The organism is Nocardia sp. NPDC004711 (genome assembly GCF_053601595.1).
The window spans coordinates 172,000-229,670 of record NZ_JBSGCB010000006.1 but is presented as its reverse complement, the minus strand read 5'-3'; the positions used below and the strand labels follow the sequence as shown (position 1 = coordinate 229,670).

Genomic DNA, 57,671 nt, shown 5'->3' with positions numbered 1-57,671 from the left:
GGAGAGGACGCCGTGCAGGCGGGTCCAGAAGGACAGGGCGCGGCGGGCGGCCGGGGGGAGATCGGCGGCGATGTGCCGACCTCGACCCGGTTCCTGGGCGCCGGACTGGAGGCCTGGCTGGCCAACCTGCGGACCGCGGCCGACCGCTAGAACGCGGTGCGCCACGCCGGCCGGACCGATTTTCCGGATAGGGGTTGACGGCTTCAGCTAAAGCGATTAGCTTTATGGCTATCGCAGTTAGCTACTCCTGGAGAGTGAAAGACCATGACGCAGTACGTGGACATCGACGGTGGCCGGATCGCTTACGACGAGATGGGTGAGGGCCCGCTGGTCGTGCTGTCGCACGGCATGGGGGTCGATCGCAATGCCTACCGGCACCTGATGCCGCTGCTGGCGGCGGCCGGGTACCGGGTCGTCAACACCGATATGCGCGGCCACGGCGAGTCGAGCATGGGCTGGGCGTCGGTCACCGGCAAGGAGGCCATCAGCCGCACCGATGTCGCCAATGATCTGCTGGCGGTCATCGAGAAGCTGGGCGGCGGACCGGCCATCGTGGTGGGCCACTCGCTCTCGGGCGGGTCGGCCACCATCGCGGCGGCGCAGCGGCCGGACCTGGTGCGGGCCATTGTGGAGATCAACCCGTTCACGCTGACCCAGAAGGCCGACATCGCAGCGCTCTTCACCAACTCCCGCCACCGCAGCGGCATGCTCCCGCTGATGGGCACCATGATGTTCAAGAGCCTCGGCCAGTGGCTGAAGTACCTGAAGGTGGCCATCCCGACCAAGCCCGCCGACCTCGACGAGTACCTGGCCGAGGTCGCGGCCAAGCTGCGCGAGCCGGGCCGGTTCGCCGAATTCATGAAGACCGGGCAGTCGACCCCCGCGGACGCGGAAGCCCAGGTGGCCAATGTGACCCAGCCCGCGCTCATCATCATGGGCACCGCCGACCCGGATTTCCCGAGCCCCGAGGCCGAAGGCCAGCGCATCGTCGCCGCCCTGCCGGCCGGACTGGGCAGCCTGGGCCTGGTCGAGGGCACCGGCCACTACCCGCAGTTCGAGGCCGCCGACCGGGTGGCCGAGCTGATCCTGCCGTTCCTGAAGGAACATCATGCCTAGGGTGGGCTTGAGCCGGACCGACGTCGTCGCCGCGGGGGCCGCCCTCGCCGACGAGGTCGGTTTCGGCAATCTGGCGCTCGGGGCCCTCGCACAGCGGCTCGGGGTGCGAACCCCCTCGCTGTACAAGCACATCGAGAGCCTGGCCGACCTGCAGCACGGCATTGCCGCGCTCGCCATGGCCGAAGTCGACCAGCGGGTCCGCGACGCCATGCACGGGCTCTCCGGCAGTGCGGCCCTGGCCGCCTTCGCGAACGCCTTCCGCGACTACGTGGTCGAGCATCCGGGCCGGTACACCGCGACCGTCGGCGCCGCCTTCACCGGGCCGGATGATCCACTGCTGCAGTCGGGTGCTCGGGTGCTGGAATCCATGGCGGCGGTGCTGCGCGGCTACGGGGTCGGCGAGCAGGAGATGGTGCACGCCCAGCGCACGCTGCGCTGCCTCTTCCACGGCTTCGCCACCCTGCAGGCGTCGGACGGCTTCCAGTGGAGCAACGACTCCGAGGACAGTTTCGAGTGGATGATCCGCTTCCTCGACCGCGGGCTCACCGAAATCGGCTCGCGCTGAACCGGTTTGCGGGACCATGAATCCAACACTGGCAACGAAGGTGTTGGAGTGTCATGGAAGACTTCACATTCGACGGCACCCGAATGGCGTATGTGCGGCAGGGGGAATCCGGTCCGCCGGTGGTGATGCTGCACAGCGCCGGGTCCTCCCATCTCATCTGGACGCCCCAGATCGCGGCGCTGTCCCGTGCATACCGGGTGTACGCGGTCGATCTGCCCGGTTACGGCGCCTCCTCCCGGCCCATCGACGGGTACACGCTCGAGCGCTACACCGAACTGATCCGCGCGTTCATCGAACACCACGAGCTCACCGAGGTCGGACTGGTCGGCAACTGCGTCGGTTCGGCCGTCGCCCTGACGCTGGCCCGGCGGCATCCCGAGCAGATCCGGGCGGTGGTGGCGATCAATCCGCTCACCGAATCCACTGCCATGCACGGTGATTGGCGGCAGGCGGCGCGCCTGGCCCGAGCGCTGCCGGACGACTCCGCCCGGAAGCTGAGCGGCTGGCACACCCCGCGCTGGGTCGCCCGCCGCACCGCCCGATCCTGGTTCACCACCCGGCGCGCCTACCGCGAATGCCCGTACGTGGCGCCCCTGTCGTCCGGTTTCCCGGCGCGGGCGCTGATCTACCTGGTCCGCGACCTGTCTTCCTTTGCGACACTCGACGATTGGCCCGATCGCGACGGCTTGCCACCGATCTGCGTCGTCTGGGGCAACCAGAACCGAGTTCTCTCCGCCGCGGCCGGGCGCACGGTCAATGCGCGACTGCGCCCCGACCGCGCCGACTACCTCGACGGCTGCGGCCACGTCCCCATGCTCGAACGCGCCCCCGACGTCACCGCCATCATCACCGAATTCCTCACCGCCCACCTGCCCGCCGACAGCGTGCGCTGAGCACCACACCGACTCGGCGGTTCGGGCAAACCGCCCGAGCCGGCGCGGACGCGGCCTACCATGGCGCCGGGGCGGGGCCGCCCGAATCGGATACCGCGAGGAGCCATCGATGACCATGCTGGCCGCACGACTACACCTGGGGCCGAACCGCCGACTGGAGCTCGAGGAGGTGCCGATTCCGGAGCCGGGACCGGACCATGTGCTGGTCAAGGTGGAGGCAGCGGGAGTGTGCCTCTCCGACGTGCACCTCATCGACGGCACGCTGACGCCGCTGTTCCTGCGCGACGATGCGGTGACGCTCGGGCACGAGGTCGCCGGGACCGTGCACACGCTCGGGCCGGGAGTGACCACCGCGAAGGTGGGGGATCGCGTAGTGCTGCAGGCCGGGGAGCTTCGCAACGGGGCCACCTTCACCCGCGGCGTGGACTACGACGGCGGCTGGGCCGAGTACACCCTGGCGCGGGTCGACACCCTGGTGCCGATTCCGGACGACCTGCCGTTCGAGCAGGCCTGTTTCATTCCCGACGCGGTGTCCACGCCGTGGGCGGCCATCACCGCCACCGCCGAGGTGAAACCCGGTGAGGCCGTGGGCGTCTGGGGCGTCGGCGGGCTGGGCGCGCACGGGGTGCAGCTGCTGCGCCTGGTCGGCGCCGCGCCGATCATCGCGGTGGATCCGCTGCCCGCCGCCCGGGAGCAGGCGCTGTCCTTCGGCGCGGACCTGGCCTTCGATCCGGCCGATCCGGACCTGCGGCGCAAGGTGTTCGAGGCCACCGGCACCGGCCTGAACGCCGCTTTCGACTTCGCCGGCGTGGCGCCGGTGCGCGAGCAGGCGGTGGTCTGCCTGGCGCCGCAGGGCCGCCTGGTGCTGGTCGGCCTGACCGACAAGCCGATCACCATCACCGGCGGCACCGCCTTCAGCTTCTTCCAGCAGCAGTTGCGCGGGCACTACGGGTCCACGCCCGAGCACGTCACCCAGCTGGTGAAACTGCAAGGGCTGCACCGGGTCGACTTCTCCCGCTCCGTGAGTGCCGTGGTCCCGCTGGCCGATGCCGCCAAGGCCGTGCACTCCCTGGAATCCAAGGAAGGCAACCCGATTCGGATCATCCTGAAGCCCTAGGCCGCTCACGCACCCGGCACGGTTCGCGGATTACGCGAGCCGGCGCTGGAAGACGTTGGCGGACCGGCCGTTCGAGAGATCGACCGTGTAGACCCCCAGGTCGGCGGACGTGGGGGTCAGGTCCAGGACCATGAAGCCGAGGTCGGTGTAGTTCTCGTACAGCGCACCGTTGGCGGTGTGCTTGCCACCCGGGGACGGTTCGCCGTGCACCGATTTCGCGGCCGCACCGGAGATGATCTGCCGGGTGCCCTTGGCAGCCGCATTGGGTTCGAGTACCTGCAGCGAGTGGTCGTGGCCCGACAGCAGGAACTGGCACCGGCCCAGCACGTGCGCCTCGAAGAAGTCCTTCACATAGCGGCCGTCGATCGGCTCGATGCTCAATCCCTCGTATTCCCCGGCGTTTCCGTGCGGCCCGTTGTTGAGGTACGGGTGGTGGGTGCAGGCGATCTTCCACTTCGCCGGCGACTCGTCGATGGCCCGGTCCAGCCAGGCGGCCTGCTCGGTCATGAACTGGCCGTCGGCCGCCCAGTAGGGCTGGAAGAGCGGCGGCAGGTAGGCGGCGATGGGATTGAGGTCCAGCACGAAGAATTCGACGACCGGCTGCTCCTGCGGAATCCGCACCGAGTAATAGCGGGACGGCATGAACCAGCGGGCCGAGCGCGCGTGATAGGCCACCTCGTGATCGCCGCGCAGCAGCCAGCCGCCGTCGCCGGGCAGGATCGAGGAGTTGTCGTGATTGCCCTGCACCATGAGCCAGGGGAAGTCGAGGTCGTGGTTGGGATCCTCGAACTTGGCGGCGAACTGGGCGTCGTCGTCGGACCACGGGCCCTGCTCGTAGACATTGTCGCCGAGGCCGAGGGCGAAGGAGAACGGCTCGCGCGCATGCAGTTCCCGCATGGCGTCGGCGACCTGCCACTGCGGCCGCGCACCGGTGCCCGCGTCGCCGGTGACGAGAATGCGCAGGCGGTCGGCGTCCGGAAGCGGGAATTTGCCGTTGGCCGGGGCATTCTCGGCGCGGGCGGGCGCACCGGTGGCCGCGAACGCGGCGACCCCGGCGGCCGTGGCGGCCGTACCGGTCAGAAACCCACGACGGTCGAGCGACATGCTGATCTCCTGCCTGTATCCACTGGTCAATTGACCAGTATTCCCACTTCCGGGACGCGCCGCAGACTACGTCGGCATGACCTTGCCAACACCCCCGCGACACGACGCGTTCTGCCAGGCCAGGACCTTTTGACAGCGCCTCGGACCGATGAGAGTGTTGGTAGTCCGTTTTCTCACCATCAGCTAGGCCACAGGGGGACGCTGCTATGACGACACTGGCCTCGGGTCTGTTCCTCGACTGGGAACAGCTGACCGGCCAGCCCAAACTCGTCGTCGATCTGATCAGCTTCCCGATCTTCAGCGCCATCGCCGGCTGGCTCACCAACTGGACCGGCGTGCTGATGTTGTTCTGGCCGGTCTACTTCCAGGGCTTCCGGGTGCCCGGCCTGGAGATCCTCTACCCCTACCTCCCGCGCCGCGTGCAGGTGCTGCCCACCTTCTCCGGCGACGGAAAGCGGCTCGGCTTCCAGGGTTTCATCCCGGCGCGCGCCGAGAAGATGGCCAGCATCTGCGTGGACGTGGCCATCATGCGAATCGGCAGTCCCAAGGACTTCATTCGCGAACTCGACCTCGAGGGCATTGCCGACTACATCGCCGAAGTGGGCCGCAAACAGGTGCCGGAGATGGTCGACGAGATCATGAGCAAGGAGAACCCGGACCTGTGGGGCGCGGTACCCAAGTCGGTGCGCAATGTGCTCTACCAGCGCATCGAACGCGAACTGCCGACGCTGGCCCGGCGCGCCTTCGAACAGCTCGGCGACAATGTCGACCAGCTCATCGACATCAAGGACTTCGTCATCCGGTATCTGCGGGACAACCCGGAGATCCTCAAGGACCTGACCACCACCATCGCCGCGCCGGAACTGAAGTTCATGGTGCGCATCGGCCTGCTGGGCGCGCCCTTCGGCCTGCTGCTGGCGCTGTATATGCATGTGCACCAGAGCATTCCGGTGCTGGGCTGGATTCCGCCGTGGCTGATCATCCTGGCCGCGGCCGCGGCCATCGGTGTGGCCGTCAATGTCATCGCCATCAAGATGGTGTTCGAACCGGGCGACCCGCAGCCGCGCTACCGGTACCTGTGGAAGCAGGCGCTGCTGGCCAAGCGACAGCCCGAGGCCGCGGCCGATCTCGCCAATATCCTGGCCTACCAGGTGCTGACGCTGCCCAACCTGGCCCGGGAACTGCTCGACGGCCCGAACGGCGACAAGACCCGGCAGCTGCTGGAACGGCTCATCTCGCAGGAGATCCACCGCCAGCTCGGGCCCACCCACTCGGTGGTGCGGACGGTCTTCGGCAAGCGGCAGTTCGACAATCTGACGGTCGGCGCGACCTCCGCGGCGGTGGGCCTGGCCCCGAGCCTGGCCGACGATCCGGAATTCGCGGCCGCCCAGGCCAAGAAGATCGACGAGTTCGCGGCCCGCAAGCTGCAGCAGCTCACGCCCGGTGAGTTCATGGAGATGTTCTACGCCTCGGTCGAGCAGGACGCGTGGCTGCTGTACCTGCACGGCGCGGCGCTGGGCCTGGTGGTCGGGGCCGTGCATCTGATCCTTTTCGGCTGGTGAACGGCACTTTTTCCGGCAGGAACGAGGGCCGCCAGAAATCAAGCACGCATGCTTGCATTTTTCCGGCGGGGCTGCGATGCTGGCCCGGTGGCCGACCTCGAGGCATTGCTCGCCGACTTCACCGCCGAATGCGCCGATCTCGATCGGCTGATCGCGGACCTGGATCCGGACGGCTGGCAGCGCGACACCCCGGCCGCCGGCTGGACCATCGCCCATCAGATCGCCCACCTGAACTGGACCGATCAGGTCGCCACGGTGTCCGCGACCGACCCGGTCGAGTTCGACAAACTGGTGCAGGCGGCCCTGCCCAAAGCCCTCACCTTCGTCGACGAAGCCGCCGAGGAGGGCGCGAAAACCCCTGCGCCGCAACTGCTCGCGACCTGGCGGCAGGATCGCGCGACCCTGGTAGAGGCGCTGCGCACGGTTCCGGCGGGCAGCAAGCTGCCGTGGTTCGGGCCGCCCATGAGCCCGGCCTCCATGGTCACCGCCCGCCTGATGGAGACCTGGGCGCACGGGCACGACGTGGCCGACACGCTCGGCGTCACCCGCGAACCCACGGCCCGCCTGCGGCATATCGCGCACATCGGCGTGCGGACCCGCAACTTCGCCTACCTGACGCATGGCCGGACCGCGCCCGGCGAGGAGTTCCGGATCGAACTGACCGCGCCCGACGGCAGCGCCTGGACCTGGGGCCCGGCCGAGGCCGCACAGCGAATCAGCGGTCCCGCCCTGGACTTCTGCCAGCTGGTCACCCAGCGCCGGCATCTCGACGATCTCGGCCTGGACGTGGTGGGCGCCGACGCCCGCGAATGGCTGGGCCTGGCACAGGCTTTCGCCGGTCCCCCCGGAAGCGGCCGAACGGCGGGTCAGTTCGACTGACCCGCCGCCCATCCCGGCCTCCGACCAGAAATCCCCAATTCCCACCGGGGCTTCGTTCTCGGCGGAACGGGTTTCCAAGGGCTGCGGCCCTCGAGATCACCACTGCTCCCCGAGGAGGAGCGAGCGAGCGCCAGCCTGGGTGCGCCGTGCCTGGTGCCGACCGGACGCCATTGGCCGGAGGTCTCTTCGATGGCAGTCGAGTTGGCGCTCGCCGCTACCAGGTCTTTACCCAGTCTTTCGGCGGGGAAAACCTGTTGATGCCCAACCTTTCTCCGATGTGATCCTGGTCTCACCGGGAGCGTGTGTTACCTGCCGCCACCGTAACCTGGACGCGCGTACGACTTTCAATGGTGCGGGTCGTCGCGCCGTCCATACACCAGGGGACGGACGGGCGCAGGGGGCCAGGGGAGAGGGAAAGGAACGCACCAGTCATGTCGCATCAACTCGCGACACAGGCCGCCCGGTCGACCCGGCGTACGGCCCAGGTGTTCCGCTACAGCGCCATTGTCACCGCCAGCATGGCCAGCATCGGGCTGACCGTCGCCGCCGGTTCGTACATCGCCAATGAAATGGCCCAGCAGCCGGGCAGACTCGCCACGGCCGCGCCGGGCAACCATCCGGCGCTCGTCGAGCTCGGCCCGCGCGGAGCCGATCAGCCGGGCATCCAGTCCGCCGAGCCGATCGCCGAGAAGGTCGCCCTGACTTCACTTTTCACCAACCGGGGCACGGAACCCACGCTCGTGCAGGTGATTCCGGCCAGCACGCCGGGCACCGGCGCCGCCACCGCGGCCGAGGCGCCCCGCCCGCTGGGCGGTCAGTTCCGGCTCGGCACCGCCTACGTGGGCGCGCAGGTGGCCGCGGCCCAGCACACGGCGACGCTCACCGTCGACACCAATGCCTTCGCCACGTTCGCCGATATCCTGCTGAACACGCCGCTCGGGCACCAGCTGGGCATCAACGGCGATCCGAGCGCCACTACCCGGCTGCGCACCGATGTGGACAGCCGCGGCGACGTGACACTGACCCTGTCGGACCCCGCGATCGGCAACTACGGCCTGCAGATCGCGCGCCATCCGGTCCCGGCCGCCGCGACCGGCACTCCCGCGCACGACACCACCGACACGCACGTACACGAGACGGACGGCCGCACGGCAGGGGAAGACTCGGCCACTGTCGCTGTGTGAGACTTCCGGTGTGTACGACTACTGCGTGATCGGCGGCGGCATCGTCGGGGTGGCCACCGCGCATCGCATGCTCGAACGCCATCCGGGGGCGAGCCTGCTGCTGCTCGAGAAGGCCGGGCAACTGGGCCTGCACCAGACCGGGCACAACAGCGGGGTCATCCACTCGGGCATCTACTACGAGCCCGGCAGCCTGAAGGCGCGGCTGTGCGTACGCGGCGCGCAGCTCACCAAGGAATTCGCCGCGGCGCACGACATTCCGTTCCGGGTGTGCGGAAAACTGCTGGTGGCCACCGATACCGCCGAGCACGCGCGGATGCTCGCGCTCTACGAGCGGTCCGTCGCCAATGGCGTCGAGGTGGAGTTGCTCGACGCCGCCGAGCTGATGCGGCGGGAGCCGCGCATCACCGGGGCCGGGGCGCTGTTCGTGGCGAGCACCGGCATCATCGACTACGGCCGGGTGACCCGGGCCCTGGCGCAGGAGGTGCGCACGGCCGGTGGTGAGATCGTGCTCGGTGCGGAGGTCACCGCCATTGCCGAAACCGATTCAGCGGTAACGGTTTCCAGTCCGGCCGGCACCTGGCAGGCCCGGCGGCTGGTGGTGTGCGCGGGCCTGCAGGCGGACCGGATGGCCCGGCTGGCGGGCCTGGACATCGATCTGCGCATCGTGCCCTTCCGCGGCGAGTACTACCAGTTGCCGCCCGAGCGCAACGATCTGGTGAGCACCCTGATCTATCCGATCCCCGATCCCGAACTGCCGTTCCTGGGCGTCCATCTCAGCCCGACCATCGACGGCGCGCTGACCGTCGGGCCCAATGCGGTGCTGGGCCTGGCCCGCGAGGGCTACCGCAAGGGCAGCGTGAATATTCGCGACGCCCGGGAGATCCTGGGCTACCGCGGTTTTCACCGGGTGGCCGCCGCCAATGTCCGGACCGGCCTGCGGGAAATGCGCAACTCCCTGTTCAAGCGCGGCTACCTGGCCGAATGCCGTCGCTACTGCCCCGAGCTAACCGTCGCCGATCTGTTGCCGCGGGAGGCGGGCATCCGCGCCCAGGCGGTACTGCGGGACGGCGCGCTGGCCCACGATTTCCTGCTCGAGCACACGCCGCGCTCGGTTCACGTGCTCAATGCCCCCTCCCCGGCGGCCACCTCCGCCCTGCCCATCGCCGAGTACATAGCGGACCGATTGGACGAGTTCGCTCAATAAATAGGATTGCTGTAGTACTTTTAAGGCAGCCGTGGGACAGGGAGCAGCCTATGGGCCATTTCAAGTACGCGAGTGATGTCGGCGCACCGGTGGAAGTCGCGTTCACATACACGGACAACCATCAGTTCGTGCCGGACTGGGCCTTCGGCGTGGTCGCCTTCGAACCGATCGGGGATTCCGATCACGGTGCCGGAGCCGTCTTCGCCGCGACCCTCCGGGTCGGCCTGTGGCATCCCACGATCGAGTGTGAGATCACCGACTACCGCCGCAACGCGGTCATCGAATACACGCTCCGCCGACGCCGGAAGGGGAAGCCGGCGTCGGCATGCTCCAACTTCTGTGTCATCACCCTGCGTTTCGACCCCCTCGGGTACGGCCGCGCGGTGCTGACCTCGGAAACCGAGTACTGGGCCCCGCGCGGGCTCACCGGCAAGTTGCTCTCGAAGATGCTGGCCGCGATGGTGCAGGCCACCGTCCGCCGGACCGAATCGCAATTGCGCAGGGAGATAGAGGAATTCCACGGCACCGATCTTGTCGGCCGGATCGCGTAGGGTAGGCCGCATGATCATCGTGAGCACCGACGGATCATGCCTGCGCAACCCGGGCGGCGCGATCGGCTGGGCCTGGGTCAATCATGCCGGCGGCGCGGCCAGCGGCGGTGCGCCCTCGGGCACCAATCAGATCGCGGAGCTACGCGCCCTCCTCGAAGCCGTCCGGGCCCATCCGGACGCCGAACCCCTGCTCATCGAGAGCGATTCGCTCTATGCCATCAAGTGCGCCTCCGAGTGGATCCATGGCTGGCGCACCAATGGCTGGAAGACCTCCACCGGCGGGGCGGTCAAGAATCTCGAGCTGATCCAGCAGATCGACCGCGCCATCGCCACCCGGCCCGGCCCGGTCCGGTTCCGCTGGGTGCGCGGGCACGTCGGCAACTACTTCAACGAGCAGGCGGACGCGCTGGCCGGTCAGGCCGCACGGAAGGTGGCCGCCACCGGTGTCGCCACCGATCCCGACGGCGACGAAGCGGTGCCCTTCGATCCGCCCACCGCGCCGATCCCGATCGTGGAACCCAAGACCGAGCCGCTCCCGGTGACCGCACCCAGCGGGTTGGAACGAGCCGAGACGGAACAGGCCGAGAAGGTCGGCGCCACCATGCATTCCGCGCATTCCGCGGCCGCGACCCCGCGCCGCCGGGCGACGGCCGCCAAAGCGGCTGCCGCCGAGGCACTCACGTTGTTCTGAGCGCCCCCACAGACCCGTTCACCTGCGACGACATGAAAAAGGGCCCGCCTCCGGTACTTCCGGGGGCGGGCCCTTTCTCGTGCTCGGGATATCCCGATCAGTTGCCCGGCTTGGGCGCCGCGGTGGTGGCGGGTGCGGGCTGACCCGAGGGAGCCGGCTGACCGGAGGGCTGGGCGCCCTGCTGGTCGCCGCCGCCGGTTCCGCCCGGGAACAGCGGGTTCTCGTCACCGGCGTAGACCGGCTGGAACTTGGAGACCAGCCACTTGCCGTCGTGCTTCTCCAGCTCGACATAGGTCGGGATGGTGAGCACGATCGGCTTGGCGTGGAAGTCGTTGGTGGAGGTCTGGGTCAGGCTCACCAGGACCGAGGCCTTGTTGGCATCGCCGGACTCCCAGCCGCAGCGCAGCACGTTCAGCGAGGACTTGGCGTGCGCGCTGGACAGGATGTCCTTCACGTCGCCGGCCATCGGGTCGAACATCTGCTTGAACTCACCGGTGATGAGCGCCTGCACGCGCGGGGCGAAATCGTTCCACGAGGACTGGTCGTAGACCGAGACCGCGCGCGCGAAATCGCAGGCGGTCTTGGCGGCGGAGTCGCGGTCGGCGAGTTCGTTGCTCTTGGTGTGCGATTGCGACCAGAACGCGCCCAGACCCGCCAGCGAGGCGACCAGCAGCACGCCGAGCGCGATGAGCGCGACCATCGGCACCGCGACCTTGGAGAGCAGCGCGGACTCGGACTTCGCCGGCGGCGCGGCGGCCGCCGGTTCCGGCTTCGCGGCCGGTGCGGCCGAATCCGCTTCCGGCTCGGCGGCCTTCGCTTCCGGCTCCGCCTTCGCTTGCGGCTCGGGCTGGGCCGCCTCGGCGTCCTTCGTCAACTCCGGCTTCTCGGCGGCCTGTTCGGCGCTGCTCTGGGCATCGGCCTCGGCGATGGAATCGTCTTCGGTTTTCTTGTCCTGGGCAGCGTCGTCCGACATCTATTCGATCACTTTCCCGGTGCGCTGCGGACGCACCGTCTAGGTTTCGTCAGCGAGTATGCCCGCTGCTCCTGAGAGCCGCGGGCGGCACTCACTTGACCGGCGGCAGAGTCCGCTCGTTCGGATCCGAACCCGCGGGCGGGAGCGCTCCATTGTTGGGCACGTCCGGTCGCGGTGCGTTGCCCGAGCCGCGGATCTGCTGGTCCTGGGGTGGGTTCTGGCAGTAGCTCGCCCATTTCGGGAAGGTGTTCTCGGTCGCTACGGCGGGGTTCACCTTCTTGGTGACGTAGTCGCAGAAGGACCGCGGCCAGATGTCCACGATGGTGTAGAACTCACCGTCGTGCGCCGGCACGCCCATGGCGGAGGTGCCGACCACCAGCGACGGGAACAGTGCCCGCAGCGCCGGGGTGCGCAGCTGCGCGGCCTTGGTGATGGCCGCGAAGTTGGTGGCCAGGCTGGTCATCGGGTCGGCGGTCTTGTCCAGCACCGCGCCGAGGGCCTGCATCTGACCGGGCGCCTGCTCCAGGATCTTCTGGAGTTCGGCGTTCGCGTCGTTGAACTGATTGAACAACACACTCGAATTACGGGTCAGCGTACCCAGATCCGGCTGCGCCAGCGATGTGGTGCCGGAAATGACCTGGAGGTTCTTGATCAGGTTGGTGGTCTGGGGGAGCAGGTTGTCCAGGCCGTTGGTGGCCAGGCTGAGGCCGTCGACGAGCGAGCGCAGCTGGTCCGGGCCGCCGGAGAGGGCGGTGTCCAGCTCGGTCAGGATGACGCTGAACTTGTCCGGATCCACCTGGGCGATGAGCGCGCTGGCATTGTCGAGCACCGACCACACGGGGGTGGGGGTCTTGACCTTGCCGGCGTCGAACTGGATCACCGAACCGCTGCGCAGGAACGGGCCCTGGTCGGTGTTCGGGCGGAAGTCGATGTACTGCTCGCCCGCGCCCGACAGCGCGCCCACCGACACCTGGGTGTCGGCCGGGATCGAGTACTTCTTGTCGATCTCGGCGGTGGCCGCGATGGCCGCGCCGTTGTCGATGAGCTTGATGTCGAGGACCTTGCCGACGCGGTAGCCGCGCAGGGTCACGTCATTGCCGCTCTGCAGCCCGCCGGATCGGTCCAGATTGACCGTCACCGTGTAGGTTTCGCGCAGCGGATTCACCCGCATCACGCTGATCAGCAGGTAGGACGCGCCCACCAGCAGGATCAGCACCAGCGCGGAATTGGACACCAGGTTCCTGTGTCGCGATACCCAGTTCATCGGTGTCCCCCGTTGATCCGGCCGTAGATGATCTGCAACACCTGGATCAGGCTGCCCCCGAAGTCGTTGAGGTCCTTGAGGTCCGGGAACTTGCTGTTGGCCGGATCGGTGAGCAGCCCGATGTCGAGCATGGAAAGGGTCGCGGCCACGGCCAGGGTGTCGCCCTTGAACGAGGCGTCGGCCTTGGGCCGGATGTCGTGCAGGGCGTCCAGGGCGGGACCGAGGGTCTGATCGGTCCGGGACAGCGCGCTCATCAGCTGGTTCACATTGTCGAGCAGGCTGCTGAGCGAGTCCGAGGTGGTGTTGGCGTAATCGCCCAGTGCCGCACTGGTTGTCGAGATCTTGGTGAGCAGATCGCCGAGGGCCTGGTTGTTCTCGGCGATGGCGCCGATCATGCTCGGCAGGCTGTCGGCCACCTGACCCAGCTGCTGGTGGTTGGCCTCGATGGTGTTGGCCAGCGCGCTGAATCCGGCCAGCACATTGTCGATGCGCGAGCTGTTGGTGTTGAGGCTGGTCATCACGCTGGTCAGCTGAGTGATGACGTGACCCACCTGGTCGCCGCGTCCGCCGACGATGGAGTCCAGCTCCGAGGTCAGCTTGGACAGGCTGGCGATGCCACCGCCGTTGAACAGCAACGAAACCGACATCAGCAGTTCTTCGACGGTCGCGCCGGCCGAGGTGTTGGTGAGCCGGTCACCGTTCTTCAGCAGCTGCGTGCCGGGCTCGGCCTTGGGGATGGACACCGCCACGAAGACGTCGCCGAGCGGGGTGGCCTGGCGCAGTTCCGCGGTGCTGCCGGCCGGCAGCTCGATGTCCTGGCGGATGGCCAGGTCCACATTGGCCTTGAAGTCCTTGGTCGTGATCTTGGTGACCACGCCGACGTCGGAGCCACCGACCTTGACCTTGGCCTGGTCGGGCAGGTTCAGCGCATTGTCGAAGGTCGCGTGAATGGTGTAGGTGTTGGCGCCCGGACCGGGTTTGGGCAGCGGCAGGCTCTCCACCGTGATGCCGCAGCCGGAGGCGACGACGGCGGTCGCGGAGACCGCGATGGCGACGACCGCCCGCCGGGCCGAGCGGCCCGCGCGCAGATCCTTCCAGAAGCGATTACTCATTTGGTCATCCCCAGCATCGCCGCCATCAGACCGAAGTCGGGTCCGAAGTCCTCCATTTTCCCGGTGCGGCAGCCATCCGATTTCATCTGGATGCGTTCGCAGAACAGGCTCACGATCTCACCGGAGAGCGCGGTACCGATCAGGCCGTGCAGGCGAATGAAATTGCCCTGCCGGTTGACCGAGCGGTCCAGGTTCTGCATGAGCAGCGGTGCCACATCGACCACCTCGGTCAGGCCGGCCGCGTTGGCGCGCAGCTGGTTGGTGACATTGGTGAGCCCGGTGAGGGTGCCGTTGAGCTGATCGGAGTACTGCGAGAACGCGCCACTGGTGTTGGCCAGGAACGCATTCAGCTGATCCAGGGTGCCCTGCAGACCGGGCGCCTGATCGGCCAGCAGACCGGTCATCTGGGTGATCTTGTTGCTGAATCCGCGCACCGAGTCGTCGTTCTCGGCCAGCATGGTGGTCAGCTCGTTGAGCTTGATGATGATGGTGGAGATGGCGTCCTTGTTGTCGACGCCGGTCTTCAGGGCGCCGGAGAGCGCATTGAGCACATCGCGCATCTTCTCGCCGTTGCCGTTCATCATCGGGTACAGCACGCGACCCGAGAGCGGGCCGATGCCTTCCTGTCCCGGCTCGGGCTTGAGCGCGGCCGCGAAGCTGTCGATGGTCTTGATCATGGTGTCCAGCTCGACCGGGGTCTTGGTCTGCTGAGTGGTCAGGTGCGAGCCGTCTGCCAGGGTGTCACCGCCGGTGTAGCGCGGGGTGAGTTCGATGTGCCGGTCGGTCACGATGGACGGCGAAACCAGCGCGGCCTGAACGTTCTTCGGGATCTTGACGCCCTTGTCCACGGTCATGTGGACCTCGACGTACTGACCCTTCGGAATGATCTTGTCGACCCGGCCCACCTCCAGCCCGAGCACGGTGATCGGGTTGCCCTCGAACATGCCCGCGATATTGAGGAAGTCCGCGGTGAAGTGCTGGGTCTGCCCCGCGGCGTCCTTCACCCCGAGCGGCACGATGGAGCAGGAGCCCACGGCCCACGCCGCGGCGCCGATCATGGCCGCCTTGGCGATTCGGCCGAGCAGGCGCTTCTTTTGTTCTGCAACAGTCGATGTCATTGGTGGCACCCCTCGTTCACCTGCGCGAAGCACAACCAGTTGTCCGGGAACAGCCACGGCAGCGCGACCTCACCGTAGTTGCCGTTACCGAAGGCGTTGTTGAACTGCCGGATGGCCGGCGGCATGATCGACAGCAGCCGATCCAGGTTGTCCTTGTTCTTCTGCAGACCGTCGGCCATGGTGTTGAGCTGCTGCAGGGTCGGACCGAACTTGTTGTCGTTGTCCGCGCCGATCTGCTGTAGCTGCCCGGTGAGCGTTGCGATGTTGTCCAGCAACGTCTTCAGCAGGTTCTGACGCTGCATCACCCGGTCGGCGATGGCCTGGCCCTGGGTGATGACCAGCAGCACGCTGTTGCGGTTGTCGCCGAGGATCCTGGTGACCTTGTCCAGATCCTTGAGCAGCTGGTCGACCTGATCCTTGCGGTTGTTCATGGTCTTGGCCAGCGCGCCGATGGCGTCGAGCGCCTGCACCGTCATCTGCGGGGTGTCGCCCATCTGCTGGTTGATCAGATTCAGCGAATCCGCCAGCTTCTTGGTGTCGAGCTCCTCGAACTTGGGCGTGCCCTCCTGCACCACGTCGGCCAGGTTGTAGGGAACCACGGTGTTGGACTTGGGAATCCGGTTGTCCTTCAACCCGGAACCGTCGCCGGGCATCAGGTCGACGTAGCGCGCGCCCAGCAGGGTCGCCATCTTGATCGACGCCTTGGCATCGGGGCCGAGCTTCACGTCCTTGTCGACGTTCAGGGTCAGCAGCACGTGGTCACCCTCGAGCTCGGCGCCCGAGATGGTGCCGACGGGAACGCCCGAGACGTCCACCTTGTCACCGACTTTGACGCCGGCGGTCTGCACGAACTCGGCCTTGATGCTCTGTGTGCCGACACCCACCGTCTTGTAGAGGCTGGAGCCCAGCAGCAGCGCGACGATGACCGCCACGCCGAGCACGCCGAGCCAGAAATTGCGATTGGTACTGAAGCGGTTCTCGAGTTTCGAGATCATGGCCGGCACACCGCCGAGTGGGAGTTGCCGCCGACCTGCGAGAACAGACCGCGCGGGAAGAGGATGCCGTACAGCGAGACGTCCAAGCTGCACAAGTAGGCATTGGCGTAGGCGCCGTTCTGGGTGAACTTGCCGACGTCGGAGAGGATGCCGGGCAGGTCCACCGCCGCCTGGTCGAGCTTGGCGCCATTGGACAGCAGCATCGCCAGCGCGTCGTGGGTGGCGTTCTGCGCCAGCACCAGCTTGGGCTGGATGGAACCGAACATGCCCACCAGAGCTGTTGTGGCATCGGCGATCTGGACCGTCGACGCCTGCAGCGACTGGCCCTGCGCGTAGAGGCCGCCGATCAGGGCGCGGGTCTGGGTGACCAGCGTCTCCAGCTCGTCGCCCCGCTTGGCCAGCCCCGACATCACGCCGGACAGGTTGGTGATCACGTCGGAGAGGATGCCGTCGCGGCGTTCGAAGTCCGAGGCCACCGACGCGGCCTGGGTGATGAACGCGCTCAGCGACACATTGTCACCCTGCAGCGCCTGGATGAAGGTGTTGGACAGGTTGTTCACCTGCTCTGGCTGCAGCACCTGGAACAGCGGCTGGAAACCGTTGAGCAGCGCCGAGATATCGAACGACGGCTCGGTCCGCTCCAGCGGGATGGCGCCGTTGTTCTTCAGCACCACATGGTCACCGGTGTGCGGCTTGCCCGCGGCGGGCGGGTTCAGCGCGACATACCGCTGTCCGATCAGGTTCTGGTAGCGGACCAGTGCCTTGGTGTCCCCGTACAGCGTCTGATCGCGCTGCACGATGAAGGTCACCACGGCCTGGTTCTTCTTGTCCAGCTCGATCTTCTCGACCTTGCCGACCCGCACACCGGCCATCCGGACGTCATCGCCCGCACGCAGGCCCAGGACATCGCTGAAGGTCGCGGTGTAGGTGTCGGTATCGCCTTTCACGGTGCGCGCGAGCGTATTCCAGATGACCGCGGTCACCAGGATGGACACGATCGCGAAGATGCCGAAACCGATCAGCGGCTTACGAACGCTCATCGGCCGGCCTCGCTCTGGCTCAGTTGCAAGGTCGCACCCTTCAGGATCGGGCTCAACAGCAGGTAGTCGGCCGCGGTCGGACGCCGGCCCAGCAGGGCGGTGATGGCGTCGTCACCGGCCAGGGCGATGTTCCCACCGGTGGGCACCGAACCCGGCTGGCTCGCCGGGGCGGCCGGAGCCGGAGCGGCCGGAGCCAGGTTCGGGAACAGCCCCTGCAGCGGCGTGCCCGCGAGCGGGTCGTTACCCGGCTTCGCAGCACCGTCGCTCGGCGCGTCGGTGGGTGTGCCGGTGGTGGTGAGACCCGGGATCAGCGGGAAGCCCGGCGGCGGCGCGGTGACCGGCAGGTCCTTGGCGGCGTCGATGGCCCTGGGCCGCATGGCTTCCGGCAGCGTGCCCGGATCCGAGGTGAGCGGCGCGGTGCCACAGCTCGGAGCGGCCAGGTCGCCGTAGCGCGGGCAGTCGTCGCGGGTGTAGGGCTTGTAGGGCGTGAAGGTGATGCCCATGTTCCAGATCATCTGGTTCTGCGGACCCCAGTGGAACGTCGAACCCAGCTTGCGCACCGAATCGTTCAGGTTCGCGATGGCCTGCGGAATGGCGTCCGGGTTGTCCGACAGCGCGCCGAACATGGCGCTGGTCCCCGTGGTCAGATCCTTGCCGACATTGGGGTTGCGGGCGAAGAGCCCGTTCACCTTGTCGATGGTGTTCTCGCTGCCGGAGATGAGCGCGGTGAGCTCGGCCCGGCGGTCGGAGATGGTCTGCGCGGTCTTCACCGAATCCGACAGCACGCCCATCAGTTCCGGCGCGGACTGGTTGAGCGCGTGGAAGGAGGAGGAGAAGTCGTCGAGGAAGCCGCCGACATTCGGCACCGCCCCGCGCACGCCCTCGAGCCAGCGGTCGACGCGCTCGATGGTGGAGCCGGGCATGCGGCTGCTGCCGTCCAGCGCGTAGGACAGCGTGCCCAGCACGCGGCCCAGCTGTACCGGATCGATCTTGCTCAGGATATTGCGGACCGTGGTGAGGGTGTCCTGCAGGGCGATGGTGCCCTTGGAGGTGTCCTCCGCGATCTGCGAACCCTCCTTCAGATGCGTGGAATCCGGTCCGTTGTAGACGAGTTCGACCGAGGTGACGGCGAACAGGTTGGAGGGCACCACGCGCGCGGTGACATTGGCCGGGACGCCGCCGGCGTACTCCGGCTTCATCTCGATGTGCACCTCCTGCTTGGTCCCCTTGGCCGCGACCGACACGTCCTTGACGGCGCCGACCAGCACGCCGCGGAACTTCACGTCGGCATTGGCCGGCAGGCCGTCACCGGTGGTGGTCAGATTCGCTGTGACATTGACCTTTTCGACGAAATAACCGCGGTACCGGGCGAACAGGAAGCCCAGCACGACCGCGATGACGGTGAGGCCGCAGGCACCGGCGATGAGCAACTGCCGCATCGTCGGTCCGCGCCCGCTCGGATCGATGATCATCGTGTGCGCCCCCTATCCCGAGATCCGGATGCCAGGGTTCACGCCCCAGATCGCCAATGTCATGAACAGGTCGGCGAAGACGACCGCGATGATGCACAGCTTGATCGCGCGACCGGCCGCCACACCCACACCCTCCGGGCCGCCGGAGGCGAAAAACCCGTAGTAGCACTGGATGAACGTGGTGATCGCGACGAAGAGGATCGCCTTCAGCAGTGAGTACAGAACATCGTGCGGCACCAGGAATTGATAGAAGTAGTGCTGGAAGGTGCCTGTCGCGGTGCCGCCCACCAGGGACACGGTCAGCGAGCAGGAGATGTAGGCCAGCGGCAGCGCCACGCAGTACAGCGGCACGATGGCGATCATGGCCGCGATCATGCGGGTGCTGACCAGATACGGAAGCGGCCGGATGGCAACCGATTCCAGCGCGTCGATCTCCTCGGAGATGCGCATGGCGCCCAGCTGCGCGGTGAACCGGCAGCCCGCCTGCGCCGCGAAGGCGACCGTGGCCAGCATGGGCCCGAGCTCACGCGTGGTGGCGAAGGCCGAGATGGCGCCGGTGAGCGGGCTCAGGCCGAGCAGGTTCAGCGAGGTGTAGCCCTGGATGGCGACGGTCATGCCGCCGAACGCCGACAGGATCAGCACCACGCCGATGGTGCCGCCACCGACGATGAGATTGCCGTTGCCCCAGGTGACGTCGGACAGCAGCCGCCACACCTCTTTGGGGTAGTGCTTGAACGCGAGCGGCATGGAGCCGACCGAGCGCAGGAAGAAGAACACCTGGTGGCCGATGCGCGCCAGCCAGTCACGCGGCGAGTTGGCCGCGCCTTTGATCCGTTGGAACGGCCGCAGCAGCGGCGGTACGTACGTAGCTGACACGACTCAGACCACCTGCGGGGGGAAAAGGGTGTTGTACAGCTGCGTCATCATCAGGTTGACGCCGAAGAGCATGACCGCGGACATGACCACGGCGGTGTTCACCGCGTTGGCCACGCCGCCGGGACCGCCCTTGGCGTTGAGCCCCGAGTCACAGGCGATGACGGCCGCGAGCAGGCCGTAGATGAGCGACTTCAGCAGGGCCACAGCCAGATCCGCCGTGATCGCGAACGACGAGAACGTACTGATATAGGAGCCCGGGGTGCCGTTCTGAACGAAGATGTTGAACATGTAGCCGGTCAGGAAGCCGACGAAAACCACGAAACCACACAGCAATACCGAAACCAGCATGGCCGCGCCGAGACGGGGAGCGACCAGCCGCCGCATGGGATCGACGCCCATGACCTTCATGGCGTCGATCTCCTCGCGGATGGTGCGGGAGCCGAGGTCGGCACAGATGGCGGAACCGACGGCGCCGGAGATCATGAGCGCGGTGACCAGCGGCGCGCCCTGCTGAATGATGCCCAGGCCGTTGGCCGCGCCGATGAAGGACGTCGCCCCGACCTGCCCGGCCACCGATCCGACCTGAATCGAGACGATGACGGCGATCGGAATGGCGACCAGCAGGGTGGGCGCCGCGGCGACATTCGCCATGAACGCGCACTGCCGGATGAACTCACGGTAGGGGAAGCGGCGACGGAAGATCGCGATGAAAAGCTCGGCGACCGCGGCGACACCCATCGACATCATCCGGCCACCGGTTTCCAGCGACCGTTTCGGATGATCCTGCCAGTACGCCTTGGCCCAATCCACGGCCACATTCATCCGTGATGGTGACGGTGGGCTTCCCTCGTCCCCCGGGCTCTTGGTCAACTGCACTGACTACCCCTCTCGACGCCGGAGTTACCCGTCTCCGGCGACTGTTGCTGGACGCACCCTACTACGGAGTTAGGAAAAACACACCACCGATTGTGGTTCCGGTCATAGAGACGGATCACTTTCGATGTATTGCTGTGAACAGCCACATCAGGGTCGGTTTACGGGGCAAAAAACCTGGCAGAGATCTAGAACTTGTTCTAGTTTTGAACTATCCACCGATGTATGTGGACATCGACCGGGTAACAATTTGTAGGAACAAATTTATCGGAATTCGATAGCTTTTGCGTATTGTCCCGTAATCCACATCCAACTAGGTATCGGCCGCGAACCCCGGCAGGACACGGCTACGCAACATGTGGCAGTACAACAGGCAACCGGGCTCGAATACTGACAGGATGAGTAACCGCAGGTTGAGATTCGTGCGGCTTCCGACGTCTGGAGGGACATGATCAAGAAACTCGCCGGGGCTACCGGCGCATTCGCCATCGCCCTGAGTACCGCGCTCTTCGGAATCGGAGCCGCTCACGCCGATGCAGCGCCCGCCGTCATCGGTGGCGGCTCCGGGATCATCATCGATGATCAGTACGAGTGCACCGTGACCACGATCGGCCACGACGGCGCCGGACGGCTGGTCGGCCTGACCGCCGGGCACTGCGGCGACGCCGGGTCCCGGGTCTGGGCCGAAAAGGATCGCGCCGCAGGACAGATCGGTCAGTTCGTCTACTCCAACCACGATCTCGACTACGCCGTCATCCAGTTCGATCCGGACCGCGTCGTCCCGGTCAACCACATCGGCAATGTCACCATCACCGGGATCGGCGGCCCGCCCGGATTCCCCATGATCGTCTGCAAGGAGGGCCGCACCACCGGCAATACCTGCGGCATCTCCTGGGGCGACGTCTTCGACACCAACGTCGAGACCTGGAGTCAGATGTGTGTGGTGGAGGGCGATTCCGGCGCGCCGGTCGTCGTCGGCACCACCCTCGTCGGCATGGTCAACGCCTACCTGGCGGTGGCCTGCTTCGGCCCCGAGGTCGGCACCAACATGAGCTCGATCATGGCCGACCTCAACGGCCGGGGCGGCATCGGCTCCGGCTACGCGGTGATCTGATCTCCGAACAATGCTGACCGGGGCGGTGATTCGAGAATCACCGCCCCGGTTGCTATTTGAGGGTGTTGACGCAGACCACGAAATTGCGTTCGTCGTAGACGTAACCCTGGTCGCCGTCGGGACAGTCGTCGACGCTGCTGCTGTTCTGCACGATCGACACCACCTTCACACCCTCGGTGGCCGTGGTGGCGGTGCATGGAATGCGGTGGGCCGCGTCGTTGCCGACGTCCATGCAGTCGCCGACCACCCAGTCGATGGTCAGGCAGAGGGCGCCGGTCTCCACACCATTGAGGGTTTCGTAGTAGACCTGGTCGGAATCCTTGCCGCACTGGGCATTGCGCGGGGCCTTGCCGGTCACCTTGTAGTTGGAGTCCTGGCTGCCGCAGCTCGCCTTCTGGATGCTGGCGTTGTCGGTGGTGCCACCGAGCTTCACGCAGTCGCCGATCGCGGCCTGGAAGTCGGTGTTGCCGCCGCGGTCGGCGCGCGGGGTGGTGGTGGGCGCACCCGAACCGGGCTTGCCGGAGGGTTTGCCGGGGGTGGCGCCGGGGGTCTTGGTGGGGAGCACGATGTCGCCGGGGGCGGCCTGGGGATGGCCGGAAACGGTGGTCCCGCAGCCGGCGAGCAGCAGGGCGGCGGCGGAGATCGCGGGCAGGGCGATCCGGGCGGAAAGCTGCTGACGCAACACGGGCGAGTCCTATATTTCGAAACAAACAGATTTGACTTCTGTGCCCATGCATACACCACGGGCACCGGGAAGATCGAACCGAGGCGGTCCGGCATTTCGTATAGGAAGCCATGAGCACCGACATCCTGGAGCGCTATCTCTCCTGGCGGCGCGGACGCGACGGTGACCCCTTCCGGGTGCGGATGCCGGCTCTGGGACCGGTGCTCTTCACCGGCACTCCCGAGGGCGCGCGCGAGTTCTTCCGGGCCCCGGTGGACCTGCTGGAACCGCCGCTGCCCAATCCCATCGAGCCCATGGTGGGGGCGGCCTCGCTCATCCTGGCCCGCGACGGCCGGCACCGGCGCGAGCGGGCGCTGCTCGCCCCGGCATTGCACCGCAATCGAATCAGTGCCTACGGCAACACCATTCGCGAGGCAGCCCGGGCCGAGCTGAGCGGAGAGCGAACCGGGGACCCGTGGCGGCCCGGCACCCGCATCGATGCCCGGGCGGCGGCGCGGGCACTGACGCTGCGGGTCATCCTGGCGGCGGTGTTCGGCATCGACGACGCGGCGCGCCGAGCCGAATACACCACCGTCACACAGGAATTCCTGGAGTCCTTCGGCAGCACGCTGTTCATGGTTCCGGCATTGCGGCGCAAGCTGTTCGGGCTGTCCGGCTGGGAGCGGTTCAGCACGGCGCGGGCTCGGCTCGACGAACTCATCGACGCCGAGGTGGTGCGGCGGCGCGCGGACGGGGGCGGCGGGGCGGATCTGCTGGCGCTCATGCTGGACACCCGCTACGAGGACGGCAGCGCCATCACCGACACCGACCTGCGCGAGCAATTGCGCACCCTGCTGGTGGCCGGGCACGAGACCACGGCGACCGCGCTGGTGTGGGCGCTGTACCGGCTGCACCGGGAACCGGAGGCGCTGGCCCGGCTGCGCGCCGAAGTGGCCGCCGCCGGAAGCGATCCCGGCCCGGCCGAACTGATGGCGCTGCCCTACCTGGACGCGGTCTGCCAGGAGACGCTGCGGCTGCATCCGCCGGTGCCGATCGTATTGCGCAGGCTCACCGGCGATTTCACGCTGCGGGGGGTGCCGCTGTCGGCGGGGGACACCATGGGGATCTCGGTGCACCTGCTGCACACCGAACCCGCGGTGTGGCCGCAACCGCGGCGGTTCCGGCCCGAGCGGTTTCTGGAGCGCCGCTACAGCCCGTTCGAGTTCGCCCCGTTCGGCGGCGGGCACCGGCGTTGCGTCGGTGCGGCGCTGGCCGATTACGAACTTCGCATTGTGCTGGCTACTGTATTGACCGATGTCCGGCTACGGTTGTCGCCGCGGTTCGCGCGCGGGCCCGCGCCGATGTCGGTGCCGCACACCATCACGGTCGGGCCGCGCAGCGCCATCACGTTCGATGTCGCCGGGTCCTGAAGGGGCCTCAGTGATTTCGATCACAAGCAGGTTTCGGGAAGTGAGCGCTCCGAAAGCAGCCGCGCCGGTGTCACTTTCGGGGAATCGCCGATGTCATCGGCGCATTCGCGCCAGTCGAGTAACCAACCCGCAGACCCGTGACGCAATGCACACCGCTTAGTCGGTATGCATAACTGGCAGAAGCCAATTGGCTTGCCGGACGGATCGCTGTAGTAATGGACGCGGGTTGGGACCTGCGCGGGTGACGTGTGCCCGCAATCTGCGTGTGAACGAGGATCTGAGAGGACCGAGCTGTGCGCCATACCCGGTATCGGAAAACGGGACTGATCGCCCTCGCCGCCGTCGCGGCGACCGGAGCAGTGGTGGCAGCACCCGCCTCAGCGACTCCGCTATGGCCGGGCGGACCGGATGTACCGGGCGTGCCCTCCGCGGTCATGCCGCAGCCCGAGCCGGGCTCGCTGCCCACCGACCCGAACGCCAAGGCGCCGATTCCGCCCGCCAACTTCGCGGCCCCGAACATCAGCCCCGGTGACGGGGATGTGGTCGGCGTGGCCATGCCGATCATCATCAACTTCAAGGACCCGGTCGGCGATCACGCGGCCGCCGAGAAGTCGATTCGCATCACCTCCACCAACAAGGTGAGCGGCCACTTCTACTGGATGGGCGACAAGCAGGTGCGCTGGCGGCCCGAGGACTTCTGGCCGGCCGGCTCCAAGGTGACCGTCCAGGCGGGCGGCACCGACGTCGGCTACCAGATCGGCGACGAGTTCATCACCACCGCCGACGACACCACCCACGAGATCACCGTGACCCACAACGGCGAGGTCGTGAAGACCATGCCGACCTCCATGGGCAAGAAGGATCACGAGACCCCGAACGGCACCTACATCATCAGCGAGAAGAACCGCAAGATGATCATGGATTCCTCCACCTACGGTGTGCCGGTGACCGATCCGCAGGGCTACAAGCTCGAGGTCGAGTACGCCACCCGCATGTCCAACAGCGGCATCTTCGTGCACGCCGCCCCGTGGAGCGTTGCACAGCAGGGCGTTTCGGACACCTCGCACGGCTGCCTGAACGTCTCCACCGAGGACGCCAAGTGGTTCCAGGAGAACGTGAAGAAGGGTGACCCGGTGATCGTCAAGAACACCAACGGCGGCACCTTCAGCACCTCCGACGGCTGGGGCGACTGGAACTGACGCCTCCCCCGCCTCTCCGAGCCTTCAGCGCACAGCAGAGAGCCGCCAACTCTCGTGGCACGCGTGCCGGCGGTTGAGAAGCGAACCGATTTCGGGGGTACCCGGTGAGTTACCCGGATACTTACGAGATCAGTGGTCACCTCCAGGAGTTGGCGCCCCGCCCGATTGGGCGGGGCGCCAACTCGTTCTTGCTGTTGGCCAACCGTTCATATGATTCCGGTCTCGAAACAAGTTGGGCGGTCGTACGATTCGGCGCATGTCCGCGCCGCTCGAGGGTGTGACCGGTGAACAGTCGGTGGCGCGCGCCGATCGACAGTTCAGCGATCTTCCATCCGGAATTAACCAGTCAGTAGCCCTGAGCCGCAAGGCTGCGCGGGTGCGATCTTGGCCCGAACGAGTACTCCCGACGCCCCCGGGGCGCGGGTGGCGAAGCAGACCCTGGCAGGACCATGCGCTCTTCGTGGTCCTGGTCGCGCCGAACCTGATTCTGCTGGGGCTGTTCGTCTATCGGCCGCTGGTCGACAATATCCGCCTGTCGTTCACCGACTGGAACATCTCGGCGACCAGCCTGAACTGGGTCGGTTTCGACAACTACACCGAATGGTTCGGCCGCGACGACTCCTGGCAGATCGTCGGCAATACGGTGATATTCACCGTCGCCGCGGTCCTCGGCAGCATGCTGCTGGGCCTGGCGCTGGCCCTGCTGCTGGATCGCAAACTGTTCGGGCGCAATGTGGTCCGCTCCGCCATCTTCGCGCCCTACGTCATCTCCGGCGCGGCCATCGGCGTGGGCTTCCAGTTCATCTTCGACCCCGGCTTCGGCCTGGTCCCGGATCTGCTGGAGCGGCTGGGGATGCACTCACCCGACTTCGCGCAGGACCCGCACTGGGCGCTGTTCATGATCACGGTCACCTACATCTGGAAGAACCTGGGCTACAGCTTCGTCATCTATCTGGCGGCGCTGCAAGGGGTTCGGGCCGACCTGATGGAGGCCGCCGAGATCGACGGCGCGAGCCGCTGGACCACCTTCACCCGGGTGCTGCTGCCGCAGCTGCGGCCCACCACCTACTTCCTGTCGATCACGGTGCTGCTCAACTCACTTCAGGTCTTCGACCTCATCAATGTGATGACCCGCGGCGGGCCCATCGGCACCGGCACCACCACCATGATCTATCAGGTCTATCGCGAATCCTGGGTGAACCAGCGGGCCGGATACGGGGCGGCCGTCGCCACCATCATGTTCCTGGTGCTGCTCATCGTGACGCTGGTGCAGGTGCGCATCATGGACCGAGGGGACGAGAAGTGAACCGGCTCAACGCGCTGAGCGCTTTCCGCGACCGGGAACTGTGGGCCAAGGTGTTCGGCTACGCCGCCATGGTGTGCGTGCTGATCATCGTCGGCGTCCCGCTGTACTACATCCTCACCCGCTCCTTCATGGCGCACGGGGAGGTCTACTCCCAGCCGGTCAGCTACTGGCCCGAGCACTGGCTGGCGTCGAACTACCACGACGCCACCACCACGCTGCCGTTCTGGCAGTTCCTGCGGAACTCGATCATCGTGACCGGCGTCGTCTCGGCGGTGAAGTTCGTGCTGGGCGTGCTCAGCGCCTACGGCCTGGTGTTCCTGCGCTTCCCGGGCAAGAACATCGTGTTCCTGGTGATCATCGCGGCGCTCATGGTGCCCAACCAGATCACCATCATCTCCAACTACGCGCTCATCGCCCAGCTGGGCTGGCGAAACACCTTCCAGGGCATCATCGTTCCGCTCTGCGGCGTCGCCTTCGGCACCTTCCTGATGCGCAATCACTTCCTGTCGCTGCCGAGCGAGGTCATCGAGGCCGCGCGGATGGACGGCGCGGGCTGGTGGCGGCTGCTGACCCGGGTGGTGCTGCCCATGTCCGGACCCACCATGGTGGCGTTCGCGGTGGTCACGCTGGTGAACGAGTGGAACGAATACCTGTGGCCGTTCCTGATGGCCGACGACGCGCGGGTGGCCACCCTGCCGGTCGGCCTGACCCTGCTGCAGAACACCGAGAACCCGAGCGTCACCAACTGGGGTCCGGTCATGGCCGGGGTCATCCTGACCATGCTCCCCATCCTCATCGTCTTCCTGGTGCTCCAGCGCCAGATGATCAAGGGCCTCACCTCCGGTGCGGTCAAGGGTTAAGTCCCAGAAGGAGATTCCTGTGTCGGATTCACGTAACCCCGCTGATTTCACGGCACGCCGTGGTGCTCTTTCGCGACGCGGGTTTCTCGGCTTGGCGGGCGCGGCCGCGGGTGCGGCGGCGCTGACCGCGTGCGCCGGATCCGGTGGCGGCGGCACGCAGGGCGGCGACTCGAAGACCATCACCTTCTGGTCCAACCACCCCGGCACCTCCAAGGACCAGGAAACCGAGCTCATCAACCGGTTCCAGGCCAAGTACCCGGACCTGAAGGTCAATCTGGTCGACGCGGGCAAGAACTACGAGGAGGTCGCGACCAAGTTCAACGCCGCGCTCTCCGGGGGTGAACTGCCCGACGTGGTCATCCTGTCCGACGTCTGGTGGTTCAACTACGCGCTCAACGGCACCATCGAACCGCTGGACAGCCACTTCTCCGCAGCCGGGGTGAACGTGTCCGACTACGTGGACACCTTCGTCGGCGACTACAAGTTCAACGGCAAGACCTGGGCGCTGCCGTACTCGCGCTCGACGCAGATCTTCTACTACAACAAGGACGTCTGGGCCAAGGCCGGACTGCCCGACCGCACGCCGAACAGCTGGGACGAGTTCGACGAGTGGGGCCCGAAGATCCAGAGCGTGATGGGCGACGGCAAGTGGGCGCACGGCTGGGGCGACGCCAAGAACTACCTGGCCTGGACCTTCCAGGGTCCGTGCTGGACCTTCGGCGGCGCGTACTCGGACGAGTGGAAGCTGAAGTTCAACGACCCGGCCACCATCAAGGCCGGAAACTACCTGCGCGACTCCATCAATACCAAGAAGTACGCCAGCATCCGGCCCACCTACGCCGTGGACTTCGGCAACGGCATCATCGCCTCGGCCATCGGCTCCACCGGAGACCTGAAGAGCATCAACACCAATGCCGCGGGCAAGACCCAGTTCGGCACCGGCTTCCTGCCGCACCCGAACGGGCTGGCGGGCTGCACCACCGGCGGCGCCGGCCTGGCGATTCCGTCGCGGATCAGCGACGCCCGCAAGGAGAACGCGCTCAAGTTCATCGAGTTCATCACCAATGCGGCCAACACCTCGTACTTCTCGCAGGCCACCGGCTATGTGCCGGTGCGCAAGTCGGCGCAGCAGGATCCGGGCATGCAGGACTTCCTGGCCAAGAACCCGAACTTCAAGACCGCGATCGACCAGCTGCCGCTGACCAAGCCGCAGAACTACGCGCGCGTGTTCGTGCCCGGCGGCGACCAGATCATCGGCACCGGGCTCGAGCAGATCGGCCTGCAGAACCGGGACACCGCAGCGGCTTTCGGCGATATCGCCAACCAGCTGCAGACGATCATCGACCGGCAGATCACGCCCAAGCTGCCCAAGTAAGAGACGCACCCGCACGCTGACGTCCGGGGCCGGAGGCGGCAGCCTGCGTAACCACGGAGGCCCCGGCAGCGTGAGCATTGGACAAGGAGAGCGCCGGCATGGCGACTGTGCAGTTCGAGGGAGTTTCCCTCACCTATCCGGGGGCGCCCGGCCCCGCGGTCGACGACCTGAACCTGGACATCGCCGACGGCGAATTCCTGGTGCTGGTCGGGCCTTCGGGCTGCGGCAAGTCCACCAGTCTGCGCATGCTGGCGGGTCTCGAAGCGGTGACCGCCGGGCACATTCGCATCGGCGGACTCGACGTGACCGGCTTGCCGCCGCGTTCGCGCGACGTGGCCATGGTGTTCCAGAGCTACGCGCTCTACCCGAATATGACCGTGGCCGAGAACATGGGGTTCGCGCTGCGCAATGCGGGTATGAGCAAGGCCGACACCAGGGTTCGCGTCACCGAGGCGGCGGCCATGCTGGAGCTGGAGGACCTGCTCGACCGCAAACCCGCGCGGCTGTCGGGCGGCCAGCGCCAGCGCGTCGCCATGGGCCGGGCCATCGTGCGGCGGCCGCAGGTGTTCTGCATGGACGAGCCGCTGTCGAATCTCGATGCCAAGCTGCGGGTTTCGACCCGCTCGCAGATCGCGGCCCTGCAGAAGCGGCTGGGCACCACCACCGTGTACGTGACCCATGATCAGGTCGAGGCCATGACCATGGGGCACCGGGTCGCGGTGATGAAGGACGGGAAGCTGCAGCAGATCGCCGCTCCCCGTGAGCTTTACGACGATCCGGTCAACACCTTCGTCGCCGGGTTCATCGGCTCGCCCGGCATGAACCTGCTGACCGCGCCGGTCCGCGCGGGCGCGGCCGTGCTCAACGACCTGCGAATTCCCCTGCCGCACAATATCGACGGCAAGAACGTGATCGTCGGTATCCGGCCCGAATCCTGGGAGGTCACCACCGGTGCGGGCAATGCGCTCGCGGTCGAGGTGGAACTGCTCGAGGAGCTCGGCTCGGAGTCGTTCGTCTACTCGCACGGCGTGGCCGACGAATGGTCCAGCCGCTCCGGCCGGGTGGTCGCGCGGGTGGATCGGCGCTTCCAGGTCGCGCTGGGCGACCGTCTGCTCCTGACGCCCAAGCAGGACGAACTCTTCTTCTTCGACGCGGAAACCGAAGAGCGCCTGCGTTAGCCGGCCGGGGCCCTCGCCATCTCGGCGAGGGCCCGGTCCGGACTACCAGATCTTCACACGCTCAGCGGGATCCAGATAGAGCTCGTCACCCGGCCGCACATCGAAGGCCTCGTGGAAGCTGTCGAGGTTGCGGACCACGCCATTGCAACGGAACTCCGCCGGCGAGTGCGGGTCCACGGCGAGGCGGCGGATGGCCTCCTCGATACGCGCCTTGGTGCGCCACACCTGCGCCCAGCCGAAGAACACCCGCTGCAGGCCGGTGAGTTCGTCGAGGACGGGGGAGTCCTGGCCCTCGATGGCAATCCGGTACGCCTCCAGGGCGATCGAGAGACCGCCCAGGTCGCCGATGTTCTCACCGATGGTGAATTCGCCATTGACCTTGTGGTCCGCCGACAGATCCTTGGGGGAGAACTGGTTGTACTGGTCGATCAAAGCCTTGGTGCGCTTGCCGAATTCGGTGCGGTCCGACTCGGTCCACCAGTCGACCATATTGCCGTCGCCGTCGTACTTGGAGCCCTGATCGTCGAAGCCGTGGCCGATCTCGTGCCCGATGACCGCACCGATACCACCGTAGTTGGCGGCGTCGTCGGCGTTCATGTCGAAGAACGGGGGCTGCAGAATGGCGGCCGGGAAGACGATCTCGTTCATGCCCGGGTTGTAGTAGGCGTTCACCGTCTGCGGGGTCATGAACCATTCGCCGCGGTCCACCGGGCCGCCCAGCTTGTTCAGGTCGCGGTCGTGCTCGGCGGCGTAGCCGCTGCGGTAGTTGCCCACCACGTCGGCCGGATCCACGGTGACCGCGGCGTAGTCACGCCACTCCTCCGGGTAGCCGATCTTGGGGGTGAACTTCTCCAGCTTGGCCAGCGCGGCCTGCCGGGTGTCCGGGCCCATCCACTCCAGCTCGGAGATATTGCGGCGGTAGGCCTCCTGCAGATTCGCCACCAGCTCGACCATGCGGGCCTTGGCCTCCGGCGGGAAGTGCCGGGCCACATAGAGCTTGCCCACGGCCTCGCCCAGCAGATCCTGCACCAGGGAGACGCCGCGCTTCCAGCGCTCCCGATTCTCCTGCGCGCCGGTCAGGGTGCGGCCGTAGAAGTCGAAATTGGCCTCCACCAGATCCGCGGTCAGGTACGGCGCGCGAGCCTTCACCACCCGCCAGGCCGCCCAGGCCTTCCAGTCCGCCAGCGATTCCGAGGCCCACAGCTGGGCGAAGGTACGCACGTAATCGGGCTGGCGAACGACGAGTTCCGCGAACAGCTCCGCACCGGAGCGATCCAGTCCCGCGGCCAGCGCGGAAGTCCAGGCGGCCCAGTCGAATTCCGGGTTCTCGGCGGCCAGCGCGTCGAAAGTGGTGAGGTTGTAGCTCAATTCGGCATCGCGGCGGCGCACCACGTCCCAGTGACCCGCGGCCAGCTTGGTCTCCAGCTCGAAAACCCGCTGGGCGTCATGGTCCAACCCGGCCAGCTCGAACATGCGGCGGATGTGGGCGACGTACTTCTCGCGGATCTCCGCGTATTCGTCCTTGTGGTAGTACGACTCGTCGGGCAGGCCGATGCCGGACTGGGTGGCGTGCACCAGGTACCGGGCGGAGTTCTTGTCGTCGGTGTCGACGTAGAAGGCCAGCGCGCCGCCTACGCCGGTGCGCTGCAGGCGCCCGATGAGCGCGGCGAAGTCCGAACGGTCGGCGACCCCGGCCACGGCGGCCAGCTCCTCGGCGATCGGGGTCAGGCCCGCCGCCTCGATGGCCGCGTCGGCCATGAAGCTGTTGTAGAGATCGCCGATCTTGCGCTCTTCGGTGCCGGGCGCGGCATCGGCCGCCGAGGCGTCCTGGATGATCTTCTGCACATCCAGTTCAGCCTGGTCGTAGAGCGTGCGGAAGGCACCGTCCACCGCCCGGTCGGCCGGTATCTCGTAGCTCTCCAGCCATTTGCCGTTGACGTGCGCGAACAGGTCGTCCTGTACCCGTACGTCCGCGTCACGGAAGGACAGGTCGATACCAGAGGGAGGCGTCAGCTGCGAAGTCACAGTGCCTATTTTGCCCTCCGCTTCGCTCCGGGCGGGTTCGCGGCGCTGAAAGTCTCGTTCTTTCCTCCCTCCGCCTCCTCCGCTTCGCTCCCCGGTTCCGCTCGGTCCAGAACGAGCGCTCCGCCTCCCCGCGCTTGCGCCGCGAACCACCGGGCTCGACCCCCGGCGGCCGAGCCTCGACACTGCACTGTTCGGTGGCTAGACGCTTTGCGGCTGACGGTCGAATTCCCCGTCGCGGGCCCCGTCGATGAAGGCGCGCCATTCGCCGGGGGTGTAGACCAGGGTGGTGTCGCGGTGCCGGAGGGTGGTGTGGCCGTCCGCACCGGTCTCCGCGCTGAGCGCGGTGCGGAGGGAGTGGCGGCCCAGCACAGCGGCCAGGAATGTCATCCATTCGGTCGCGGCGACGGTGATGATGGGCTCGTCTTCAAGGCGATGTTCCGGATTGCGCCGGTACTTGCTGTCACGAATGAGCACCGCATCACCGTCGAATCGAACCTCCACGCACTGATTTCCGTTATTGGTACGGGACGACGTGAACCAGCCGCGGGATACCGGCTGATAGTTCGCGGTGTTTAGCATGGGCAGCATTTTACCGTTACGCATGCGTATCCTACCCTTGCGAATAGCGTTTGATGAGCTCCAAAGATTCTGCGCGACCGAGAGATTGGTCGAGCGCACGCACAAATGCGAACCGCAGATCGCGAATCTGCGACGAATCCTCCACCGCCCCACCGAAAACCGCGCTCTCCACCCAGGTGAACGTCGGAAGATTCTCGGAAGCGAAATCCAGCAGATGGAAACTCGACCCGCCCAGCAGTGCGCCCCGGGTCGCGGTGAACGGAATCACCCGCACCGAAATGGAATCCAGCTCGTCCAGCAGTGTTGCCAGATGTTCCAGTTGCCCGCGCAATACTTTCGGGCCGCCGATCTGCTGTAGCAGCGTGGCCTCGCCGATCACCGCGGTGAGTTCCACCCGGTCGTCGCCGCGCAGCCGCTCCTGCCGCTTCAGCCGCACCGCCACCAGTTGTTCCACCTGGACGGGACGGATCATGACGTCGGCGCTGATGAGCGCCCGCGCGTATTCCTCGGTCTGCAACAGCCCGGGCACCACCAGGCTGTCGTAGCTGCGGATGCTCTCCGCGCCCAGCTCCATGCCGTAATACCGTTGCAGCTCCGGCCCGATCAGCGCCGAGGACCTGGCCCACCAGCCGCGCTCCTTGCTCAGCGCCAGCAGTTCCAGCAGTTCCGCGCGCTCCTCGCCCTCCACCTCGAGCAGCTCCAGCACCGGGCCGATGGTGGTCGCCGTGAGGACGCGCCGGCCCTTCTCCACGTGCGACCAGTTGGCGGGGGTGAAGCCGACACGCTTGGCGAAGGTCGCCGAATCGAAGCCGCACTGCTCACGCAGTTCGCGCAGTCGCAGGACCAGCTCCCACCGGGCGACGGTGGGCGAGACGGGTGCCATGAGCAGTGATGCTACGCTGGGGAACTCACTGGCGTGTGACTATTGTCATACCGATAGCCCGGCCCTAAGGTCGGTAGCAGGAGGTTCGCCATGAGCGCGCTGGACCCGTCCTCGTATACCGCCACCCAGGAAGCGCTGGCCCGGTGCCGGCGCTATCGCAAGGAGCACGGTCTCTACGGCGTGGTGGACTCGGCACTGTGCCGAATCATGTTGGAGGTCGGGGCCGTCGGGGCCGTGACCATGCCCGCCGACCTGGGCCACCGGGTCCGCGACCATCTGGTCGCCCGGCGCCGCTGCGGGCCCGTCATCGCCCACCCGCGCTCGGGCCGCTGGACCTTCCTGACCGGCCCCACGGACGACTCGTATTACGACACCGCTTTGTTCTCAGACCTTTTCCGTGATTGCGCTTCCGTAGCGCAGCCGGGCAGCACCATCGTGCTGCCGTCTCCCGCGGACGAGCACAGCGCCTACCGCACGTGGATTCACCCGCCGGAAGGGGACTTTCGCCCCGAACTGGCCGAGGTGCTGGCCGCCACCCGCGAGTGCCATCCGGTCAGCGGGTAGGCGCGGGCGTCAGCGTGACGCTGAACCTGTCCTCGACGCGCTTGTTGAATTCCTCCTGGCACTGCTGAACCTTGGACCTGTCACCGCCGGCCTTGTTCAGGCAGTCGATCAGATCGGTGCCGCCGGTGTCCTTGAAGACGACCCACACCAGCACGCCGACCAGAATGCCGCCGATCAGGCTGATGACGCCCATGATCGCGCCCGCCAGCGCCATTCCGAAGCCGCCGGACGTGCCGCGGCGCGCCTTCGTCGCGGCGATCACGCCGAGAATGATCGCGAACGCGCCGCACAGGACGCCGACGATGGTGAGCAGCACCGTCCAGAAGGTGAGCAGACCCAGGATGCCGAAGACCATCGCGGTGATCGCCATGCCCTTGCGCTGCGGCGATTCCTGCCAGTACTGCGGTCCGCCGGGCGGCGGATAGTTTCCGTGCGGAGGCGGCGGGTACTGGCCGTACTGCCCCGGCGGCGGGTACTGGTTCATGCGTCGATGCTATTGCCCGCCGAGTCGGGCATGCATTTCCCACACCAGAATCTCCGACGGCATGTTCGCGGTGACCCGCTGGCCTCCGCTGCGCGTCAACCGCACCGCGTCACCCTCGTACAGGGTGCCCGCCCCCTCCATCTCCACCTCGCCGCGCGCGATGAAGACGTGCAGGTAGGGGGCTTCCGGCAGGCGGATCTCGGCGGCGTCGCCGGACATCCGGGCCACATGCAGGGCGGAGTGGCTGCTGGCGATGGCGATGGCGGTGCGGTCGCGGTAGCGGGGCAGGCCCGAGGCCACCGTGATCAGGCCGCCGCCGGCCAGCTCGTCGTCGATCTCCAGCTGCTGATAGCCCGGGGTCAGCCCGGAATCGTCGGGCACCACCCACATCTGGACGAAATGCACCGGCTCCTGGTGTTCGGGCACATTGCCGATCCGCCAGGAATCGTTCTTCTCCGAATGCAGGATGCCGGTACCGGCGCTCATGCGCTGGGCCAGGCCGGGATAGATGACCCCGCTGTGCCCCAGCGAATCCTGATGGACCAGGCTCCCGCTCAGCACCCAGGTGACGATTTCCATGTCCCGGTGCGGATGGGTCTCGAAGCCCTCGCCGGGCAGGACGATGTCCTCATTGTTGACCAGCAGCAGGCCATGATGGGTGTTGTCGGGATCGTAGTGTTCCCCGAACGAGAACGAATGCTTCGAATCCAGCCACGACACACGGGTTTTCATGCGGTCGCCGCCACGATGGATATCGATGTGTGGTGTCGTGAGGGTGGACACCGCCGTACTCCTCTCACCGGCGAGCACCGATCGGATTCCAGGGTAGGGGCCGATACGGCGGCCCAACCTGAATTCCGGGTTAAATTCTAGCGTGAGAGCAGCGCTGCTCCGCACGCCGCCGACCAGGTACTACGCTCTCGGCAACCGGCCCGGGCAAATGCCCGGCGATTGTGAGTGCGCGGCGGTGACGCCCGCCCGCATGCCGTCGTACCCGCCAGCGGGTTTCGGTCGGCGACCGTATCATGATGTGCCGCAAGCGAAACGAGAGGGAGAGCAGGGGGATGCGACCCGAGGCACTCGCGGGCATCGAACGCGAGCTCCGACAACAGGCCGAGAGCGAGGGGATCGCTCATTTCGTGGTGGGCGTGGCCGTCTTCCGGGACGGAAAACTGCTGGTCGTGCGGCGTGTCGCCGAAGGCTCGCACGGGGGGATGTGGGAACTGCCCGGCGGCGGCGTGGAATCCGGCGAGTCCTTCGCCGACTGCGTGGCCCGCGAACTGTTCGAGGAGACCGGGCTGAGCGTCGTGCGGATCACCGACGTGCTGGGCGGATTCGACTACGCCACCCGCACCAAGTCCCGGGTCCGCAAATACAGCTTCGTGGTCGAGACCGAGGCCGCCGAGATCCGGCTGGACCCCCTCGAACACGACCGCTACCAGTGGATCGACGCCGACACCGTCGACAACCTGCCCATGGCCGACGATATGCGCGCGGCCGTCTTCGCGCTGGTGACCACGCACCCGTCCCGGTGACCGCGGCGCCGCCGCCGGCCACCCTGCGCGCCCGGCTGGCCGCGGTCGCGACCGGGCTCCGCGAGAATCCCGGCACCCTGCGGCTGACGCTGGTCCGGCTGTCCGGGCAGTTCGGCGACGGCATGTTCCAGGCCGCGCTCTCGGGCGCGATTCTGTTCAACCCCGAACGCCAGACCGATCCGCTGGCCATCGCCGGCGGCTTCGCGGCCCTGCTGCTGCCGTACTCGATCATCGGCCCGTACGCGGGCGCGCTGCTCGACCGGTGGGATCGCCGCCGGGTGCTGCTCTACGCGAATGTGCTGCGCGCGCTGCTCATCGTGGCGACCGCGGCGGGCCTGCTGGCCGGGGTGCACGCCACCCCGCTGCTGCTGGGCGCGCTGTCCGTGGTCGGGGTGAGCCGGTTCGTGGGCGCCGGTGTGTCCGCGTCACTGCCCAAGGTGCTGGCCCAGCGCTGGCTGGTCCCGATGAACTCGGTGCTGGCGACGGTGGCCTCGGGGTGCGCGGTTCTGGGCGCGGGCCTGGCCTTCTCGATCATCGGGCTGATCGGGGCGGGCGACTTCGCCTCGGCGGTGGCGGCGGCCGGCAGCGCCTCCGGTTCGATCGCCGGCGGGCTGGTGGTGGCCGGATTCCGGCCCCGCGCACTGGGACCCGACCGGGGCGAGCAGGCCGCGGCGCGAGGCGGGTGGAGCACGGTGCGGGCCATCGCCGCCGGACTGCGCGAGGGCGCCACCGCGGCCTGGCGGTCCCGGGAGGTGACCACGACCTTCCTGGGGATCGGCGCGCACCGCATCGTCTTCGGCGCGGACACCCTGCTGATGGTGCTGGTGCTGCGCCGTGGCGACGAGGCCGCGGTGGGGGCGCACCTCGCGAAATTCAGTGCGGCCATCACCGCGACCGGGGCGGGCATGCTCACGGCGGCCGTGGTCGCGCCGGTGCTGATTCCCCGGCTCGGCCGGCCGCGGACGGTGGTGACCGGCCTGGTGACGGCGATCGCGGTACAGCTGGGCCTGGTCACGCCCATCACCGTCGCCACCGGGGCCGCCGAGCGGCGGGCGGAGCTGCTGTTGCTGGCGGCGGCCTACCTGCTCGGGCTGGTGGGCCAGGTCATCAAGCTGACCGGGGACGCGGCCATGCAGATCGATATCGACGACGCGCACCGCGGGCAGGTCTTCGCCCTGCAGGACACGGTCTTCAACATCACCTTCGTGCTGGCGCTGGCGGGTACCGCGATGCTGATTCCGGCCGACGGCCGCTCACCGGCGGTGGTGGTGGCCGCGGCGGCGGTCTACGCGGGCGGCGTCCTGGCCATTGCGGCCAATTCACGCCGACGGGTCGGTATGTAGCCGAAGTAGGTATCGGCTCGGTCACACCACTCCGGCGACACGGCGGGACGGCTCCGCGGATGCGGCCCGCAGGACTACGGTGAGGTGGATCCGATCACGGACGAGGAGACGCACCACGGATGACTGCGCGGCGCTCCGAAGCACCTGCGGCCCTGGCGCTCTCGAGCCTGGCGATGGCCGCGGTCATGCTGCTGCCCGCCACACCCGCCACCGCCGGACCCTTGGCCCCGTGGGCCCCGCCGCCGTTGAACGCCTGCGGCGAAACGGGATTCGATCCGCTGGCCCGCGAACCCGACCCGGATGTGCCACTGCCGCAACCGCAGCCGCCCGACAACACCATCCACATTCAGGTCCCGGTCCCGCAGTTCACGCCGGTCCCCATTCCGGGTCCGCGGCAGGACAACACCCGCATCGAGCCCGCGCCACTGCCCCCGGACCCGTGCGTCAATCCGTGCCCGGACCTGCGCAACGACCAGAGTCCCAAGCCGGAAAACCTTGCGCCCGAGAGTGATCCGGCCGACCCGCCGGGCGACCCGGCCGACACCTCCGGAGATCCCGGCACCGGCGATGACCAGCCTGCCCCGGAAGCGGCGCCCGCGCCCACCCCCGCACCGCAGGCCGGCTCCGGCTCCGGCGGGATTCAGCTGCCGCACATCCAGATAGACCAGATTCCGGAGACCGTCCCGATCCCGGTGCCCGGCGGCGATCCCGAGCCACCGCAGCCCCGGCCCGCGCCCGCCGTGCAGCCCCTGGTTCCCGCGCCGGTCGCCGCGCCCGTGGCCCCGGCCGAGCTCGACTCGCTGGCGCTGGTGAACCAGGTGACCGGGCACGGCTCCACCAACCGCACCGATATGCGCTGGTCGGTGGACGGCACCGACCTCGGCATCATGTGGGAGTCCGAGCCCGGGCAGATCGCCGTCGCCTTCGGCGACACCTTCGGCAAGGGCTGGGGGCCGATCGGCGCGGGCACCGGGGACCAGGACTGGCGCAGCAACTCCATCGCGTTCAGCAGCAATCGCGATCTCTCCCAGGGCCTGCGGCTGGACACCTTCGCCCAGGACAGCCGGTGTCACGCCGCCGAGATCCTGAGCAGCCGCAAGGTCGACAACTTCGAGATCACCACCATCCCGACCTCCGGCTTCGCGCTGAACGGGCGGCAGTACCTGACGTACATGTCGGTGGCCCGGTGGAGTCGCCACAAGCCGGGCATGTGGTGGACCAATCTGGGCGGGCTGGCCTGGTCCGACGACAACGGCGCGACCTGGACCAAATCCGATTGGGCGCGCTGGGACAACGTCTTCGGGCTGGGACGGTTCCAGGTCATGGGCATGGCGCCGCACGACGGGTACGTGTACATGTTCGGCACGCCCAATGGGCGGTTCGGCACCATCGGGCTGGCCCGGGTGGCCACCGACCAGGTGCTCGACAAGTCGGCCTACCAGTACTGGATCGCCGATACCTGGGTGCCCGCCCTGGGGCCCGACGAACAGCTGGCCACGCCGATCCTGTCCGGGACCGCCGGTGAGCTGTCGGTGCGCTACGACGAGTCGACCGGGCAGTGGCAGATGATCTACCTGGATCTGGACCGCCACGCCATCGTGCTGCGCACCGCCGCCGAACCGCAGGGCGCCTGGACCGATCCGGTGACCCTGGTCGACACCGACGACTATCCGACGACCTACGGCGGGTACATCCATCCGTGGTCGAGCGGGAAGGACCTGTACTTCACCATGTCGGCGTGGAACAGCTACAACGTGTACCTCATGCACGCGACGCTGAAGTAGCGACTCCGGCGATCCTGCGGCAGCGCAACGAAATCCCGCGTCAATCGATCTTCCGGAAGCGCAGGGCCTGGCCCGGGCGGGCCTGCGCCACGCAGTCCACATCGGCGTCCACCACCACCGCGATCACCGGATAACCGCCGGTGATCGGATGATCCGCCAGGAAGACGACGGGCTGACCGCTGGGCGGCACCTGCACCGAGCCCAAAGCCATACCCTCCGTGGGTAATTCACTCGGTACGCTGCGCCGCAGGGCGGGACCGCTGCGCCGGTCCAGCCGCGCGCCGATCCGATCGGTGTCCGGGGAGACCGTCCACTCGCCCGCGAAGAGAGCGGTGGCGTCGGTGAACCAGTCGGCCCGCGGACCGGGTACGGCACGCACCGTGAGCAGGTCGTTGCCCAGCGCCGGCACCGGCGCGACATCCACGATGGGCAGCGCCCGCGGCGGCTTTCCCACCGGGAGCCGATCGCCCGGACACAGCGGGTCGGGGCCGATGCCGGAGAGGGTGTCGCGGCTGCGGGAGCCCAGCACCGGCGCGACCTCGATGCCGCCGCGCACCGCCACATAGGTGCGCAGACCCGTGTCGGCGATGCCGAGCCGCAGCCGTTGCCCCTCTTCGATTTCCAGCACGCTGGCCGCGCCCATGGGGCGGTCGTCGACGGTGACCGGGGCCGGGGCGCCGGTCACCGCCACCGTGACGTGCTGATCGGCGAGCAGTTCCAGCCCGCCCAGCAGCACCTCGATGCCCGCCGCGCCCTCCGGATTCCCGACCAGGCGATTGGCCAGCCGCAGCGAAGCGCGGTCCGCCGCGCCCGCGGTGCCCACCCCGGAGTCGAACCAGCCCGGGCGGCCCAGGTCCTGAATGGTGGCCAGGGGGCCGACCCGGACGACGCGTAATCCGCTCATGAGCCTGTCCCCACATCCACGAATCGGACCCGGGCGCCGGAGCGCACCAGGGCGGGCGGTTCCCGATCCACATCCCACACCGAGAGGTCGGTGGTCCCGATCAGCTGCCAGCCGCCCGGACTGCGGCGGGGGTAGACGGCCGAATAGCCGCCCGCCAGCGCCACCGCGCCCGCGGGGATGGCGGTGCGGGCTCGCGCGCGCCGCGGCACGGTCAAGCGGCCGTCCGGCGATTCGAGATAGCCGAACCCGGGCGCGAAACCTACGAAGGCACAACGCCATACGGTGCCGGTGTGCTGGGCGACGACCTCGGCCACGGTCAGGCCGAGCAGGCGCGCGACCTCCGGCAGGTCCTCACCGTCGTAGCGGACCGGGATCACGACGGGTTCGACGGGGACGCCGTTGCCGGCCACCTCATCGAACGGATGACCGATCCGGTCCGGCCGCCGACGGGGCCGGCCGCGGTCACCGGCGGTGACCCGGGCCGCCGCGTCGAGCCGGACCAGCAGGACCCGCAGCTGCTTTCGCACCGAGAGCGCCGACCGCGGCGAATCCAGCGTCACCAGAACGGTTTCCGCGGCGGGCAGCACATCGACCACCCCCGTCGGACGCGGCTGCAGCGCGGACACCAGATCGGCCACCATGGCGCGCAGCGGTGGAATCACCAGCAGCGCACGGTCACCCGCCGCCCGCACCTCGCCGACGTCGTCGAATTCCCCGGGACCGGTCATGGTCAGCCACCCCGGATCACGCGAAAGCCCGGACGGGCGTACCGGATTCGTCGAGCGCGGCGCGAATCCGGCGGGCCATCTCGACCGCCGCCGGCGTATCGCCGTGCACGCAGATGCTGGCCGCCGTCACCGCCACCGTGCCGCCGTCCACGCTGGCCGCCTTGCCGTCCCGCGCGATCGACAGCGCCTGCGTCACCGCCGCATCCGCCCCGAGCACCGCACCCGGCAGTCCGCGCGGCGCGAGCAGACCCTCCGGCGTATAGCCGCGATCGGCGAAACCCTCACCGACGAACGGGGTTCCGGCGGCCAGCGCCGCCCGCTCGAGCTCGGTGCCGGCCGGGCCCAGCAGAGCCAGCCGCGCATCGAACTCCCGCAGGGCCGCGACGATGGCGTCGGCCAGCGCACGGTCGGCGCCGGCCTGGTGATACAGCGCGCCATGGGGTTTCACGTAGCGCACCCGGTCTCCGGCAGCGCGGGCGAAGGCATCGAGGCTGCCGATCTGATACAGCGTCTCGTCACGCAGCGCGGCCGGGGCGATCGCGATGGCGCGGCGACCGAACCCGGGCAGATCACGATGGCCGACGTGCGCGCCGATGCGGACACCCTTCTCGACGGCCAGCGCGCAGGTGCGGCGCATGATGGCCGGATCCCCGGCGTGGAATCCGCATGCGATATTGGCGCTGGTGACCACGTCCAGCATGGCGGCGTCGTCACCCATGGTGTAGTCACCGAAACCCTCGCCGAGGTCGCTGTTCAGATCCAGCGTCATATGCGTCCTCCAGCTGTTCGTCGTGATCCGATTGTGGGCGCGCCCGCATCCGGCGACAAGAATGTCACGCCAGAAACTGTGTCATGGATCACAGCTGTGTGCTGCCACTTCCGGCGGGCATTCCCTGTCCCATGGACATGAACGACCCCAAGAACATCCTCCTGGCCGGTGCGAGCGGCGCCCTCGGCGGGCACATCACCCGCGCCCCGCAGGAGCACGGCTACACGGTCCTGTCCCTCGGCCGGGGCGCCGGCAACCACGTGGTCGCCGACCTGATGGACCGCGACCAGCTGCTGCGCGCGCCCTGGCGGCCGCCTGAATGCCCCCGGCGACAGGTCAATACGGGTAGACCTCTACTTCGGTCGCCTTCACCGCGAAGTACACCTCCATCCCGGGGACCACACCGAGCTGGGCCACCGCGGCCGGAGTCAGATCCGCGGCCAGGCCCGCGGCCGCCCCCGGACCGTCCACCCCGCGTACCCGCACCAGACCGCCGCGATCCTCCAGCTCCGCCACCCGCACCCGGAACACATTGCGGGGACTGCCCTCCGGATGCTCCAGATGCACCGCCACGGCCACCGGCGAGAACACCGCCGCCGCCCGCCCGGTGGCCGTCCACTCGCCCTCGGACCGGCCGAAGACCTCGACCGTCCCGTCCGTGACCGCACCCAGCCCGGCGCTGCCGCCGCTCACCGCCGCACCCATGATCAGGTTGACTCCGGCGATCCGGGCAGCGAACCGGCTGCGGGGCCGCGCCAATACCGCAGCCACCGAACCGGACTCGATCACCCGCCCGGCCTCGAGGACCGCGACCCGATCGGCCAGGGTCACCGCGTCGATGATGTCGTGTGTCACCAGAATCGTGGCGCTGGGCCGGGCATCCGGCAGCTTCACCGGATGCGCGGCGATATCCCGTGCGGTGGCGATCAACTCGCCATTTTCATCGTCCGCACTGCCGGACGCGGGTTCCCGCAGGACTCTCCGCAGCAGCGCACGCATGGCGGGCGCCGCGGTCACATCCAGCGCGGCCATCGGCTCGTCCAGCAACAATACCCGCGGGTGCACGGCCAGCGCGCGGGCCAGGGCCACCCGCTGCGCCTGACCGCCGGACAATGACCCGGGCGACCGGTCCGCGAATTCCTCGGCATCGACGGCCCGCAGCCATTCCCGCGCGAGAGCGGCGGCGGCCCGGCCGCGCACACCCCGGCTGCGCGGCCCGAAGGCCACATTCGCGGCCACCGACAGATGCGGGAAGAGTAGGGCATCCTGCGCCAGCAACGAGACGGCCCGCCGATGCGGCGCCACCGCAATGCCTTTCGCGACATCCGTCAGCACTCGCTCGCCCAGCCGGACCTCGCCCTCGTCCGGAATCACCAGTCCGGCAACCACATCCAGCAGGGTGGATTTGCCTGCACCGTTGGGGCCGAGCACGGCCAGCACCTCCCCGGCCGGAATCTCCAGCCGAACCTGGAAATCCCGGTCGGCCAGACGTGCCGACACCGCCAGCCCGCTCATCCGATCCGCCCCGAGTAGCATGCGTACCCCACCGGCCACACCTGGCGGGCAACCGGGAATTGGGTGTAACAGTCCGCCCCGCAGCAGGTTCGGGGCACCACCGCGCGAGCCCGGACCACAACGATCGCCGAGCGGGTCATCGAATCAGCTCCCGTCGAGACCGAGCAGGGTGCGCAGATGGCGCGGGGCAGGGGAGCCGTGGGCGAGCATGGCATCGTGCCAGTCGCGCGGGGGCGTGGTGGCGGGGCGGGCGGCGGCAATCGCGGCGACCTCGGTATAACCGACGAAATAGGTCGAGAGCTGGGTGGAGCTGAGCAGGGTGCGGCGCCACTTGCCGGCGGCCTCGCCCTCCTCCTGGAGGCCGCGGTCCCGCATCAGCCGCAGGGCCTCGGCTTCGGTCATGCCGTCGCAGTGCACCGACTGGTCGAGGATGGCGTTGATGGTCATGCGCAGGTGGGACTTCAGCTGCTGCAACCGGACCGGCAGGCCGCCGAAACCGGTGTCGGCCATGAGCTTCTCGGTGTAGACCGCCCAGCCCTCGATGAAGGTGCCGCTCCAGCACAGCGCGCGCACAGGGGTGGAGCCGCGGAAGCGGCGCGACCGGGCGAGTTGCAGGTAGTGGCCGGGCATGGCCTCGTGCACGGTCAGATTACGCATCATGTGGTTGTTGTATTCGCGATAGAACGAGGTCACCCGCTCGGGCGACCAGTCCGCCGGGGTCGGTGCGATGGCGAAAAAGGTCGGCAGCTCGGCGGTTTCGAGCGGGCCGACCGGATCGCAGTACGCCACCGCCACCCCGCGCGCGAACTCCGGCATCTTCTGGATGACCAGCGGATCCTCGACCAGGGTGGCCAGGTCGTGGTCGCGGACGAAGGCGGTGGCCTCCGCCAGCGCCGCGGTCGCCACCGCGACCACCGTGTCATCGGCCGGTCGGTCCGCCGACAATTGCGCCAGCGCCCGGCGGACGGTCTCCGCATCCGGATTCGCGACCCCGAGCAGTTCGCCTGCCGCGGAGCGGATCTCGCCGGTCAGCTGATCCAGGTGCCGGTGCGCGCGGTCCAGGATCTCCCGCGCCCCCAGCTCGGTGTCCAGGGTGTGCCAGAGCTTGGCCTCCCACAGCCTGCGGCCCAGACGCGGATCGCGGTCCGCGCCCTCGACCCGGCCGGTGAGCCACGCGGTGAAGTCGGTCAGCGCCGACATCGCCGCGGTGGCAGCGGGTTCGATCTCGAAGCCGGGCACCTCGGCGGCCAGCGCGGGCACCTGATCGCGCACCAGCGCGGTCACGCCGCCGAACTGCCCGATGGCGGTCTCGACGTGCACGCGCGGCATCTCGCCGAGCAGCGCGCGGGCCGTGGCCAGCGCGTCGGGCACCGCCGCCAGCCGGTCGCGCAGCGCCGCCAGCCGCACCTCGGCGGGCGCGAACGGGCGCGCCAGCAGGTGGTGGAGCAGCGGTCCGGGGTTGTGCGTCAGCGGATTCCACTCGTGCTCGCGGATTTCGGTGAGCTCGAACAGCAGGCCGTCGACCCGCTGCTGCAGGAGCGCGAGATCGACGCCGTCCGCGGGGGCCAGGTCGTCCGGATCGACCTCGGCCAGGGTGTGCGAGGCCTCGCGCAGCAGCTCGGCATGCCCGCGCACCGCCTCCGCCGACCAGTCGGGGAGCCGATGATCGGCGCGGTGGTCGCCCACCGAGGCGGCCAGCTGCGGGCCGGCGGTCAGCAGCGCTTCGACGATGCGCTCGGCACGGGAGACGAATATCGGCGACATGGCAGCCACGCTAGCGCGCCTCCGGCCGCCGGTAGGCCACCAGCACGATCACCGCCGCGACCAGCACCAGCAGCAGCGAAAGCGCCACGGCGGCATCCGGATCGGACTCGCGCTGGAGATAGATCTCCAGCGGCAGCGTGCGGGTCTTCCCCTGCAGGCTGCCCGCGAAGGTGAGCGTCGCGCCGAACTCGCCCAGGGCGCGGGCGAAGGCCAGGATCGTGCCCGACACCAGCGCGGGGCGCAGCAGCGGCAAGGTCACCCGCCACCACACCAGCGACGGCCGCGCACCCAGGGTGGCGGCGATCCGTTCGTAGCGGTCGCCCGCGGTGCGCATCGCGCCCTCCAGCGTGATCACCAGGAACGGCAGCGCCACGAAGGTCTGCGCCAGCACCACCGCGGTCGTGCTGAAGGCGATGCGGATGCCGAGCGACTCCAGCTGGTGGCCCACCAGCCCGTTCCGCCCGAACAGGTACAGCAGCGCCAGACCGCCCACCACCGGCGGTAATACCAAGGGCAGCAACACCAGTGCGCGCAGCACCGGCAGCGCCCGCCAGCGCGAGCGGGCCAGCACCGCTGCCATCGGCACACCCAGCAGCACGCACAGCAGCGCGGCCGCCACGGAGGTGCGCAGGCTCAGCAGCAGCGCCACCCGCGAGGACTCCGAGGTGATCAGATCCAGGAAATGCGACCAGTCCACCGCCCCGGTCAGCGCCACCAGCGGACCGGCCACCAGCACGAAGCCGATGGCCGCCGGCAGCAGCAGCCAGACCGGGGGCTTGATCACGGCCGTCCGAAACCGGCCTGCTGCAGCGCCTGCTGCCCATCGGGCCCGGTGACCAGCGTGACGAAGTCCTTGGCGGCCACGGCATTCTTCGAATCAGCCACGGTGGCAATCGGATAGGTGTTCACGGCGGTCGCGGACTCCGGGAAGTTCACCGTCGTCACCTTGTTACCCGCGCCGGCCGCGTCGGTCACGTAGACCAGGCCCGCGTCGGCCTGCCCCGAGGTCACCTTGGCCAGCACGTCGGTCACCGAGGACTCCTCGCTGACCGGCGAAATCGACACGCCCGCACCGGAGGTCACCTTCTTGGTGGCCGAACCGCACGGCACCTGCGGCGCGCACACCACCAGGCGCAGCCCGGACTTGGACAGATCCGCCAGCGAACCGATGTGCGCCGGATTGCCCGGCGGCGTCACGATGGTGAGGACATTGGTGGCGAAAGTCTGGGGCTTGTCGGTGATCCGGCCGCCCTTCACCGCCTTGTCCATGTTCGCCTGATCGGCGGAGGCGAAGACGTCGGCGGGCGCGCCCTGATTCAACTGCGCCACCAGATCCGAGGAACCGGCGAAGGAGAAGGTCACCTTCGTGCCGTGGTGCGCGCTCTCGTACTGGGTGCCCAGCTGGGTGAACACCTGCTTGAGCGAGGCGGCCGCGAAGACCGTGATCGTCGTGGTGTCACTGCTGTCCGAGGAGGAACCGCAGCCCGAGAGCAGACCCGCGCCCAGCACCGCGGTCGCGGCCAGCGCGGCTCCGGACCTGGAACCTAGGCCGCGCCACCGGTTTCCGTGGCGGTCTCGACCACCACCGTGGTGGCCTTCACGCTCGCCCACGCCACGCTGCCGGGCTGCAGCCCCAGCTCGCGCACCGACTCGCTGCTCATCAACGACACGACTGTGAACGGTCCGCATTGCATCTCCACCTGTGCCATCACGGTGTCGGCCACCACCCTGGTGACCAATCCGGGAAAACGATTGCGTGCCGAACTGGCACTAGCCATCCGGGTCTGTGGAGTGCGCGCCTGCTCGACGGCCAATTCCGCGAGCTCGCTGCCATCCACCACCAGGCGACCGGATTCGTCCTTGCGCGCGGACAGCACGCCACCGTCGATCCAGCGGCGTACGGTGTCGTCGCTGACGCCCAGCAGCTGGGCGGCGTCACGAATCCGAATTTCGGGCATGACAAGAAGAATAGATCCGCAAATACGGAAATACCAATCGAATCGAACCGTAGATGCGGACAAAAACCGCCGGCAAGGTGTTCCAGTTCACTTTCGCGCCGCTGGCGCCCGCACCGGCGGCCAGTACGCTCGAAGCAATCATGGCCACGTATTTCGATCCGAAGGCCTGGTCACCCCTGCGCGCGGTAGACCTGGGTATGGACCTCGGAAGACGCTTGTTCGATCAGAGCTGGCTGGACCAGTGGACCAGTTTCACCACCGCCTGGCTCGAACCAGCCGCCGACTTCGGAGCCGGGACAGTCACCGCGCTCATGCCCGACGTCCTCATGACGCTGCTGTCGGAGGGCATCCTGAGCCAATTCGGCGGGCAGGAGGTCAGCGCCACCCTGCTCGGCCACGACCTGCGCGCCACCCTCCACACGCTCAAGGTGCGCCGGCGCGGGGCGCACTTCCAGACCAAAACCGTGCTCACCGGGCTGATCTGGAACACCCACCCCATCGAGGAACTCACCGTCATCGCCCACGGCGTGCGGCTGATCCCCGGCGTCCCCACCAAGCTGCGGACCTCACAGCTCGACCTCACCGGCGTGATAACCCTTGCGGCACTGCTGGAGTGGATCAACACCTGGCAGCCGGACTGGGAACTGCAGCCCGCCGATGACGGGCTCATCCTGGCCCGCCACCGCCGCCGCAGCATCCGGGCGCTGGCCGCGGCCGAGATCACCGACAACGTCCTGTCCATCACCGTGCACCGGGCCCACTGGCGAAAGGTGCGCGCGCCCAGGCGATTCACGACGCTGAACCCGATTCCGCTGTCGGGGCTGCCCAGCGAGGCGCGCATCAGCCGGGCCGAACACGTCGGGGAGCACGTGTTCTTCAGCGTCGACCTGCCCGCGATCAGCGGCTCGTTCGATCTCGCGCAGATCCGCTCGGCCATCGTCGCGGGGACGACGCTGATCATCTTCTAGGAAAGCCCGACTCCCGGGGCTATCGAACCTGCTGGGTCGGCCACCATTCGAGCAGGGCCGCCTCGGCCTCTTCGCGCGTCATCGGACCACGGTCCAGGCGCAGTTCCTTCAGGAAACGCCACGCCTTGCCGACATCCGGGCCCGGCTTCAGGTCCAGCAGCTCCATGATCGAATTGCCGTCCAGATCCGGGCGCACCCGCTCCAGATCCTCCTGCTCCCGCAGGCGTTCGATCCGGGTCTCCAGATCGTCGTAGGTCGAACGCAGGGCGGCGGCGCGGCGCTTGTTGCGGGTGGTGCAGTCGGCGCGGACCAGCTTGTGCAGACGGGGGAGCAGCTCACCGCCGTCGGTCACGTAGCGGCGCACCGCCGAATCGGTCCACTGCCCCTTGCCGTAGCCGTGGAAACGCAGGTGCAGGTACACCAGCCGCGCCACGTCCTCGGTGAACTGCTTCGGATACTTCAAGGCGCGCATGCGCTTTCGCACCATCTTCGCGCCCACCACCTCGTGATGGTGGAAGCTGACCCCGCCGCCGGGCTCATTGCGCTTGGTCGGCGGCTTGCCGATGTCGTGCAGCAGGGCGGCCCAGCGCAGCACCAGATCCGGATCGCCCTGCTCCTGGTCGATGGCCTGACGCAGCACGGTCAGCGAATGCTGGTAGACGTCCTTGTGCTGATGGTGCTCGTCGATCTCCAGCTGCATGGCCGGGACCTCCGGCAGCACCCGCTCGGCCAGCCCGGTCTCGACCATGACGTCGATGCCCTCGGTCGGGTATTCGCCGCCGATCAGCTTGTCCAGCTCCGCCCGCACCCGCTCGGCCGTGATGCGATCGATCTCCGGAGCCATCTCGACGATCGCCGCCCGCACCCGCGGCGCCAGCCGGAAACCCAGCTGCGCGACGAAGCGCGCGGCGCGCAGCATGCGGAGCGGGTCGTCGTGGAACGAATCATGCGGCAGCGCAGGCGTATCCAGCACCCCGGCCAGCAGCGCCTCGACGCCGTTCAGCGGATCCACGAACTCCAGCTCGCCCAGCGCGCCGATGCGCACCGCCATCGCGTTCACCGTGAAATCGCGGCGCACCAGATCACCCTCGAGTGTGTCGCCGAAGGTGACCTCCGGATTGCGCGAGACCCGGTCGTAGGCGTCGCTGCGGAAGGTGGTGATCTCCAGCTGCTGCCCGGACTTGGCCGCGCTCACCGTGCCGAAGGCCAGACCACCGGTGTCCCAGAGGCGGTCGGCCCAGCCGCGCATCAGCTCCTGCACCACCTCGGGGCGGGCATCGGTGGTGAAGTCCAGATCGGTGCCCAACCGGCCGAGCACCGCGTCGCGCACGCTACCGCCGACCAGATACAGCTGATGACCGTGCGCGGCGAACAGTTCACCCAGCGGAGTGAGCACATCCGAGAGCCGTCCCAGCGTTATCGCGGCCGCCGCCAGCAGGCGAGTACGACGATCCTCCACAGCTGCTTCCTCGGACTTCGGCGAAACCACGAAAACGCAGCTTAGTCGGTCGGGGTCGCGATCCCCGAAAAGTGTCCTGCCGCTCCCGCCGGTCACCCGGCGTGCCGCGCCATGACCGGCGTCTACCTGCTATGAGAGCTCTGTATATATAGGAGCTACTCCGCTGGGGCGGGCGGAGCCGCCGTCCCCTATAGACTGACGCAGTGTCCCCGGCCGATCGCGCGAACAGTCGACGCCGCCAGCCCCGGCGGCGTGGTTCGGCCGGTACCGCGGCGAAATCCACCGGTGCGGCCAAGCCTCGCATGCGCACGGTCCGCGAAACCTCCGCGGGCGGACTGGTGGTGGACGGCCTCGACGGCCCCAGCGATAAACGCTGCGCCGCCCTCATCGGACGCACCGACCGGCGCGGACGACTGCTCTGGTCGCTGCCCAAGGGCCACATCGAAGAGGGCGAGACCGCCGAGCAGACGGCCATTCGCGAGGTGCAGGAGGAGACCGGCATCCACGGCACCGTGGTCGCCGAACTCGGCAGCATCGATTACTGGTTCGTCACCGAGGGGCGGCGGGTACACAAGACCGTGCACCACTATCTGATGCGCTCACTCGGCGGTGAACTCTCCGATGCCGACGTCGAGGTCACCAAGGTGGCCTGGGTTCCCTTGAGCGAACTGGACTCCCGGCTCGCCTACGCTGACGAACGCAGGCTGGCCGAGGTCGCCAACCGGCTGATCGACCGGATGGAGAACGGCAGACAATGACGCGTGCGGGATCGCAGCGCACGCTGCTTTCACTCGTCGCGGTAATGCTGGCGGTGCTCACGATGCTGGGAATCGGACCCGGAATCGGCACACCCATTGCCGCCGCCGAACCCACCGGCAGCGGCAGCGGACAGCCGAGCGGACCGAAATTCCTGAAGCTGTCCCTGGATTCGGTGACGCCCACCGCCATCACCGCCGCCAGCGACCCCTACTTCGTGGTGTCGGGCACCGTCACCAACATCGGTGACCGGCCGGTGGACGACGTCAGCATCCGCATCCAGCGCGGCGCGGCCGTCACCAGCCCCAGCGGACTGCGCTCCACCCTGCGCCTGGACCAGATCAACTACGACATCAACGGCGAATTTCAGGACGTCTCGGACCGATTGACCCCGGGGCAGCGCAAACAGTTCAGCCTCACCGTCGCCCTGCGCGCGGGAACCGATCTGCCCAGCGACATCTCGTCGCTCGACATCGCCGCGCCCGGCGTCTATCCGCTGCTGCTCAATGTGAACGGCCAGCCCGCGTACGGCGGGCAGGCCCGCCTCGACGACGCCCGCTTCCTGCTGCCCGTCCTCGGCGTCCCCGGCACCGACCCCAAACGCGCGCTCGCACCGGCCCCTCCGCCCGCCGTCGACGCCCCGCCGGTGGCCACCACCATGCTGTGGCCGCTGGCCGACCGGCCCCGGCTGGTCGCCGGACAGCCCGGCACCCCCGACGGGCAGGCGCTGCTCACCGACGACGACCTGGCCGCCTCGCTCGCGCAGGGCGGACGACTCGACCAGCTGCTGTCGGCCCTGGAGGGCGTGGTCAAACCCGACAGTGGGCGCGACCGCAACCTCGTCAACGCGCTCTGCCTGGCCGTCGACCCGGACCTGCTCATCACCGTGTCCGACATGACCAGGGACTACCGGGTGCTGGCCAGCCCCTCGGATCCGGACGGGCCGACCCGCTCCGGCACCGGCAGCCACGCCGCCAAGGCGTGGCTGGAACGGCTGCGCGCCCTCGCACCCGGAATGTGCGTGGTGGCACTGCCGTTCGCGCAGGTCGACCCGAGCGCGCTGGCCGCCGCCGGCGACGTCACGCTGGCCGACCGCGCGCTCAACGCGCCCGCCGACCTGATCGACTCCCTGCTCGCGGTGAAATCGGTACGCGGCGTGGCCGTTCCGGACGCCGGCACCGTCGACACCGACGGCGCCACCCTCTTCGCGCACCACGGCTTCACCACCACCCTGCTCGCCGACAATGCCGTGACCACCGGCGACAACCACGCCAACTTCACCGCCGCCAAGACCCCACCGGGCGGCGCCGCCCCCGAACCCGGCACCCCCGACGTGGTGAACCTCGCCGACATCACCCTGCCGCCCGCCGCCGGCGCGACCCCGCCGCCCGCGCCCGCCACCCTGCACGCCGCCACCTTCGACATCTGGGCCGCGACCGCGCTGGCCGCCATCGGATCCAATCCACCCACACCGCCTTTTACCCCCGACAAGGTCCGCTACGAGGTCACCAACGACTCCCGCGCCGCCCGGCTGCAGGACGCGCTCGGGGCCATGGCCTGGACCGCGCTCAACCCGGAACCCGGCCGCCCGCGCTCGGCGCTGCTGATGCCCCCGCAGCAGTGGGGCGCCAACCGGGACGAAGCCGCCACCGTGCTGGGACAACTGGACCTGCTGATGAAGAACGGCCTGGCCACGCCGCGGCCCTTCACCGATCTGGTTGCGCAGCAGCCGGATCCGCAGGGTTACCAGCTCGACTACCCGAGCGAGGCCGCCGACGACGCGGTACCCGCCCACTTCGCCGAGCCGGTGCGCCAGCAGGCCCAGCGCATCACCGAGCTGATGAGCGCGCTGGTGGACGTGCCGCAGCAGGAACTCAGCCCGCGCGCCTTCCTCACCCCGCTGCGCGACGACCTGATCCGGGTGCTCTCGCTGTCCGACCGGCGGGCCGGGACCGCCGCCGCGGACACCAACGCCCAGCGCCGGCTCGACCAGACCACCAAAACCATGGACAACCTCTACGGTTCGGTGACGGTACTGCCGCCCGGCGGCGTCTACACCCTCGCCTCCGAGCAGAGTCCGCTGCTGCTGGTGGCCCGCAACGACCTGCCGGTGGCCATCCGGGTGCGCTTCAAGATCGACGCGCCGGCCGAGACGAACATCACTGATATCGGCGAACAGCAGCTGCCCGCCAAGGGGAATCGATCCTTCCAGATCCCCACCGAGGTATCCGACAGCCGAAACCTGGTCATTCCCATCGCGCTTACCACATCCGACGGGGTGCCGCTCGGCAATGCCGTATCGGTATCGGTGCGGTCCAACGCTTACGGTCAGGTGTTGGCAATAATTACTGCGTGCGCCTGCGCGCTGCTGCTCCTGCTGGTCGGCCGCCGGCTCTGGCACCGCTTCCGCGGACAGGCCGACCCGGCCGACGAAGGGTTCGACCCCGAACCCCGAGGCGGAGACGACAGTGCGGGGCGCACGGGTAAGCGGGACAAGAAACGACAGGAGGCACGGTGAGCGAGTACGGCGGGCCGCGCTCATCCGGCCGACCAGAGGGACCCGACGGGCCGCCGCCGCGGCGCACGCCATCGGCGCCGTGGGAACGCGGCGCGCCCCGCCCCGGCCCGCGCGGCCCGCAGGGCCCGGCCTCCGGACAGCAGCGAGCGGTTCCCGGTAATCCGCAGGGATACCCGGGACAGCAGTATCCGGCCAAACCGTCCGGTCCGCAGCGGCAGGCGCCGCTGCCCGGCGAATCCGGGCCCATCATGCACCGCCCCCGCCCCCAGCAGGGACGACCCGATCCCATGGCCGGCGGGCGCGTCCCGGCCGAAGAGCGCTACCACTGGGGACACCCCGGCGGCGAGGGCAACCATGCGCCCGGCCCCGACCCACAGCGCTATCAGACACCGCCGATGTCGAACCCGCGCCCGGCTCCGTCGACCGGCCCACAGCGCCAGGCTCCTGCGACCGGTCCGCAGCGGCAGGCCACGCCGCGCACCGCGACCGTCGCCGCCGCACAGGTGGAGGAGAAGCCCGACAACTCCAACGCCAAGCTGGTCCGGGATACCGGGTCCCTCGCCCTCGCAACCCTGATCAGCCGTATCACCGGTTTCGCCAAACAGGCTCTGCTGCTGACTGTGCTCGGACCGGCCATCGCCAGTGCCTTCACCATCGCCAGCTCGATCCCGAACATGATCTCGGAGCTGCTACTCGGCGCGGTGCTGACCGCCATCGTCGTGCCAACACTGGTCCGTGCCGAGCGTGAGGACGCCGACGGTGGCGCGGCCTTCGTGCGCCGCCTGTTCACCACGGCGCTTACCGTATTGGGCACGGGCACGGTCATCGCGTTGATTCTCACCCCGGTACTTACAAAGCACGTCTTCCTCTCCGCCGACAGCAAGGTCAATTCCGGACTCACCACCGCGTTGACCTACATGCTGATTCCCGCGGTCCTGCTGTACGGAATGTCGGCGCTGCTGATGGCGATTCTGAACACCCACCAGGTGTTCAAGCCCGGTGCCTGGGCACCCGTCCTGAACAACTGCGTCGCCCTGCTGGTGCTCGGTCTGTTCGCGCTGGCGCCGGGCGAGATCACACTGGATCCGATTCGGATGGGCGAACCGAAACTGCTGTTACTCGGTATCGGCACCACCCTGGGCGTGGCGGTCCAGGTAGCGACGTTGCTGCCGGCGATCCGGCGAGAAGGCATCGACCTACGCCCCCTATGGGGATTGGATGCGCGTCTCAAGCAGTTCGGCGGTATGGCCGCGGCCATCGTGCTCTACGTCCTGATCAGCCAGGCCGGTTTCAGCTTCACACTGCGGGTCTCCTCGCACGCCGACGTCGCGGGTCCGACCATCTACCAGAACGCCTGGCTGCTCCTGCAACTGCCGTGGGGCGTGCTCGGCGTCACCCTGCTCACCGCGATCATGCCGAGGCTGAGCCGCAACGCCGCCGCCGACGACACCCCGGCGGTGGTGGACGACCTGGGCGCGGCCACCCGGCTGACCATGATCGCGTTGATCCCCATCGTCACCTTCCTCACCTTCGCCGGACCTCAGATCGGCGAGGCGATCTACGGCTACGGCCGCTTCGGCGCTGACGCTGCGCGACTCGGCGAGGCGGTGTCCTGGTCGGCGTTCAACCTCATTCCCTATGCGCTGGTGCTGATTCACCTGCGGGTCTTCTACGCTCGCGAACAGGCGTGGACACCTACCTGGATCATTCTCGGCATCACCAGCGTGCAGATCACGCTGTCCGCATTGGCACCGGTCCTGTTCTCCGCCGACCATGTGGTCATCGCCCTCGGTGTGGCCCGCGGGCTCGGCTTCGTCACCGGCGCCATCATCGGCGGCTGGCTGCTGCACCGCAGCCTGGGCGATCTGCGCATGGCCAACGTCGGCCACACCATCACGCGGGTGGTGCTGGCATCGCTGGCCGGTGGCGCGGTCCTGCTCATCGTGGACAAGGTGCTGGGACTGCACCGGCTTTCGGAGTCCTTCGGCGGCATCGGCTCGCTGGTTCGGGTCGGCCTCACCGCCCTCGTCATGTTCGGCGTGGCCTTCGGCCTGATGCGCCTGCTCGGCATTCCCGAGATCGTGGCCATCACCGTCGCGGTCTCGCGCCGGCTCGGCATCACCCCGCCCGCACCCGATCTCGACCTCGACGGCACCCCGCTCGAGGACATCCACGAGACCACGCTGCTGCCCAAACCGGACCTGCGGGCGGCGCCGTACTACTACCGCTTCGATCCGTACCTCGACGCGCAGACCATGGTGCTGCCCGTCATCCGGCCCGATGCGGTTGAACTCACCGAAAAGACCGAGTTCCCGTACCCTGTTCGGCAGGCAAGCGCAACTGCCCAGACCGGCATGTCCGCGGACAGCTCCCGCGGCACGCCGGACAGTGCACGGACACCGGACGGCGGCTTCCGCACGACTTCGGATGCCGGCGCAGCGGTTCCGGCTCCGATACATCGGTCTTCGACACACCAGGGCGAAGGAGGAACGAGGGTGAGCGACGATGCGGCGGGCGGTGTCCCGGCCGCCGAATCCGCAACGGCCGCGGGCGGCGGGCTCTCCACGGACACCCCTCCCTCCGGCGCAGCCGGCGGAAAGCCCGGTGGCCGAGCCGAATCCGCGGCCCGCTCCGGCGGTCAAGGCGACCATGAGGAACCCGAGCACCTACCGGAGGCCGAGGACCACGCCGGTCCCGAAACCGGTGTGTACGAGGCCATCTCGCCGCAGATGCCGCCCATGCGGGTGGAATCGCCGAGCAAGCGCATCCAGCGCGGCCCCAAACTGACGCCCGGCGCGTCGGTGGCGGGCGGCCGGTACCGGCTGCTGACCAGCCACGGCGGCGCGCGCGGCCTGAAGTTCTGGCAGGCCCTCGATGTGAAACTGGACCGCGAGGTCGCGCTCACCTTCGTCGACGCCGATCAGCAGGCCACCGACAACTCCGGACACGATGGGCCGCAGGCCATCCTGTCCCGCACACTGCGCCTGGGCCGGATCAACTCGCCCGGTCTGGCCCGCGTGCTGGACGTGGTGCGCGGCTCCTCCGGCGGCATCGTGGTGGCCGAGTGGACCCCCGGCCGCTCGCTCAAGGAGATGGCCGAGACCGTGCCGTCGCCGATCGGCGCCGCGCGCGCCGTCCGGGCGCTGGCGGCCGCGGCCGAAATGGCGCACCGCGGCGGCGGTTCGCTGTCCATCGACCATCCGGACCGGGTGCGCATCAGCGCGGCCGGCGACGCCGTGCTGGCCTTCCCCGGCACGCTGTCCGACTCGGACGCCCAGTCCGACGTGCGGGGCCTGGGCGCCATGCTCTACGCGCTCATGACCGCGCACTGGCCGATCCGGGTCGGCGGCATCTCCGGTAGCGCGGCCACCGTCGGTGGCCTGCCGCTGGCCGACTTCGGCCCGGACGGAACGCCGGTGGAGCCCCGGACCATTCGGCCCGAGGTGCCCTTCGAGATCTCCGCGGTCGCGGTGCGGTCGCTGGAGTCCAACAAGGGCGTGCGCACCGCCGCCACCGTCCAGCACGTGCTGGAGCAGGCGTCGGTGGTGGACCAGAAGACCGACTTCATCCCGGTGCTGCGCCTGGGTCAGAAGCCGCCCAGCGCACCCGACGAGACCCTCGCCGATCCGGAACTGCTCGCCGCCGAGAAGGAACGCTCGCAGCGGATGATGTGGATCCTGGTCGGTCTGGGCGTGCTGGCCGCGCTGGTGGTCGGCGTCATCATCTGGTGGCTGCTGAGCGTCTTCGCGCCCGGCTCCGCCAACGCGCCGCTCAACGAACAGCGCAATATCGGCCTCACCACCTCGGCGACGACGCCGGCCGGCCCCGGCGCGTCCCAGGCTCCGGCCGGCGCGCCGGCCACCGGCGGAGTGCCGGTGCCGGTCACCGGCGCCACGGTGTTCTCCCCGGAGGGCACCCCGGACAATGTCGGCAGCGTCGCGGCGGTGCTGGACAACAACCCGGCCACCACCTGGCGCACCGATGCCTACTTCCAGCAGTTCCCGGCCCTGAAGAAGGGCGTGGGCGTACTGACCACCCTGGGCAGCCCCAGCAAGCTGACCAAGGTGATCATCGAATCGCCCTCGCCCGGAACACAGGTCGAGATCCGCACCTCGCCGACCGCCTCGCCGACCCTGGATCAGACCCAGCTGATCGGGTCGGCGGTGCTCGGCGACGGCACCACCGAGATTCCGGTGCGGGCCGATCAGCCGGCCCGCTACGTGCTGGTGTGGATCACCCAGCTCGCCAACAACGGGGGCCAGTTCCAGTCTTCGATCGCCGAGATCCGGTTCGAAGCCAGCGTCTGATCTGCCCTCCGCTTCGCTCCGGGCTGGTTCGCGGCCCTGAAGGTCTCGTTGTCCCCTCCTCCGCTCCTCCGCTTCGCTGCCCCGCTCCAAGGCGGAGGTCTATTCCAGCCGCAGACCAGAACGAGACGGCCGCGAACCTGAGAGTTGAGCAACACTGAGCGCTGATTACAAGCAGATCGCGCAATTCAGACCAAGCGGCCTGCTACCTGCGCTTTTTCTCAATTTTCGTTGCTACCGAATCGTTATCTTCGATATGATCTTGCGTACTCTCGGCAAGGGGAGCTCCCGGGCGCCGACTTCTACGGTCCCGGATGACAGCCACACATCTCGGTGACGCCCGGCCCGTGAACAGGCCGTGCCACCGGTCTGAGGGGAAGCATTGTCGTCAGCGCACGAACTCGTGGAAGCACGGCAGGTCAGCGATCGCGACCTGCTCACCGCCCACGCCGGTGGGGCACCCTACGCCTTCGCCGAACTGCTCCGCCGCCACCGCGACCATCTCTGGCAGACCGCGCTACGCGCCTCCTACGGCCCCGAGGACGCCGCCGACTCGCTCCAGGACGCCCTGCTGTCCGCGCACAAGGCCGCGGGCGCCTTCCGCGGCGACGCCGAGGTGCGCAGCTGGCTGCACCGCATCGTGGTCAATGCCTGCCTGGACCGCATCCGCCGCAACAAGCTGCGCCGCACCGAACCCCTGTCCGAGGACACGGCCGACGAACCACGCTGCCCGCGAGACGATTTCGCGGCCCTGGAGGCCAGCCTGATGGTCGACGCGGCGCTGTTCACCCTGCCCGCCGACCAGCGCACCGCCCTGGTCGCCATCGAGCTCGAGGGCTACTCCATCGCGGATGCCGCTGCGCTGCTGGGCATTCCGGAGGGCACCGTCAAGAGCCGGTGCGCCCGCGGGCGACGGCGGCTCGCGGCGCACTTTCGCGAAGCGAATTCCGGACCTGCGATGAACACCTGAATTCCCCTCGAACAACGCGATATTGGGGGAACCTTGAACGGTTCCGCTGCGTCGGATACAAAGACAGGTCTGCGTTTCCTACTCGAGGCCCTGGAGGGGCAATGGAGGACACCGGAGGAGCAATGGCGGGTACCGCGGTACCCACG

At 68.3% G+C, this 57,671-nt stretch carries 53 protein-coding genes and 1 pseudogene (2 of these 54 only partly in view); 28 read left to right on the top strand and 26 right to left on the bottom strand.

Annotated features, from left to right (window positions below; translation table 11 throughout):
• Positions 1-18 carry the beginning of a hypothetical protein gene (locus ACWEKS_RS08125; protein ID WP_452339432.1) on the bottom strand. Its footprint begins 87 nt before the window's first position, so only the first 18 of its 105 coding nucleotides appear in the window; the start codon lies at positions 16-18; its stop codon lies beyond the left edge, outside the window.
• Here ACWEKS_RS08125 and ACWEKS_RS08120 point away from each other — a divergent pair.
• From ACWEKS_RS08120 to ACWEKS_RS08100, 5 genes are all read left to right on the top strand, one after another.
• Entirely contained in the window at positions 13-150 is a 138-nt protein-coding gene (locus ACWEKS_RS08120; RefSeq protein ID WP_452339433.1) for a hypothetical protein, read from the top strand. The genes ACWEKS_RS08125 and ACWEKS_RS08120 overlap by 6 nt on opposite strands.
• 114 nt (positions 151-264) lie before the next feature.
• A complete protein-coding gene (locus ACWEKS_RS08115; protein WP_452339404.1) occupies positions 265-1,116 on the top strand; it encodes an alpha/beta fold hydrolase in 852 nt (283 codons plus the stop codon).
• The gene (locus ACWEKS_RS08110; protein ID WP_452339403.1) at positions 1,109-1,681 is read left to right on the top strand and encodes a TetR/AcrR family transcriptional regulator; all 573 of its coding nucleotides are present in this window, start codon (positions 1,109-1,111) and stop codon (positions 1,679-1,681) included. The genes ACWEKS_RS08115 and ACWEKS_RS08110 overlap by 8 nt, the downstream gene beginning before the upstream one ends.
• 53 nt (positions 1,682-1,734) lie before the next feature.
• On the top strand, positions 1,735-2,574 hold the full coding sequence (locus ACWEKS_RS08105; RefSeq protein ID WP_452339402.1) for an alpha/beta fold hydrolase: 840 nt from the start codon (positions 1,735-1,737) through the stop codon (positions 2,572-2,574).
• Positions 2,575-2,683: 109 nt separating this feature from the next.
• Positions 2,684-3,691 (top strand): zinc-binding dehydrogenase, encoded by a 1,008-nt coding sequence (locus ACWEKS_RS08100; RefSeq protein WP_452339401.1) that lies wholly within the window; start codon positions 2,684-2,686, stop codon positions 3,689-3,691.
• Positions 3,692-3,721: 30 nt separating this feature from the next.
• On the opposite strand, the gene ACWEKS_RS08095 is transcribed toward ACWEKS_RS08100, so the two are convergent.
• The gene (locus ACWEKS_RS08095; RefSeq protein WP_452339400.1) at positions 3,722-4,795 is read right to left on the bottom strand and encodes a metallophosphoesterase; all 1,074 of its coding nucleotides are present in this window, start codon (positions 4,793-4,795) and stop codon (positions 3,722-3,724) included.
• Between the two features lie 206 nt (positions 4,796-5,001).
• Here ACWEKS_RS08095 and ACWEKS_RS08090 point away from each other — a divergent pair, with 206 nt between their 5' ends.
• From ACWEKS_RS08090 to ACWEKS_RS08065, 6 genes and pseudogenes are all read left to right on the top strand, one after another.
• Complete coding sequence (locus ACWEKS_RS08090; protein ID WP_452339399.1) at positions 5,002-6,357, top strand: hypothetical protein; 1,356 nt, start codon at positions 5,002-5,004, stop codon at positions 6,355-6,357.
• 87 nt (positions 6,358-6,444) lie between these two features.
• Positions 6,445-7,236, top strand: coding sequence for a TIGR03084 family metal-binding protein (locus ACWEKS_RS08085; RefSeq protein ID WP_452339398.1), 792 nt, complete (start codon positions 6,445-6,447; stop codon positions 7,234-7,236).
• 431 nt (positions 7,237-7,667) lie between these two features.
• The gene (locus ACWEKS_RS08080) at positions 7,668-8,420 is read left to right on the top strand and encodes a hypothetical protein (protein ID WP_452339397.1); all 753 of its coding nucleotides are present in this window, start codon (positions 7,668-7,670) and stop codon (positions 8,418-8,420) included.
• A gap of 10 nt (positions 8,421-8,430) precedes the next feature.
• Positions 8,431-9,624, top strand: coding sequence for an L-2-hydroxyglutarate oxidase (gene lhgO, locus ACWEKS_RS08075; protein ID WP_452339396.1), 1,194 nt, complete (start codon positions 8,431-8,433; stop codon positions 9,622-9,624).
• 50 nt (positions 9,625-9,674) lie between these two features.
• On the top strand, positions 9,675-10,175 hold the full coding sequence (locus tag ACWEKS_RS08070; RefSeq protein ID WP_364609136.1) for an SRPBCC family protein: 501 nt from the start codon (positions 9,675-9,677) through the stop codon (positions 10,173-10,175).
• Positions 10,176-10,185: 10 nt separating this feature from the next.
• Positions 10,186-10,615: pseudogene (locus ACWEKS_RS08065) on the top strand (ribonuclease H family protein); the annotation flags it as partial.
• 348 nt (positions 10,616-10,963) lie between these two features.
• Here the strand turns inward: ACWEKS_RS08065 and ACWEKS_RS08060 are convergent.
• From ACWEKS_RS08060 to ACWEKS_RS08020, 9 genes are all read right to left on the bottom strand, one after another.
• Positions 10,964-11,839: a hypothetical protein gene (locus tag ACWEKS_RS08060; protein WP_452339395.1), complete on the bottom strand. Its 876-nt coding sequence runs from the start codon at positions 11,837-11,839 to the stop codon at positions 10,964-10,966.
• A 91-nt stretch (positions 11,840-11,930) separates the two neighbouring features.
• Positions 11,931-13,103 carry an MlaD family protein gene (locus ACWEKS_RS08055; RefSeq protein WP_452339394.1) on the bottom strand — a complete coding sequence of 391 codons (1,173 nt, stop codon included), beginning with the start codon at positions 13,101-13,103 and terminating at the stop codon, positions 11,931-11,933.
• The gene (locus ACWEKS_RS08050; RefSeq protein WP_452339393.1) at positions 13,100-14,215 is read right to left on the bottom strand and encodes an MCE family protein; all 1,116 of its coding nucleotides are present in this window, start codon (positions 14,213-14,215) and stop codon (positions 13,100-13,102) included. The genes ACWEKS_RS08055 and ACWEKS_RS08050 overlap by 4 nt, the downstream gene beginning before the upstream one ends.
• Positions 14,212-15,333 (bottom strand): MCE family protein, encoded by a 1,122-nt coding sequence (locus ACWEKS_RS08045; protein ID WP_452339392.1) that lies wholly within the window; start codon positions 15,331-15,333, stop codon positions 14,212-14,214. Before ACWEKS_RS08045 ends, ACWEKS_RS08050 begins: the two co-directional genes overlap by 4 nt.
• Complete coding sequence (locus ACWEKS_RS08040) at positions 15,330-16,328, bottom strand: MCE family protein (protein WP_452339391.1); 999 nt, start codon at positions 16,326-16,328, stop codon at positions 15,330-15,332. The genes ACWEKS_RS08045 and ACWEKS_RS08040 overlap by 4 nt, the downstream gene beginning before the upstream one ends.
• Positions 16,325-17,368 carry an MCE family protein gene (locus ACWEKS_RS08035; protein ID WP_452339390.1) on the bottom strand — a complete coding sequence of 348 codons (1,044 nt, stop codon included), beginning with the start codon at positions 17,366-17,368 and terminating at the stop codon, positions 16,325-16,327. Before ACWEKS_RS08035 ends, ACWEKS_RS08040 begins: the two co-directional genes overlap by 4 nt.
• The gene (locus tag ACWEKS_RS08030; protein ID WP_452339389.1) at positions 17,365-18,840 is read right to left on the bottom strand and encodes an MlaD family protein; all 1,476 of its coding nucleotides are present in this window, start codon (positions 18,838-18,840) and stop codon (positions 17,365-17,367) included. Before ACWEKS_RS08030 ends, ACWEKS_RS08035 begins: the two co-directional genes overlap by 4 nt.
• Positions 18,841-18,852: 12 nt before the next feature.
• Positions 18,853-19,716 carry an ABC transporter permease gene (locus tag ACWEKS_RS08025; RefSeq protein ID WP_452339388.1) on the bottom strand — a complete coding sequence of 288 codons (864 nt, stop codon included), beginning with the start codon at positions 19,714-19,716 and terminating at the stop codon, positions 18,853-18,855.
• Positions 19,717-19,719: 3 nt separating this feature from the next.
• A complete protein-coding gene (locus ACWEKS_RS08020) occupies positions 19,720-20,538 on the bottom strand; it encodes an MlaE family ABC transporter permease (RefSeq protein ID WP_452339387.1) in 819 nt (272 codons plus the stop codon).
• Positions 20,539-21,037: 499 nt separating this feature from the next.
• Between ACWEKS_RS08020 and ACWEKS_RS08015 the strand changes: the two genes are divergently transcribed.
• Positions 21,038-21,703, top strand: a complete 666-nt coding sequence (locus ACWEKS_RS08015; protein WP_364609110.1) for a chymotrypsin family serine protease — start codon at positions 21,038-21,040, stop codon at positions 21,701-21,703.
• 52 nt (positions 21,704-21,755) lie between these two features.
• On the opposite strand, the gene lppU is transcribed toward ACWEKS_RS08015, so the two are convergent.
• On the bottom strand, positions 21,756-22,388 hold the full coding sequence (lppU, locus tag ACWEKS_RS08010) for an LppU family putative lipoprotein (RefSeq protein WP_452339386.1): 633 nt from the start codon (positions 22,386-22,388) through the stop codon (positions 21,756-21,758).
• 110 nt (positions 22,389-22,498) lie between these two features.
• Here lppU and ACWEKS_RS08005 point away from each other — a divergent pair, with 110 nt between their 5' ends.
• The 6 genes from ACWEKS_RS08005 to ACWEKS_RS07980 all read left to right on the top strand — a co-directional run bounded on the left by ACWEKS_RS08005 (position 22,499) and on the right by ACWEKS_RS07980 (position 29,715).
• Positions 22,499-23,797 carry a cytochrome P450 gene (locus tag ACWEKS_RS08005; protein WP_452339385.1) on the top strand — a complete coding sequence of 433 codons (1,299 nt, stop codon included), beginning with the start codon at positions 22,499-22,501 and terminating at the stop codon, positions 23,795-23,797.
• A gap of 293 nt (positions 23,798-24,090) precedes the next feature.
• Positions 24,091-24,996, top strand: coding sequence for a L,D-transpeptidase (locus ACWEKS_RS08000; protein WP_452339384.1), 906 nt, complete (start codon positions 24,091-24,093; stop codon positions 24,994-24,996).
• Positions 24,997-25,372: 376 nt separating this feature from the next.
• Positions 25,373-26,302, top strand: coding sequence for a carbohydrate ABC transporter permease (locus tag ACWEKS_RS07995; RefSeq protein WP_452339431.1), 930 nt, complete (start codon positions 25,373-25,375; stop codon positions 26,300-26,302).
• 68 nt (positions 26,303-26,370) lie between these two features.
• Positions 26,371-27,162: a carbohydrate ABC transporter permease gene (locus ACWEKS_RS07990; protein ID WP_452339430.1), complete on the top strand. Its 792-nt coding sequence runs from the start codon at positions 26,371-26,373 to the stop codon at positions 27,160-27,162.
• Between the two features lie 19 nt (positions 27,163-27,181).
• Positions 27,182-28,537 (top strand): ABC transporter substrate-binding protein, encoded by a 1,356-nt coding sequence (locus ACWEKS_RS07985; protein WP_452339383.1) that lies wholly within the window; start codon positions 27,182-27,184, stop codon positions 28,535-28,537.
• Between the two features lie 98 nt (positions 28,538-28,635).
• Entirely contained in the window at positions 28,636-29,715 is a 1,080-nt protein-coding gene (locus ACWEKS_RS07980; protein ID WP_452339382.1) for an ABC transporter ATP-binding protein, read from the top strand.
• A 42-nt stretch (positions 29,716-29,757) separates the two neighbouring features.
• On the opposite strand, the gene ACWEKS_RS07975 is transcribed toward ACWEKS_RS07980, so the two are convergent.
• From ACWEKS_RS07975 to ACWEKS_RS07965, 3 genes are all read right to left on the bottom strand, one after another.
• On the bottom strand, positions 29,758-31,740 hold the full coding sequence (locus ACWEKS_RS07975) for a M13 family metallopeptidase (RefSeq protein ID WP_452339381.1): 1,983 nt from the start codon (positions 31,738-31,740) through the stop codon (positions 29,758-29,760).
• Positions 31,741-31,938: 198 nt separating this feature from the next.
• Entirely contained in the window at positions 31,939-32,319 is a 381-nt protein-coding gene (locus ACWEKS_RS07970) for a DUF397 domain-containing protein (protein ID WP_364609090.1), read from the bottom strand.
• 31 nt (positions 32,320-32,350) lie between these two features.
• Positions 32,351-33,202: a Scr1 family TA system antitoxin-like transcriptional regulator gene (locus ACWEKS_RS07965; protein ID WP_354849086.1), complete on the bottom strand. Its 852-nt coding sequence runs from the start codon at positions 33,200-33,202 to the stop codon at positions 32,351-32,353.
• Positions 33,203-33,292: 90 nt separating this feature from the next.
• Here ACWEKS_RS07965 and ACWEKS_RS07960 point away from each other — a divergent pair, with 90 nt between their 5' ends.
• Positions 33,293-33,766, top strand: a complete 474-nt coding sequence (locus ACWEKS_RS07960) for a hypothetical protein (protein ID WP_452339380.1) — start codon at positions 33,293-33,295, stop codon at positions 33,764-33,766.
• Here ACWEKS_RS07960 and ACWEKS_RS07955 read toward each other — a convergent pair.
• On the bottom strand, positions 33,756-34,250 hold the full coding sequence (locus ACWEKS_RS07955) for a DUF4190 domain-containing protein (RefSeq protein WP_452339379.1): 495 nt from the start codon (positions 34,248-34,250) through the stop codon (positions 33,756-33,758). The genes ACWEKS_RS07960 and ACWEKS_RS07955 overlap by 11 nt on opposite strands.
• A 9-nt stretch (positions 34,251-34,259) precedes the next feature.
• Complete coding sequence (locus tag ACWEKS_RS07950) at positions 34,260-35,033, bottom strand: pirin family protein (RefSeq protein WP_379384526.1); 774 nt, start codon at positions 35,031-35,033, stop codon at positions 34,260-34,262.
• A 281-nt stretch (positions 35,034-35,314) separates the two neighbouring features.
• Here ACWEKS_RS07950 and ACWEKS_RS07945 point away from each other — a divergent pair, with 281 nt between their 5' ends.
• The 3 genes from ACWEKS_RS07945 to ACWEKS_RS07935 all read left to right on the top strand — a co-directional run bounded on the left by ACWEKS_RS07945 (position 35,315) and on the right by ACWEKS_RS07935 (position 38,912).
• Positions 35,315-35,785, top strand: coding sequence for an NUDIX hydrolase (locus tag ACWEKS_RS07945; protein ID WP_379384528.1), 471 nt, complete (start codon positions 35,315-35,317; stop codon positions 35,783-35,785).
• On the top strand, positions 35,782-37,128 hold the full coding sequence (locus tag ACWEKS_RS07940; protein ID WP_452339378.1) for an MFS transporter: 1,347 nt from the start codon (positions 35,782-35,784) through the stop codon (positions 37,126-37,128). Before ACWEKS_RS07945 ends, ACWEKS_RS07940 begins: the two co-directional genes overlap by 4 nt.
• 119 nt (positions 37,129-37,247) lie before the next feature.
• The gene (locus ACWEKS_RS07935; RefSeq protein ID WP_452339377.1) at positions 37,248-38,912 is read left to right on the top strand and encodes a DUF4185 domain-containing protein; all 1,665 of its coding nucleotides are present in this window, start codon (positions 37,248-37,250) and stop codon (positions 38,910-38,912) included.
• Between the two features lie 40 nt (positions 38,913-38,952).
• Here the strand turns inward: ACWEKS_RS07935 and ACWEKS_RS07930 are convergent, their stop codons facing one another.
• From ACWEKS_RS07930 to ACWEKS_RS07895, 8 genes are all read right to left on the bottom strand, one after another.
• Complete coding sequence (locus ACWEKS_RS07930) at positions 38,953-39,816, bottom strand: 5-oxoprolinase subunit C family protein (RefSeq protein WP_452339376.1); 864 nt, start codon at positions 39,814-39,816, stop codon at positions 38,953-38,955.
• Complete coding sequence (locus ACWEKS_RS07925) at positions 39,813-40,544, bottom strand: 5-oxoprolinase subunit B family protein (RefSeq protein ID WP_452339375.1); 732 nt, start codon at positions 40,542-40,544, stop codon at positions 39,813-39,815. Before ACWEKS_RS07925 ends, ACWEKS_RS07930 begins: the two co-directional genes overlap by 4 nt.
• A 16-nt stretch (positions 40,545-40,560) precedes the next feature.
• Positions 40,561-41,313, bottom strand: a complete 753-nt coding sequence (locus ACWEKS_RS07920) for a LamB/YcsF family protein (RefSeq protein ID WP_452339374.1) — start codon at positions 41,311-41,313, stop codon at positions 40,561-40,563.
• Positions 41,314-41,649: 336 nt separating this feature from the next.
• Entirely contained in the window at positions 41,650-42,828 is a 1,179-nt protein-coding gene (locus tag ACWEKS_RS07915) for a sulfate/molybdate ABC transporter ATP-binding protein (RefSeq protein WP_452339373.1), read from the bottom strand.
• 144 nt (positions 42,829-42,972) lie between these two features.
• On the bottom strand, positions 42,973-44,592 hold the full coding sequence (locus ACWEKS_RS07910; RefSeq protein WP_452339372.1) for a DUF885 domain-containing protein: 1,620 nt from the start codon (positions 44,590-44,592) through the stop codon (positions 42,973-42,975).
• Positions 44,593-44,602: 10 nt separating this feature from the next.
• Complete coding sequence (locus tag ACWEKS_RS07905) at positions 44,603-45,376, bottom strand: ABC transporter permease (RefSeq protein WP_379384544.1); 774 nt, start codon at positions 45,374-45,376, stop codon at positions 44,603-44,605.
• Entirely contained in the window at positions 45,373-46,116 is a 744-nt protein-coding gene (gene modA, locus ACWEKS_RS07900) for a molybdate ABC transporter substrate-binding protein (RefSeq protein ID WP_452339429.1), read from the bottom strand. The genes ACWEKS_RS07905 and modA overlap by 4 nt, the downstream gene beginning before the upstream one ends.
• Positions 46,117-46,136: 20 nt before the next feature.
• Positions 46,137-46,550: a TOBE domain-containing protein gene (locus tag ACWEKS_RS07895; RefSeq protein WP_354849050.1), complete on the bottom strand. Its 414-nt coding sequence runs from the start codon at positions 46,548-46,550 to the stop codon at positions 46,137-46,139.
• A 53-nt stretch (positions 46,551-46,603) separates the two neighbouring features.
• On the opposite strand from ACWEKS_RS07895, the gene ACWEKS_RS07890 reads away from it, so the two are divergent.
• The gene (locus ACWEKS_RS07890; protein WP_452339371.1) at positions 46,604-47,518 is read left to right on the top strand and encodes a hypothetical protein; all 915 of its coding nucleotides are present in this window, start codon (positions 46,604-46,606) and stop codon (positions 47,516-47,518) included.
• Positions 47,519-47,537: 19 nt separating this feature from the next.
• Here the strand turns inward: ACWEKS_RS07890 and ACWEKS_RS07885 are convergent, their stop codons facing one another.
• Positions 47,538-48,977 carry a CCA tRNA nucleotidyltransferase gene (locus ACWEKS_RS07885; RefSeq protein WP_452339370.1) on the bottom strand — a complete coding sequence of 480 codons (1,440 nt, stop codon included), beginning with the start codon at positions 48,975-48,977 and terminating at the stop codon, positions 47,538-47,540.
• Positions 48,978-49,180: 203 nt separating this feature from the next.
• Here ACWEKS_RS07885 and ACWEKS_RS07880 point away from each other — a divergent pair, with 203 nt between their 5' ends.
• The 5 genes from ACWEKS_RS07880 to ACWEKS_RS07860 form a co-directional block, all read left to right on the top strand.
• A complete protein-coding gene (locus ACWEKS_RS07880; protein ID WP_354849043.1) occupies positions 49,181-49,735 on the top strand; it encodes an NUDIX hydrolase in 555 nt (184 codons plus the stop codon).
• The gene (locus tag ACWEKS_RS07875; RefSeq protein WP_452339369.1) at positions 49,732-52,251 is read left to right on the top strand and encodes a DUF6049 family protein; all 2,520 of its coding nucleotides are present in this window, start codon (positions 49,732-49,734) and stop codon (positions 52,249-52,251) included. Before ACWEKS_RS07880 ends, ACWEKS_RS07875 begins: the two co-directional genes overlap by 4 nt.
• Positions 52,252-52,646: 395 nt before the next feature.
• Positions 52,647-56,558 (top strand): lipid II flippase MurJ, encoded by a 3,912-nt coding sequence (locus tag ACWEKS_RS07870; protein ID WP_452339428.1) that lies wholly within the window; start codon positions 52,647-52,649, stop codon positions 56,556-56,558.
• 379 nt (positions 56,559-56,937) lie between these two features.
• On the top strand, positions 56,938-57,525 hold the full coding sequence (gene sigM / locus ACWEKS_RS07865) for an RNA polymerase sigma factor SigM (protein ID WP_452339368.1): 588 nt from the start codon (positions 56,938-56,940) through the stop codon (positions 57,523-57,525).
• Between the two features lie 101 nt (positions 57,526-57,626).
• Positions 57,627-57,671, top strand: partial view of a hypothetical protein gene (locus tag ACWEKS_RS07860; RefSeq protein ID WP_452339367.1) — the start only. The gene runs 879 nt beyond the window's last position; the window shows 45 of its 924 coding nt (coding positions 1-45); the start codon lies at positions 57,627-57,629; the stop codon falls past the right edge of the window.

Bases quoted from the DNA above. Each gene is read 5' to 3' on its own strand.
- ACWEKS_RS08005 (WP_452339385.1), top strand. From the start codon at position 22,499: ATGAGCACCGACATCCTGGAGCGCTATCTCTCCTGGCGGCGCGGACGC.
- ACWEKS_RS08110 (WP_452339403.1), top strand. From the start codon at position 1,109: ATGCCTAGGGTGGGCTTGAGCCGGACCGACGTCGTCGCCGCGGGGGCC.
- ACWEKS_RS08100 (WP_452339401.1), top strand. From the start codon at position 2,684: ATGACCATGCTGGCCGCACGACTACACCTGGGGCCGAACCGCCGACTG.
- ACWEKS_RS08045 (WP_452339392.1), bottom strand. From the start codon at position 15,333: ATGACATCGACTGTTGCAGAACAAAAGAAGCGCCTGCTCGGCCGAATC.
- ACWEKS_RS08095 (WP_452339400.1), bottom strand. From the start codon at position 4,795: ATGTCGCTCGACCGTCGTGGGTTTCTGACCGGTACGGCCGCCACGGCC.
- ACWEKS_RS07875 (WP_452339369.1), top strand. From the start codon at position 49,732: ATGACGCGTGCGGGATCGCAGCGCACGCTGCTTTCACTCGTCGCGGTA.
- ACWEKS_RS08055 (WP_452339394.1), bottom strand. From the start codon at position 13,103: ATGAACTGGGTATCGCGACACAGGAACCTGGTGTCCAATTCCGCGCTG.
- ACWEKS_RS07945 (WP_379384528.1), top strand. From the start codon at position 35,315: ATGCGACCCGAGGCACTCGCGGGCATCGAACGCGAGCTCCGACAACAG.
- ACWEKS_RS08060 (WP_452339395.1), bottom strand. From the start codon at position 11,839: ATGTCGGACGACGCTGCCCAGGACAAGAAAACCGAAGACGATTCCATC.
- ACWEKS_RS07910 (WP_452339372.1), bottom strand. From the start codon at position 44,592: ATGTCGCCGATATTCGTCTCCCGTGCCGAGCGCATCGTCGAAGCGCTG.
- ACWEKS_RS08050 (WP_452339393.1), bottom strand. From the start codon at position 14,215: ATGAGTAATCGCTTCTGGAAGGATCTGCGCGCGGGCCGCTCGGCCCGG.
- ACWEKS_RS08035 (WP_452339390.1), bottom strand. From the start codon at position 17,368: ATGAGCGTTCGTAAGCCGCTGATCGGTTTCGGCATCTTCGCGATCGTG.
- ACWEKS_RS07935 (WP_452339377.1), top strand. From the start codon at position 37,248: ATGACTGCGCGGCGCTCCGAAGCACCTGCGGCCCTGGCGCTCTCGAGC.
- ACWEKS_RS08080 (WP_452339397.1), top strand. From the start codon at position 7,668: ATGTCGCATCAACTCGCGACACAGGCCGCCCGGTCGACCCGGCGTACG.
- ACWEKS_RS07895 (WP_354849050.1), bottom strand. From the start codon at position 46,550: ATGCCCGAAATTCGGATTCGTGACGCCGCCCAGCTGCTGGGCGTCAGC.
- ACWEKS_RS08070 (WP_364609136.1), top strand. From the start codon at position 9,675: ATGGGCCATTTCAAGTACGCGAGTGATGTCGGCGCACCGGTGGAAGTC.
- ACWEKS_RS07890 (WP_452339371.1), top strand. From the start codon at position 46,604: ATGCGGACAAAAACCGCCGGCAAGGTGTTCCAGTTCACTTTCGCGCCG.
- ACWEKS_RS07990 (WP_452339430.1), top strand. From the start codon at position 26,371: ATGGTGTGCGTGCTGATCATCGTCGGCGTCCCGCTGTACTACATCCTC.
- ACWEKS_RS07980 (WP_452339382.1), top strand. From the start codon at position 28,636: ATGGCGACTGTGCAGTTCGAGGGAGTTTCCCTCACCTATCCGGGGGCG.
- ACWEKS_RS08115 (WP_452339404.1), top strand. From the start codon at position 265: ATGACGCAGTACGTGGACATCGACGGTGGCCGGATCGCTTACGACGAG.
- ACWEKS_RS08015 (WP_364609110.1), top strand. From the start codon at position 21,038: ATGATCAAGAAACTCGCCGGGGCTACCGGCGCATTCGCCATCGCCCTG.
- ACWEKS_RS07930 (WP_452339376.1), bottom strand. From the start codon at position 39,816: ATGAGCGGATTACGCGTCGTCCGGGTCGGCCCCCTGGCCACCATTCAG.
- ACWEKS_RS08030 (WP_452339389.1), bottom strand. From the start codon at position 18,840: ATGATCATCGATCCGAGCGGGCGCGGACCGACGATGCGGCAGTTGCTC.
- ACWEKS_RS07925 (WP_452339375.1), bottom strand. From the start codon at position 40,544: ATGACCGGTCCCGGGGAATTCGACGACGTCGGCGAGGTGCGGGCGGCG.
- ACWEKS_RS07915 (WP_452339373.1), bottom strand. From the start codon at position 42,828: ATGAGCGGGCTGGCGGTGTCGGCACGTCTGGCCGACCGGGATTTCCAG.
- ACWEKS_RS08040 (WP_452339391.1), bottom strand. From the start codon at position 16,328: ATGATCTCGAAACTCGAGAACCGCTTCAGTACCAATCGCAATTTCTGG.
- ACWEKS_RS08090 (WP_452339399.1), top strand. From the start codon at position 5,002: ATGACGACACTGGCCTCGGGTCTGTTCCTCGACTGGGAACAGCTGACC.
- ACWEKS_RS07970 (WP_364609090.1), bottom strand. From the start codon at position 32,319: ATGCTAAACACCGCGAACTATCAGCCGGTATCCCGCGGCTGGTTCACG.
- ACWEKS_RS07870 (WP_452339428.1), top strand. From the start codon at position 52,647: ATGTCGAACCCGCGCCCGGCTCCGTCGACCGGCCCACAGCGCCAGGCT.
- ACWEKS_RS07920 (WP_452339374.1), bottom strand. From the start codon at position 41,313: ATGACGCTGGATCTGAACAGCGACCTCGGCGAGGGTTTCGGTGACTAC.
- ACWEKS_RS08020 (WP_452339387.1), bottom strand. From the start codon at position 20,538: ATGAATGTGGCCGTGGATTGGGCCAAGGCGTACTGGCAGGATCATCCG.
- ACWEKS_RS07955 (WP_452339379.1), bottom strand. From the start codon at position 34,250: ATGAACCAGTACCCGCCGCCGGGGCAGTACGGCCAGTACCCGCCGCCT.
- ACWEKS_RS07960 (WP_452339380.1), top strand. From the start codon at position 33,293: ATGAGCGCGCTGGACCCGTCCTCGTATACCGCCACCCAGGAAGCGCTG.
- ACWEKS_RS07965 (WP_354849086.1), bottom strand. From the start codon at position 33,202: ATGGCACCCGTCTCGCCCACCGTCGCCCGGTGGGAGCTGGTCCTGCGA.
- ACWEKS_RS08105 (WP_452339402.1), top strand. From the start codon at position 1,735: ATGGAAGACTTCACATTCGACGGCACCCGAATGGCGTATGTGCGGCAG.